The organism is Rhodoferax sp. LS1P39, assembly GCF_056521425.1.
On the sequence record NZ_JBWMAV010000007.1, the window covers coordinates 54855 to 110788 of the forward strand.

The following is a 55934-nucleotide window of genomic DNA, read 5'->3' on the forward strand; positions in this document are numbered from 1 at the left end:
TGCCCCAGGGCTTTGAACTTGGGTTCAAGCTGTGCCTTGGAGTCGGTCATGACCTTGTCGGTCAGCGCTTTTTGCATCTCGCCGTTGAGCTGCGAATATTTACGCAACACCGGCGACTCCATCACGGTGATGAGTTGGCGCAATTCGTCTTCGCTGAACTTGGCATCCAGCAGTGCACCCACCGTGCCCGGCGCGGCCTTGTTGGCGCGTTCGCGCAGCACGGGGCCAATGTCGTCCAGGTATTTTTTGACCTCGGCCTGGATGTCCTTGCCCAGGGCTTCGCGGTTTTCAGGGGCCACCCGGAACTGGATGGCCGCCCCGACTTGCTGCAGCAGCGGGGCCAGGGATTGCTCGGCCCACTGGCGGGCGGTCAGGTCCAGGTTGGGCTGTTGCAGTTGCGCAATCTTGTTGAGCAGCTCTTTTTTGGCGGGGCTGGTTTCGGCGTGCGCAAGGGCTGCGACGGACAGCAGCGCAATGGCAAGAAATTTGTGTTTCATGGTCAGATCTCTGGTTGATACAAAGGATTATCACCAGCTAAAGCTTCGGCAAGGTAAACCGCAGCGTGCAGCCGCCGTCCACCGTCCCCTGCGCGCTGATGCTGCCGCCGTGGCGTTGCACGATCTGGCGCGCCAGGGCCAGGCCGATGCCCGCCCCATCGAACGCCGATGCCGCATGCAGACGCTGGAACAAGTCAAACATGCCGGCGCTGGCCGCGGGGTTGAAGCCCACGCCGTTGTCACGCACCCAGAAGGTGGTGCCTTCCGGCGCAGGCTCCCAGCCCAGGGTAATCTGCGCCTGGGTCCGGGGCCGGGTGAACTTGAGGGCGTTGGACAGTGCGTGCTCCCACACCTGTCGCAACAGCGCGGCATCGCCCTGCACCGTGGGCCAGTCGGCAGGCAATTGCCAGGCTATGCTGCGCCCGGCAGTGTCGGCCACCAGCGCGCGCTGGGCCTCGACCACCAGTTCGCCCATGGGCACAGCGGTGGTCTGCAAGGGGATGCGCGCCAGGTTGGAAAGCTCCAGCAGCGCGTCCACCATGCGGGCCATGCTGCGGGCCGACTGCTCCAGGGTGTCCAGGCAGGGCACGGGGTCTTCGCCTTCAGCCAGCATCTCGCGCACCAGCGGGGCGTAGGCGGTGATGTGGCGCAGCGGAGCGCGCAGGTCGTGTGAGACGCTGCGCACAAAGCGCTCTAGCTCGGCCTGCAATTCGGCATTGCGGGCCTCGCTCTGCTGCAGGCGGGTCTGCAGATCGCTCAAGGCCGGGCCTTTTTCTGCGGGCGGCTCCAACCGGTGATGGCCACCTGGCGGCCACGGGCCACGCTGAGCACGCCCTCGGGGGCATCCTTGGTCAGCGTGGAGCCGCCACCGACCGTGCCGCCCGCGCCCAGGGTGATGGGCGCTACCAGCACGCAGTTGCTGCCCACGTGCACATCGTCGCCAATCACGGTGCGGTGCTTGTTGACCCCGTCGTAGTTGGCGGTGATGCTGCCCGCGCCAAAGTTGACGCGCGCGCCCACGGTAGCGTCTCCCAGGTAGGCCAGGTGGTTGGCCTTGGCACCGGTACCCAGGGTGGAATTTTTGACTTCAACAAAGTTGCCGATATGCACGTCAGCCCCCAGCACCGCGCCAGGGCGCAGGCGGGCGAACGGGCCGATACGGGCATCTGCGCCCACGCTAACGCCAGCTTGCTCGCCGTCGATGTGGGTGAAGGGGTGGATCACCACCCCGGCGGCGATGGTGGCGTTGGCAATGACACAGTTGGCACCAATCTTTACGCCTTCGCCCAGCGCCACCGCGCCTTCAAACACGCAGTTCACGTCGATGGACACGTCCTGCCCGCAGACCAGGCTGCCGCGCACGTCCAGCCGCGCCGGGTCGGCCAGGCGCACACCCTGCTCCATCAGGGCCACGGCCTGCTGGCGCTGGTAGGCGCGCTCCAGTTCGGCCAGTTGCACGGGACTGTTGACCCCGGCCACCTGCACCTCGTCGGTGATCTTGTGGGCCACCACCGGCACACCGTCGGCCACGGCCATCTTGACGATGTCGGTCAGGTAGTACTCGGCCTGGGCATTGCGGTTGTCCAGCCGGGCCAGCCAGGTGCGCAGGTGGGCGGCGGGCGCGGCCATGATGCCGCTGTAGATTTCACGGATGGCGCGCTGGGCCTCGGAGGCGTCCTTGTGCTCGACGATGGCCTGCACTGCGTCACCGCTGCGCACAATGCGCCCGTAGCCGGTGGAGTCGGCCAGTTCCAGCGTCAACAGGGCCAGCTTGTCGCCGCCACTGGCCGCCACCAGTTGGCGCAAGGTATCCACCCGAGTCAGCGGCACATCACCCGACAGCACCAGCACCACGCCCTTATCCAGCCCGTCATGGTCGGGTAGAAAAGGCAGCGCCTGCTGTACTGCGTGGCCGGTGCCCAGCTGCGGCTCCTGGCGTGCAAAATTCACAGAAAATTCGGCCCCGTCGCAGATGTAGCCTGGCAGAGCCGCTTCGACTTCTGTAGCACCATGTCCGGTGATCACCACCACATTGCGGGGCAACAGGCTACTGGCGGTGTCAACCACATGGGCCAACAATGCGCGCCCGGCCAGCGTGTGCAACACTTTGGGCAACTTGCTTTTCATGCGGGTGCCTTTGCCCGCCGCCATGATGACTACATCGACTTCTGCCATAGCTTGCAACTTATTAGTTAAATGGACCCGAATTATGGGACTGTTGCTGCTGGTCGGCGCGCTGCAGGCGTGCACCGGCATCCAGCTGGGTTACAACAACGGCGTGGACCTGGCCGCGTGGTGGCTGGACGGGTATGTAGACTTCACACCCGCCCAGTCGCAACAGGTGCGTGAAGACCTGCGCCAACTGCAGTTGCGCAACCGCCAGCAAGACCTGCCCGACTACGCCCAGACCCTGCGCCAGGCCCAGGCCCTGGTGGCCCGCGACCTGGATGCCGAGCAGGTCTGTGCCGTGCGTACCACGTTGCGCGGCTACATCGATGCCCTGCTGGTGGGTGCCGAACCGGCCGCCACCAACCTGGTACAGACCATGACCCCCGCGCAAATCACGGTTCTGGAACGCAAATACGCCAAGACCAATGCCAACTACCGCAGCGACTGGCTGGCCTTGACCCCCGCCGAGGTGCACCAGAAGCGCTTTGACAAAGCCCTGGACCGGGCCGAGATGGTGTATGGCCGCATGGATGCTGCGCAAAAAGCCCTGATCCGCCAGCAGGTGGAGCAATCCCGCTTCGACCCGCAACAGGTGCAGACCGAACGCCTGCGCCGCCAGACCGACACCTTGCAGACCCTGCGCCAGCTGCAGCGCGACGCGGTGACGGCCACGGCGACCCGCAACGCGGTACGCAGCCTGATGGACCGCCTCACGCACTCGCCCCAGCCCGCCTACCACGCCTATGCCGAGGCCATGGCCCTGCACGACTGCCAGGCGATTGCCTTGCTGCACAACAGCACCTCGCCTAGGCAACGCGAAGCGGCAGTGCGCTGGCTGGCCGGGTACGAGCAGTCGCTGCGCGAGCTGTCAGCCCAGCGGTAAGTAAAAGTAAAAAGCCCCGCCAGGCCAGAACCTGCGGGGCGGGAGGCTGTGCCTGGGTCGGTCAGGGCGTGAAGGTAGGCAAGCCCAATTGGCTCAGCGCCGCGTTGCCTGCGGTGCCGTTCAGGCGCAGCACCTGGGTGGTGCCGAGTTTTTCTTTGAAGCCCCAATAGACCTCACCACCGCGCTCCACAAACACCCGCTGGGAAGGCAGGGCCGCCATCTGCGCGGGCAGGCCGCTGAATTCCATCACCCGCGCGTCGCCCAGGGTGCGGATGGCATAGCTGCCGGTGCCGATGGGGTTGCAGTTGCGTGCCGAGTCGTTATCGGCCCGGGCTTGGCAGGCAAAGTACTTCGCCACATTGCCGCTGGCAAAAGCCACACGGAAGCGGGTGTTGCCGTTGTAGTAGGCGGTGGCCGTGGCAGCCCCCACTGGCGCATTGCCCAGCGTGCCCAGGCTGGTGGTGGTGCGACCCCAACCTTCGTTGCGCTGGCCGCTGAAGTAGCGCACCCCCCCCTGGCCCAGAAAGCTGCCGTTGGGGTTGTAGATGCAGGGGTTGCCGGTGTTGCGCTCCACCATGATTTCCAGCGTCACGGCATGGGTTTCCGAGTCGTCCGACTGGCAGGCCGCACCGGCCCCGCCCCCAGCCACCACGGCTGCGGGCGATACCGTCACCTGGTTGTCTACCTGCACGTCATAGGCAATGGCCGTCGCCGTGGTGCTGTCAGACTGGGTGTGCAACCGGGAGCCGGTGGGGAATACTGCGTCATCCAAAAATGCGGTCACCACACCGGTAAACCAGGCGGGTGCTTCGCCCCAGTTGATACCGCCGGTGCGGGTGCGCTGGATCAACGTGAAGATGTCATCCATGGTTTTGCCGCTGATGTCGCTGGTGACCCGCTGGGTGGTGCCCTGGCTGTAGCTATCGCAGTAGTTGTAGCTGCCGCGGCCCTGCGCATCGCGCACCGTGCTGGTGTTGATGGTGCCCAGCGGGCACCCAGCCCATTGCGTACCGTTCCAGTGCAGGTCGCCCTGGCGCAGCGGGTTGCTGTTGGTGACCCACTCGGTATCCACCCCGCCTTGCCGCAGGTGGCGGATGGCGCGGTAGCGGGTGAGCCCATTGGCATCGGGCGTGGCCTCGGCGGCGGTCGAGGTGAGGATACGGGTGTACCAGTTGTTGGCATCCCCCGCGTTCACCCAATCCAGCGTGAAGCTGGCTACCGGCGTGGTGGCAACGGGGGCTTCGGCAGGCAGCTTGGCCAGGGCCACCGCGCTCGCCACGTCGGTGCTGGTCAAGCCACTGTCGGCGACCAAGGTGGTCACGGCGGCGGCGATGGCCGACTTGCAACCCGCGGTGGTTTTGTCGGCCTGGCAGGCATCCACCACCTCCGTACTGCTGCCCGCCGCAACCGCCTGCGCCAGCAGATTGCCCAGATTGCCCATAATGGCTTTCTGGATTTCGGCCGGGGTCGCATCGGGCGTGGCCGCCAGCGCACTGGTTTGCGACTGGATCACCCCTACCAGCACACGTGCCGCTGTGGCGGCGGTCGTGTCGTTGGCGGCGATGTAATTGGCCAGAGGCGATGCCGCCAGACCGGCCTGGCTTTGCACCAGCGCCGCCGCTTCGGCCGTGCTGACACCGGTGGAGGCCACCGCCAGCTGCACCAGCGTAGTCAACGGACTGATGACCGCCGTTTGGTCGGCAGGGGCCGTGAGCGTGTAGGCCGTGGTGACCGGCCCGCTGTCGGCATCTACTGCGCCCACCGGCACAAAAGCCAGCACCGGGAACTTGCCCACATCGGCATTGGGCACGGTGAGGCTGGCGACACCCTGGGCATTGGTCGGCCCGCTGGGTTCACCGCTGTCGCAGGCCCCATTGCTGTTCACATCCAGGCACACGGTGGCCCCCTGGACCAGGCCGTCCATCACCGTCACCGCCACGGCGGTGGTGGTAGGGGCGGGGGCTACCGGCGGCACCGCAGCGGTGTCTCCACCTCCGCTACCACAAGCCGCCAGGGCGGCAATAGCGGCACTGCCGAGCGCCAATTTAAGGGGGATCTTCATGGGGGAACTCCTGTAAGGGTGTTGTGCAACGAGGCGCACCCATACTCGGTCCAGAGCCCCGACGGCACATCCCCTGTTTAGGGGAGTCCCACCGGAAAACGTCCTCAAAATGGATGACGGCTAGCACAGCCCCCACCCCATTTTTGGTGCATACGTCACAAAACCCAGTGGTCTGAATACCAGCCCAAAATCAATCCAAATGTCTATGCTTGGCACAGCCTTGCTGCAAATGCTTTCTTTTTTGTATCTTCTCGTTTCAGCCTGCATATCGCAGGACCAGCAGGCACCCGGGACACCGCCATGCTGAACATCGCCCCATCCTCTTTCGCCGCCGATGCCATCAACTACATCGACGAACCCGAGCCGTCCGACACCTTGATCCTCATGCAGTGCGTGCTGGAGCAAATGGACTACGGCCTGGCACTGGTGCACATGGCCACGCGCCAGATCCGTTTTGCCAACCGCCTGGCGCACGACGGGCTGAACGGCCCCGGCAGCCTGCGCAGCGGCCTGTGCGTGGCGGACGGGCGGCTGAGCACCCTGCTGCGCACCGACACCCCGCAGCTGGAGCACGCCCTGTTGCGCGCCCAGACCGGGGTGCGGGCGCTGATCAGCCTGGGCGGTGAAGACTGCACCACCAGCGTGGCCCTGGTGCCGCTGAACGCCCCTGGCGCGGCCCCCTACGCCCTGCTGGTGTTTGCCAAACAGCAACTGTGCGACAGCTCGACCATGGCGCTGTTTGCCCGCGAGCGCGGCCTGACCAGCGCCGAAAGCAATGTGCTGGCCTCGGTGTGCAGCGGCATGCGGCCCACCGAGATTGCCACCCACCACGGGGTGCAAATCTCTACCGTGCGCAGCCAGTTGCGCAGCATCCGCATCAAAACCCGCTGCGACACCATCCGCCAACTGGTGGAGACCGTATCCATCCTGCCGCCCATGGCCCGGCATATGGCCGCTGTACAGCATTAAATCCCCGGCAGATCTGCCGGTAATGTAAAGACGGTGGGGAGAATGGCATAGACTGCGGGCGCGCGACGTGCGCCCCTCTATGCCATGCAGTCTCCACTCAACACCCTCACCCACGCTTTTTGCAACGATCCGGTCCAGCCCCTGCTGCTGCGTGAGCTGGTGCCTTTGGGCGAAACCCGCCGCTACCGCAAGGGCACGGTGCTGATCCACGAGGCCGACCCCGGCGACACGCTGTTTGTGGTGGTGGAGGGCCGGGTCAAGGTGTATTGCACCGACGACTTCGACAAGGAGATCACCTTCGGCGTGATCGGCCCCGGCGACTATTTTGGCGAAATGGCGCTGGACGGCGGGCCCCGCTCGGCCAATGTGGTGACGCTGGAGTCCACCGTGTGCACGCTGCTGACGCGCACCACCCTGCTGGGTTTCATTGGAAAACACCCCGAATTTGCGCTGGACCTGCTGGCTAAAGTGATCCGCCGTGCCCGCATGGCCACCAACAGCGCCCGCAACCTGGCCTTTGTAGACGTGTATGGCCGCCTGAGCCAGTGCCTGCAAAACCTGGCCACGCCCCAGCCGGACGGCACCCAGCGCATCACCGAACGCATCACCCACCAGGAAATCGCCAGCCGCACCGGCTGCAGCCGCGAAATGGTCAGCCGGATCTTGAAAGACCTGGAAAACGGCGGCTACGTGCAGGTAGACAAGCGCCAGATCGTGCTGGTGCAGCCCCTGCCTGCGAGGTGGTAAGGGCGTTTTCGGTATATTTTTATATGCTTTTTAGGCCGCTAGCGCTTATTTAATAAGCGTGAGCAGCTACTAAAGACATAGCAAATCAGTCCAGCGCGCGTTTCAGGCGGATTTCTTCGATCTTGATGTCGCCCATGGGCACGGTCTTGGCGGTGTTGAGTTCGCGCTTGAAACCGGCCAGGTCAAAAAAGCGCAACGCGCGCTCGTTGCGCAGCGGAATCCACACGGTGACGGTGGTGCAACCCTCTTCCACCAGCGCTTCGCGGGCCGCATCCCACAGGGCCAGGCCTACGCCTTTGTCCCAGTGGCTCTCGGCCACGTAGATCGACCAGATTTCGCCCACGGTGTTCTTGGTGCCTTTGTCGCGCGAGCGGTCAAAGCCGACAAAACCCACGATGGTGTTGCCGTCCAAAGCTACCTGCACTTGCGGGTCGCCGTATTCGATGGCATCGCGCCACATGCCCAGGCGCTTAGCGGCGGGCATGAGGTTGAGGTGCTCGTCGGGCACCAGGCCCCGGTAGGCGGACGCGGTGGCGCTGACGTGCAGGTCGGCAATCGCCTGCGCCTCTTTCAAGACAGCGGGGCGGACATCGACGGTAATAGAACTGGTCATGGAGAAGTAAGGCCTGGGCACGAAAATATTTGGGGGACCGGGATTGTCGCCGCAAAACGCCCCGGCCTTGGCACCCCCTGGACCTCCGACTAAACTCTGCGCTATCTATGCGATACGAAACCGTCTCAGGACTTACGCAAGTTCCCCCTGTAAGCCCGAAGGGCGGTACAGGGGCGCAGAGTAAGTCCGATATCTGTTACACAGCCCAGATCGCACCCGAAGAGTCGCACTTTGGTGCGCCGCCCGACCTGCCCCTGCTGGTGTCGGCCGAGCACGCGGGGCGGCTGCTGGCCAGCTCTTGCCGCAATGGCACCTGCCGCACCTGCATCTGCCAGCTGGTCAGCGGCCAGGTGGCCTACCGCATTGCCTGGCCCGGCCTGAGCGCCGAAGAAAAGGCCGAGGGCTATATCCTGCCCTGTGTGGCTTACCCGGTGTCCGATGTGGTGATACGCCTGCCCGCGTCCTTCTGACCACCCCCTGGCCCATGGACCCGCTCGCGCCCCCCCCCGACACACCGTCGCTGACCCTGACGGTCTTGCTGGACGATGCGGTGCTGTCCATGGCCCTGAGCGACGGGCGCGGCATCGGGCACATCGATCGCCTGGTGCTGCCTGGCGGCTGCCTGCAGACCCTGCTGGCCCCGCCCCTGGACAGCCCCGTGGAGCTGGGAACCCGCCTGACCACCCGGCTGTTCCCCGAAAAGATCCACCAGTTCCTGAAACGCAGCCCGCCGCGCGACCTGTGCCTGCAGCTGGGTGACAACCTGCTCGACATCCCCTGGGAACTGGCCTTTGACGGCAGCCACTACCTGGGTGAAAAGTTCCAGACCACGCGGCGCATCCTGTGCGATGCCGTCGTGCCGCCCAGCGTGCGCCTGGGGGGCCACCGTGAAACCCTGCGCGTGCTGCTGCTGCAAGGCCTGCACAGCACCCCGGCGCACTGCAGCTACGGTGCCGAGCTGGCCAGCCGCATCCAGCCCACCGAAGGCCTGACGCTGACCCACATGGAGGTGGAACACGCGTACGCGCTGGACCGGGCCATCCTGCTGCGCCTGGCCGACGACCACGACGTGGTGCACTGCATCGGCCCGATGGCATCCGCCCTGGCCAGCCAGGAGGCCGCCCCCGATGCCCTGTCCGGCTGGACCGACATCGCCCGGCAATCCAGGACGGCTCAGCTGCTGGTATTTGACCAGGCCAGTTCGGCACTGGCCCCCACGCCCTGGCTGCACATGGCCTGCCGCCGGGGTGCGCCGGTGCTGGTGCACCCCGGCCGCGGCAGGGTGCCGGACCATCTGGACTTCATGCACCGGATATACCAAGGCCTGGCCCAGGGCCTGCCGCTGGGCGAAACCGTCCGCCAGGCCCGCCATGCCGATACCGGTGCACCGCCCTCGGCTGCCGCGCTGTATGGCGATGCCGCACTGGTATTGCGGCCCAGCGCCGACCGGCCCGGGCTGGACGACAACCTGCGCCAGGTCACCGCCATGTTCTGCGACCTGGTGGAATCCACCCAACTGATGGGCGCCTGGGGTGCCGAGCGTTACAGCGACATGCTCGACAGCTACCACGCCGCCTGCGCGGGCATCGTGGCGCGCTGGGGCGGCGTGTCCGACGACCCGCAGGGCGACGACGGCATCATGTGCTACTTCGGCGTGCCGTTGGCCTACGAGGATTCGGTGGCCCGGGCGCTGCGGGCCGGGCTGGAGATACTGCAGGCGGTGGCCCAGCTGGGCGTGCAGGTGCGGGTGGGCGTGGTCACCGGGCATGTGGTGGTCAAGGCGGGCCAGCCGATTGGCGTGTCGCTGCACCTGGCCGCACGCCTGCAGTCGATCGCCCGCCCCGGCACCCTGGTGGCCAGCGAATCGACCCGCCAGATCGTCAAGGACAAGTTCATCTTCGAGCGGCTCACCGACCTGCCCCAGCTCAAAGGCTTCCCGCTGGCCACCAGTGCCTACCAGGTCCTGGGCGAAGTGCGCGAGCATGCCCTCCTCCTGGGTGATGCCAGCCCCCAGCGCACGCCGTTTGTGGGCCGCGACAGCGAGCTGCAACTGATGGAATCGCACTGGTCGGCAGTGCAAACCAGCGGCTTGCGCACGGTACTGGTGTCGGGCGAGGCGGGCATGGGCAAGTCGCGCCTGACCAGCGAATTCCGCCGCGCCCTGGGCGCGCGCGGCCACCGCACCATCGAATGCCGCTGCACGCCCGAGCATGCCCACAGCGCCTTCCATCCGCTGATCTACCTGCTGCGCCGCCGCCTGCGCCTGTTTGAAGACGACAGCACCGACGCCAAGCTGGCCCGCATCCGGGCCCGCATGCCGAAAACCCTGCCCGAGAGCGACTTGGCCCTGGTGGCCACGCTGCTGTCCTTGCCCACCGAAGGCCATCTGCCGCCCCTGCCGCTGTCGGCAGAAAAACAGCGCCAGCGCACCCTGGATGTGCTGGTGGCCTGGCTGGTCCATGAAAGCCGCAGCGGCCCGGTATGTCTGGTGGTGGAAGACCTGCAGTGGATCGACCCGTCCACCCGCGAATGCGTGCACCGCCTGATCACCGAGGGCACCCAGGCCCCGCTGCTGGTCGTGCTGACCCTGCGCTCCGAGCTGCCGCCGCCGCACGACCCCGGCTTTGCCGTGTTCGAAGTGCCGCTCAAAGGCCTGTCGGCCGCATCCACCCGGGCCATGATCCTGAGCGCCTGCGGCCCCAACACCGTACCCGGCGAGATGGTGCAACTGCTGGCCGACAAAGCCGACGGCGTGCCGCTGTTCATCGAAGAATCGGCCCGCATGCTGATGGACCTGGGCGTGCAGCCCGACAGCGTGGACGCCACCCTGGCCGCCCGCTTCACCGTGCCCACCACCATCCAGGATTTGCTGATGGCCCGGCTGGACCGGCTGGCCAGCGCCAAACAGGTGGCCCAGGTGGGGGCCACCATGGGGCGCGAATTCTCCCTGCCGCTGCTGCAAGCCGTGCTGTCCCACGAAACTTCGCCCATCGGGCTGAACCACCTGAACGCCCAGCTGGCGGCGCTGGTGCGCTCGGGGCTGGTGGTGGAAAAAGGCGACAGCGCCAGCCCGCGCTATTTCTTCAAGCACGCGCTGGTGCGCGACGCGGCCTACGAGTCGCTGTGGGAGCGCGACCGCAAGCGCCTGCACCGCACCATTGCCAACGTGGTGCGCGAGCAGTTCCCCGAGGTCGCGCAAAGCCAGCCCGAGCTGCTGGCCACCCACTTTGCCCAGTCGGGCAACGATGCCCAGGCGTTGGAATATTGGGAACGCGCCGCCCGCCGCGCCGCCAGCCGCTGGGCCCACGTCGAGGCCATCAACCACCTGCGCAGCGGCCTGGCCCTGCTGGCGCGGCTGCCGCCGGTGTCGGAGCGCGACCGCACCGAGCTGCGCCTGCAGCTGATGCTGGCCGGGCAACTCATTACCACCCAGGGCTACGGTGCCGACCCGGTGGGCCACGCCTACGAGCGCGCGGCCGAACTCTGCCAGCGCGCGGGCGACGAGGCCGCGCAGATGAAAACCCTGCTCGGGCTGGAGGGCTACCACTTCATGCGCGCCGACTTTGGCCGCGCCCACGTCATTGCCCGCCAGGCCGCCGCTGTGCTGGCCGACTCGGCCGACCCGGTGCGCAAGATCCAGCTGCAATGGGCGGTGGGCAACATCCTGTTCCACCAGGGTGAATTTGTGGAGACCGTGGCCCACCTGGATGCCTGTTTGGCCCTGTACAACCAGTTGCAGCACCCGCCCCGCGTGGTGCAAGACCCGGGCGTGATGTGCCTGTGCTATTCGGCCTGGGCGCTGTGGGAGATAGGCCTGGCCGATCAGGCCCTGGAGCGCGCGCGCAAGGTGGTGGCCATGGCCGAGCAACTCGACCACAAATTCAGCATGGCCGAAGCCTATGCGTTCTGCGCCTCGGTGCACCTGTTCCGGGGCGAGCATGCCGAAGCGCTGGGCTGCGCCACGCGCGCGCGCGACATCTGCTCCGAAGGTGGCTTTGCCATGTGGTTGTCGTACGCCCAACTGCTGCATGGTCGCCTGGTGGCCGAACTGGGCGACCCGGAAGCCGGGGTGGCCGAGATGCGCCAGGCCTATGCCCAGTGGATTGCCACCGGTGCCATCGTCACCCGCCCGCTGTACCTGGCCATGCAGGCCGAAGGCCTGGCCCTGGCCGGGCGGCCCGACGAAGGCCTGGCGCTGCTGGCCGAAGCCTTTGAACTGGTCTGCCACACCCGCGAGCACTACCACGAGGCCGAGGTGCGCCGCCTGACCGGTGAGCTGATTCTGCAGTCGGCCCGCCTGCGCGGCATGGACCGGCAAGAGGAAGCCCAGGAGTGGCTGCAGGGTGCGCTGGAGTTTGCCCACCACCACCGGCACACCGCCGCCGCCCTGCGCAGTGCCACCAGCCTGGCCCGCCTGTGGATGGCCCAGGGCCGCCACGCCGAGGCCCAGCGTATCCTCAAAATAGAGTATGACGGCGTAACAGAAGGTTTCTACACTCGCGACGTGCAGGTTGCCAGCGCTTTGCTGCAGCCCCAAACGCACGCCAGCAGTCTGCCGACACCGGCTTGAAAACAATGACATGCTGGCCCACCCGATGGAGCCACCATGACTGCCCCGTACCTCCCTGCCCTGACCGCGGGTCCCCAGGATGACCTCCTCAACCACCGGCTCTTCAGCATCCTGAGCGACAACGCCCAGCGCAGCCAGCTCTACCAGGAGCTGCTGGCCGCCCCCCAGGTGCTGAGCTTCACCAGCCGCGCCGACACCAAGTTCCGCGCCACCGACGACGGCAACTCCCAATACCACCAAACCGTGCACCTGTTGACGCAGCGCACGCACATTGAACAGGCGCTGACCGATACCACCCGCTTCAGCAACGCGCCCTACCTGGCGCTGGGCAGCGGCACCTTCATGCTGGGGCTGGACAAAGACCAACCGGCCCCCGCCACCGACGAGCACCTGAAACAGCGCAGCCTGGCCTGGGAGGCATTTAAATTTGACCCGCGCACCGTCGGTGTACTCTCCGGCGTGGCCTATCTGGCCGCCTCCACCCTGCCGCTCAAATCGCGCCACTTCGACCTGGCCCTGCTGGCCGAACAGGCCGCTTTGCGCTTTGTGGGCTTTTTGTTTGGCTTTGCCCAGTCCGACATCGCGCTGCTGGAGCGCACCACGCGCCTGGCCTACGCGGGCATGGGCTACCAGATGTACGCCCGGCATTTCGTGACCTCGCCCGGCACCCTGCTGGAGGCCTCTGCCGGCATGGGCGCGCTGCTGATACGGGTGGCGCAGCTCATCGACCAGTACCAGAACCCGATTGGCCGCGCCGAGGTAGACGAGGCAAAAACCATCGCCGATGAACTGGAAGAGCTGCAAGCTTTTAACCCAGTACTGGCCACCTTCAAGCCGGTGCTGAAAGGCCTGGCCGAGAACCCCGGCGGTTTTTCCGGCACCGAGCTGGCCGCCATTGTGGTGGGCTCTATCGCAGGCATCGTGGGTAATGTGCAGGCCAGCGTGTCGATTGCCATCAGCCAGTTTTTTGAGCTCGGGCTGCTGGCCAGCGCCCAGGCCACCGACAGCGCCACGCTGCAAAACATGGTCATGGAAGCCCTGCGCCTGCAACCGCCCGCGCCCTTTCTGCCGCGCAAGGCGCTGCGCGACAACCCGTTGGGCGACCTGCCAGACAAACAGATCAAGGAGGGCGACATCGTCATCCTGGCCATCGGCGCGGCCACCCGCCAGAGTGCAGGCGGGCCGCTGCACCGCTTCCGCCCAGGCACCACGGGCGACGACCCGCTGATCTTCGGCGGCCCGCCTGACATCACCCCGGCCACCCGCTACCTGCACCAGTGCCTGGGCAAGCACCTCGCCCTGCCCCTGGTCACCCACGTGGTGCAGCAGGTGCTGCGCCTACCCGGCCTGGACCGGGTGCTGGATCCGCGCACAGGAGACCCGCAGCCGCTGGTCAAGCGCTGGGGCTTCAACTGCGACAGCTTTCCCTTGCAGTACACGGTGGACAAGGCGCTCATCCAGCAGTCGCTGAACGTGGTGATGCCCATCAAGACCCCGCTGTCGCTGCACGCCGAGATGGTGAAAAAAATCATCGCCTATGGCGCGCCGCGCATACAGCTGCGCCTGGACCAGTCGCGCCACGTGCACTTTGCCTGGTTCAACCTGCAAAACAACGACAGCGAACTGGCCCTGCACACCGTGTTCGACGGCGACTTCGACGCCTACATCGAGCACTTTGCGGTGCAGATCGGCCCGCTGTTCGACCAGTTGCTGGAGCACATCCAGCACGCCTCGCCCCGCCCCGTGGCCGAATTCCCCAAGGAATTCGTGGACACCATCCGCCGCTTCAACCAGCCCCCGGTGGGCGGCTACTTCTACAGCGCGCACCCGCTGCAAACGGTGGACAAAACCATTCCCCCACCCCGGTCCATCCCATGACGCTGCGCTCCCACATCCAGAACCTGGTGGCCAACGGCTTCGACACCGACCGCAGCCGCTACTTTTTGCTCCATATCGAGCAGCCCGCCGCCGCCCGGCAGTTCTTGCGCACCCTGCTGGCCCAGGGCTGGGTGGTCGATGCCCATGAGGCCCGGCAACAGGCCAAGGCCTTGCACGCCCAGCAGCGCTGCCCCGCCGGCCTTGGCTTCACCTACGAAGGCCTGAAAGTCCTGGAGCTGCCCACACGCTACCTGCGCCTGGTAGCAGAGCAGGCCCCCGCCTTTGCCGAAGGCCCGCCGCTGCGCGCCGCCCACCGCCTGGCAGACACCGGCCCCAGCGCCGCCGCGCAGTGGGAGGAGCCCTTCCGCCACCGCAGTGCCCACGTGTTTTTGACCCTGCACGCCGACGACCCCACCACCTTGGACACTTGCGGCCAAACGCTGAAACACCTGGCGGGCGCTGCCTTTGCCCTGCAGGGCTGGGACACGCCCTTCGACGGAGCCCATCTGGGCACCAACAAGAAGCAGCGCCGCGAACACTTTGGCCACCTGGACGGCCTGACCAACCCCTTGATCGACGGCCTGCACACCCTCACCGACAAACACGCCGCCCTGGAAGTGCCCCCCAAGCTGCACGCCGCGGGCGAGTTCCTGCTGGGCCACCGCAATGCCGAGGGCTACAACCCCTGGCTCAACGCGTCCGAGCCCGCATCGGTGCGGCAGTTTTTTGCCAACGGCAGCTTCTCGGCCCTGCGCAAAATGAAGCAAGACGTGGAGCGTTTCAATACCTTTGTGAACAACCAGCCGCTGCCCGCCGCCACGGTGCGCGCCAAGCTGCTGGGCCGCTGGGACAACGGCCAGGTGGTCAGCCCCGCGCCCGTGGCGGGCCCCAAACCCACCACCCGCGCCGGGCTGAACAACTTCGACTTCCAAAACGACCCGCACGGCCTGGGCTGCCCCTACGGCGCGCACATCCGCCGCATGAACCCGCGCGAAGACAAGGTGGTGCCGGTGCGCAAACGCCCGCTGATCCGCCGCGGCATTCCGTACACCGAGGATGGGGAATGCGGCCTGCTGGGCCTGTTCTTCTGCGCCAGCCTGGAAGACCAGTTTGAACACGTGCTGGCCGAATGGGGCAACAAAAACCCCTTCGGCGTGCCCAACCCCAGCACCGCCAAAGACCCGATGATCGGCAACCACGAGGGCAGCGGCGGTGTGTTCTGCATCCCCAACCCCGCCGGGCCGGACACGCAGCTCAGCGGCTTCGCCCCGTTTGTCACCACCAAGGGCACGCTGTACAGCTTCTTCCCGAGCCTGCCTGCCTTGCAGAGGCTGGCGGACGGAATCAGTGCCTGATAGGCCTTCCGTGCTTATTCCATAAGCGTAAGCAGCTATTTTTAGCATAGCAAACAGGTGTTCGGCTGCAAACTGCGGGTGAAGCGGGTGTAATACGACATTGCTGTTTTTGAGCCCCACCCATGACCACCACCCTCCCCACCTATTTCATCTCCCACGGCGGCGGGCCGTGGCCGTTCATGGACAGCATGCGCGAGGCGATGCGCGGCCTGGCCACCTCGCTGGCCGACATGCCGCGCCAGTACCCGGCGCCCAAGGCCATCTTGGTGATTTCGGCGCACTGGGAAGAAAACGCCTTCAGCATCATGTCCAACCCCCACCCCGGCATGCTGTACGACTACGGCGGCTTTCCGCCCCACACCTACAAGGTGGTCTACCCGGCCCCCGGCGCGCCGGAGCTGGCCCTGCGCGTCCAGGGTCTGCTGGCCGAAGCCGGGCTGCCGGCGCGGCTGGATGCGCAGCGCGGTTTTGACCACGGCACCTTCTCGCCGCTGGTGGTGATGTACCCGGATGCGGATGTGCCCCTGCTGCAGGTGTCGTTGAAAACCGGGCTGGACCCGGCGGTGCACATCGCTCTGGGCCGGGCCCTGGCCCCGCTGCGCGACGAGGGCGTGCTGATTGTGGGCAGCGGTCTGAGTTACCACAACCTGCGCCAGTTCGGCCCGCCGGGCAAGGCTCCGTCCATGGCCTTTGACCAGTGGCTGCAAGACACCGTAGTGGCCGCCAGCCCGGCAGAGCGCGAAGCCCGCCTGCTGGACTGGGCGGCCGCCCCCGCCGCCCGCATCGCCCACCCGCGCGAAGAACATTTGCTGCCGCTGATGGTGGCCCTGGGTGCGGCAGAGAACGACACCGCCACCTGCGTGTACCACGAAGACAACGTCTTCGGCGGCATCACCGTGTCCAGCTTCCGGTTCGACGCCTCCCAATAAAAAGAGCCGCCTGCGCTTATAGAATAAGCACGGACAGCTCTTAATTAGATAGCAACAGGTTTACACAGCCCGGCCACGCCCCACCACCAGGTAGTCGCCCAGGCCGACCAGGCCCAGCACCAGGCGGCTGGCTGCAGCCACCGCCGAGCGCAGGGCTTGCGCCAGGTCGCAGCTGGGCTGCACCACGCCGCCGCGCCACTGGGCACCGGCGCTGGAAGCCTCGCGGCGGCCATCCCAGACCACCTCGGCGACGGGCTCCCAGCTGAAGTACACCGGCGTGCGGGCCGTTGCATCCCACGACTCGACCACCAGGCGCTGACCGGCCTGCAAGGCCAGGCTATCGCCCGCCTTCAGCAGGCGGTCGCCCGGCAGCTCGGCTTCGCCGTGCTGCATGCCGTTGACGGTGGCCCACACCGCGCCCTGGGCCACGCGGAACAGGCCCGGCTGGCGCGGCTGGAAGGTGGTGGCCTGGCCCGCGTCCAGCTTCCAGCATGCCGTCAATGCCGCTGCGGACAGGGGGAGGGACGATGAGAAAGTGCTGAACTGGGCCATGGAATACTCCTTGAAAAATAACTGCTTGGGTGTGAATCATCGTGGCGATAGCGGTATGGGTCCAATGAAAACGCGGTAGGCTATTGATTCCCAAACCGCATGAATCGAAATGCAGACCACCCAAACCCATCTACGCACCCGCCCCATCGCCGTCGGCCAGTTGCGCGCCTTTGCCGCCGTGGCGCGGCTGCTGAACTTTCGGGCGGCTTCCGAAGAGCTGTCGCTGACGCAATCGGCGGTAAGCCGCCAGATCCAGGCGCTGGAAGACGAGGTGGGCGTGCCCCTATTCCTGCGCCACACCCGGGCCGTGGAACTCACCGGCGCGGGCGCGCAATTGATGCGCACCGTGGGCCAAACGCTGGAGCAGCTCGACAGCACGGTGCGCATGATCCGGCGCAGCGCCGGGCGCAAAAGCGTGGCCATCAGCACCTGGGCTTCGTTTGCGTCGATGTGGCTGATCACCCGGCTGGAGGCCTTCCAGACCGAGTTCCCCGACATCGACATCCGCATCGATGCCACCGACAACCTGGTGGACATGGACACCGCCGACGTGGACCTGGCCCTGCGCTACGCCCTGCCCGACACCGTGCCTGCGGGCGCGGTGCGCCTGTTTGGCGAACAGCTCACCCCCGTGGCCAGCCCCTGGCTGCTGAAAACCGGCAAAAAGCTGCAGCGCGGCGAAGACCTGGCCCATTTCGCGCTGCTGGAAGCGGGCGATTCGCACCGCACCCAGCACCTGGAATGGCTGACCTGGCAGCGCTGGTTCGAGATGCACAAGCTGCACAAACTGGAGCCCAAGCGCTGGATGCATTTCAACTACGCCCACCAGATCGCCCAGGCCGCCCTCACCGGCCAAGGCGTGGCCCTGGCCCGCATGCCGCTGATTGCCGACAGCCTGGCCAGCGGCGATTTGGTAGAGATATTGCCCCACATGCGGCTGGACTCGCCCATGGCCTACTGGCTGGTGGTCGGCCCGCGCAGCGCCGCCCGGCCCGAGATCAAGGCTTTTTGCGCCTGGCTGCTGCTACAGGCCCAGGCCACCCGCACCGCGATAGGCGACGCGCCCGACCCGGATACGGTGGACCATTTCGATTGAAAAGAGATTTGCTATCTTAAAAAGAGCTGCTTGCGCTGATGGAATAAGCGCTAGCGGCCCATTTAATGCCTAACCTACCGGCCAGACGACCCCGTTGTCGTTCAGGATGGCATCCAGCGGCACGTCGTGCGCTTCCGGCTCGAAGTCGTCCAGGTAGCCCTGGGTAAAGCCCAGGCCCACGGTGAAGGGCTTGGGCTCCAGGGTGGCCAGCATGCGGTCGTAGAAGCCGCCGCCGTAGCCCAGCCGGTAGCCGCCCGCTGCGTAACCCACGCAGGGCACGAACAAAAGGGTGGGCTGCACCATCTCGGTGGCCTTGGGTTTCAGGATGCCGTAGGCATCTTCTTCCATGGGGCAGCCGGGGTACCAGGCGTGGAAGGTCATGGTCTTGTGCAGCTTGTTGACCACCGGCAGGCCGATGCGCTTGAGCTGGGGGCCGTCGAGCAGCTCGCCGTCTTCCTTCCAGCGGTGCAAGGCAGGCAGCGGGTCGAACTCGCCCTTGATGGGCCAGTAGGCACCGATTACGGTGTCGGGCCGCCCCACCAGCCAGATGCGCATCACGCGCTGCAGCAAATCGGACCGCTCCATGCGGTCGGGTAGCTCCAGACGTTGCGCGACGAGTGCCTCGCGCAGGGCTTTTTTGTCCTGGGCTTTGTCGTTGTTTGAGTTGTCCATAATCCCCACATGCAAGTTCACGCCATTCTGACATCCTTAACGCTGGCCCTGAGCCTCGTCTTCTCAGGCGCTGCCTGCAGCCAATCCAGATCCGACCCTGTGGGGGACACCACCATCCTGGACATGGCGCAAGCCTTCAAAAAGGGCGACCGCAAGCGCCTTACCGCCCTGCTGCCCCAGGTGCGCGGCCACCTGCTGGAGCCCTGGGCGGCCTACTGGGAGCAGCGCCTGCGCCTGGAGGAGATGACCGCACTCGACATGCAGGTCTTTGGCAGCCGTTTCCCCAACACCTACCAAGAGGACCGGCTGCGCAACGACTGGCTGCTGCTGCTGGGCCAGCGCCGCGACTGGACCACCTTTGCCGACGAATACAGCCGCTTTCGCATGGCCGATGACCGCGAAGTACGTTGCTACGCCCTCGGCATCGAACAAATCGAGCAAGCTGCCAACAGCAGCCCCGCCCTGGCCGACGAGGTGCGCAAGAACTGGTATTCCCTGCGCGAGGCCGACGACGGCTGCACCCAGGCCGCCAGCCAGCTGTATACCGCCAAGAAACTCACACCGGTGGATATCTGGCGCAAGGCCCGCCTGGCCTCCGAGGCGAACCGCCCGCGCATGGTCGCCAAGGCGGTGGAAATCGTCGCCCCCGAGTCGCTGCCGCTGCTGGCCGAGATCAACGACAGCCCGACCAAGTTCCTGCTGGGCAAAGTTACCGCCCTGTCGCGCGCGCGCCGGGAAGTGGTGCTGCTGGCGCTGGTGAAAATAGCCGCCTCCGACCCCGACAACGCCGCCACGCTGCTCGACAGCAAATGGAGCAGCCAGCTCAACATGGAAGAGAGCAACTGGGCCTGGGGCGTGATCGGCAAGCAGTCGGCCATGCGGCTGTCGCCCTTGGCGGTGGACTACTACGCCCACGTCACCGAAAACAGCGACCTGAACGACGAAATGCTGGCCTGGCGGGTGCGCAGCGCCCTGCGCGTGGGCCGTTGGAAAGAAGTGGCCAGCGCTGTGACCGCCATGGGCAAGGACGCGCAGGCCGACCCCACCTGGGTTTACTGGAAGGCCCGCGCCCTGCAGGCCCAGGTCAAGTCCGACCTGGACCGCGTAGAGCCCAAGCGCCTGTTTGAAAGCATTGCCGGGGTGCGCGGCTTCTACGAGCAACTGGCGCTGGAAGAACTGGGCCAGAAAATCACCGTGCCGCCGCGCCCCCTGCCCGTCACCCCCGAAGAAAAGGACGCTGCCCGCGCCAACATCGGCCTGCAACGCGGCTTGGCCGCCATCCAGCTGGGCCTGCGCAGCGAGGGCAACCGCGAATGGAACTACAGCACCAACCTGCACGAGCGCGGCGGCATGGGCGACCGCGAGCTGCTGGCCGCTGCCGACCTGGCCTGCCAGCGCGAGGTGTGGGACCGCTGCATCAACACCAGCGAACGCACCAAGACCGTAATGGACTTCGACCAGCGCTTCCCCACCCCGTTTCGCAACAGCGTGGTACAGCGCAGCCAGGCCATCAACCTGGACCCGGCCTACGTGTACGGCCTGATCCGCCAGGAGTCGCGCTTCATCATGGACGCGCGCTCGGGCGTGGGCGCCTCCGGCCTGATGCAGGTCATGCCCGCCACCGCCCGCTGGACCGCCAAGAAAATCGGCCTGACCGGCTTTACCGCCGACCAGATCACCGACCGCGACACCAACATCGCCATCGGCACCGGCTACCTGAAGCTGGTGCTGGACGACTTTGCGGGCTCCATGCCCATGGCGGCGGCGGCCTACAACGCCGGGCCGGGCCGCCCGCGGGTGTGGCGCAACGGGCCGGTGCTGGAGGCGGCGATTTGGGCCGAGAATGTGCCGTTTACCGAAACCCGCGACTACGTGAAAAAAGTGCTCTCCAACACCACCAACTACGCCGCCCTGCTGACCGGCCAGCCGCAGTCGCTGAAATCCCGGCTCGGCCTGGTCGGCCCGCTGGCGCCCAATACCGTGGAACCGATCAAGGACCTACCATGAACTCCGCCACGCCCGATACCTCTGCCGCCAGCGTCACGCTGCACGCCTCGCCATCGGCCTCGCCCTACGGCACGCTGCCGCCCACCAGCACCCCGGCGCAGCGCCGCCCCATCAGCCTGCCGCGCCTGGCCGAAATGCACCAGCGCGGCGAAAAAATCAGCATGCTGACCGCCTACGACGCGACCTTTGCCGCCGTGGCCGATGCCGCCGGGGTGGAATGCATCCTGGTCGGCGACTCGCTGGGCATGGTCTGCCAGGGCCTGCACAGCACGGTGGGTGTCAGCCTGGAGGCCATGCGCTACCACACCGAAAGCGTGGTGCGCGGCATGCTGCGCAGCCAGTCCACCGCCTGGGTGATTGCCGATATGCCGTTTGGCAGCTACCAGGAGGGACGCGAACAGGCCATCCGCAGCGCGGGCGTGCTGATGCAGGCCGGCGCGCACATGGTCAAGCTCGAAGGCGGTGGCTGGACCACCGAGATCGTGCAGTTTCTGGTGGAGCGCGGCATTCCGGTGTGCGCCCACCTGGGGCTGACCCCGCAAACCGTGCACGCCCTGGGCGGCTACCGGGTGCAGGGCAAGTCGGATGCCGCCGCCAGTACCCTGCGCCAGAACGCCCACGCCCTGCAGGATGCCGGTGCCGCCATGGTGGTACTGGAGATGGTGCCCGCCCCGCTGGCCGCTGAACTCACCACCGCCCTGCCCCACTGCGCCACCATCGGCATCGGTGCGGGCAAGGACACGGCCGGCCAGGTGCTGGTGATGCACGACATGCTCGGGATCAACTTGGGTAAGATGCCGCGCTTTGTGCGCAATTTCATGCTGGACGCGTCCAGCGTGCGGGGCGCGATGGAAGCGTATGTGCGCGCCGTGAAAGACGGCAGCTTTCCCGACAACAGCCAGCACGCCTGGTAATTTAATAAATCGCTGCGCCAGACAACGCAGCACCCTACCGATGCGCATCGCCCACACCCTCGAAGAACTCCGCGCCCACCTCAGCGGCCACCAGCACCCGGCTTTCGTGCCGACCATGGGCAATCTGCACGCGGGGCATCTGGCCCTGGTGCGCCAGGCCAGGCCTTTGGGGGATGTGACGGTGGCCAGCATCTTTGTGAACCGGCTGCAGTTTTTGCCGCACGAAGACTTCGACAGCTACCCGCGCACCTGGGAGCGCGACTGCACCTTGCTCAAAGATGCCGGTTGCGACGTGCTGTTTGCGCCATCCGAAAAGGTGCTCTACCCCGAGTCACAGACCTTCAAGGTCATGCCCAACCCCGCACTGGCCGACCTGCTGGAGGGGCAGTTCCGCCCCGGCTTCTTTGTGGGCGTGGCCACGGTGGTGATGAAGCTGTTTGGCTGCGTGTTCTCCGAGGCCAAGGGCCAGCGCACCGCCCTGTTTGGCCAGAAGGACTACCAACAGCTGATGGTGATCCGCCGCCTGGTGCAGCAGTTTGCCCTGCCCATCGACATCGTGGCGGGCCCCACCCAGCGCGATGCCGACGGCCTGGCCCTGTCGTCGCGCAACGGCTACCTCAGCCCCACCGAGCGGGCCGAGGCGGTGCAGCTGTCCAAAACCCTGCAAGCGATGGCCGCAGCCCTGCGAGCCGGTGGCAGCGACATCCCGGCCCTGGAAGCCCAGGCCATGGACAGCCTGCGCGCGCGCGGCTGGGCCCCCGACTACCTGGTGGCCCGCCGCCGCAGCGACCTGCTGGCACCTGCAGGCGCAGACGAACCCCTGGTGGTGCTGGGCGCGGCCCGCCTGGGCAGTACCCGCCTGATCGACAACCTGGAAGTCTGAAGCCGCTTGCTATATTAAAAGTAGCTACTCACGCTTATGGAATAAGCGCTGGAGGCTGTTTTTATATATAAACAGATCAGGCCTCGACACGGTTGCGGCCACCGTGCTTGGCACGGTACATGGCCTGGTCGGCCTGGTCGATGACCGCGTCCAAGGGGTAGCCTGGGCGGCACAGCGCCAAGCCGAACGAGGCGGTCACGCGCAGCTCTGCCGGTGGCGGCAGGATGGCGGTACCGGCCAGGGCCCAGCGCAGGCGTTCGGCCATGGCCTGCACGGTCGTGCCGTCCACATCGGCCAGCAGGCAAATGAACTCTTCGCCCCCCCAACGCGCCAGGCAGTCCTGCGCGCGCAAATGGGTGCGCAGGCAGTCGGCCACCGCCACCAGCACCTGGTCGCCCACGCCGTGGCCCAGGCTGTCGTTGATTTGCTTGAAGTGGTCTATGTCGAGCAGCACGATGCCGAAGCAGGCCCCGAAGCGCTGGTGTCGCACGGGCTCCTGCAGGTGCCGCATCAGGGCGCGGCGGTTCATGCACTGGGTGAGCGGGTCGAGGTCGGCCATTTCGGCAATCACGGACAGGGCATGGGTCAGGTCGTCGTTTTTTTGGCGGAGCTCGGCGGCCATGGACTCGGCGGCCATGCGGGCGCGCATGCCCAGCAGCGACAAATGGCGGGAGGTGCGGCCATAGACTTGCACCATGGTCATTTCGCCGAACACCGAAGCGACCAGGGCCAGCGGCAAAACCATTTCATAGACCGCCGCAGCCCAGAGCGGGGGCCACATCAGCCCCACATTGAAGGCCAGCATGGTGGGCCACGACAAACACAGGTTATGGATCGAAATAACCCCCACCACCACCAGAAACAGGACGTTAAACATGAACAGCGGGATTTGGTCGTGCAAGCCCGGCATCAGGCAAACCAGGCCCCAGCTACTGCCAGAACAGAATAAGGTCAGCGCCAACCGACGCTCCGACCGCCACCGCTGCACGGGGTCGCCTGTATGCCGGCCCAGTTGCGCTGCCGACACGCCGTTGGCGATTTCACAGGCGATCAACAGCAGCAGCCAACCCCACAGCACGGCATCTGCAACATGGCCGTGCAATACGATGGCCTGCAAACCGTAACCCAGACATGAGGTGGAAGCCGACATGCGCGAGCGCGCCACCAGCTGCCGCGCCGACCACTGCTGTACCGGCTCGGACTCGAGCGCCATGGGCAGGAACCAGCGGTTCGCAAGGCCAGCCCTGTCGTTACGCCGACGCACATCCTTCATGACAGAAGTAGCTCATTAACCGCCATAAAAACCACCTGCTTTTGTACCCAGATGTACTAAGCATAAGTCAAATGACCCCCTTGGGATACCGTCAAAGCAGCAACAGTTTGCTACAAATAAAAGAGCTTCTAGTGCCTATTGAATAAGCGCTAGAAGCTCTTTTTATATCCCATTGGCCCGAAGGCCAGACACTCAACCGGCGTGCGTGGCAGCCCGCGAAATCGACACACCCGCCACCAACGGCTGACCCAGTATCTCCTGGGGGGCGGTGCGTTTGGTGGCCACACCGTTGTCGTCGAACAGGTGCATGCAGTGGGGTGGGAAATACAGGTGCACCGGGTTGCCCACACTGCTGGTGGACTGGCCGCTTTCGCGCACGGTGACCAGCTCGCCGCCGGTCAGGCGCACATAGATGTAGCTGGCTTCACCGAGTTGCTCCAGGAAGGCCACCAGACCGGTCACCACGTTGGGGCCGCCGGGTGGCACGATCTGCACATGCTCGGGGCGCACGCCGATGGTCACGTCGGCATTGGCGGCGATGCGGGTGGCATCCACCTCGGCATGCACTTCCACGTCGGCCACCGTGGCCACGGCGCTCTTGCCGTTGGCGCGGGTCAGGCGGGCGGCGATGAAGTTCATCTTGGGGCTGCCGATGAAGCCGGCCACGAACTTGTTCACCGGGTGGTGGTAGAGCTGCAGCGGCGCGCCGCACTGGGCCACGCTGCCGTCGCGCTGCACGGGTTCACCGGCATTGAGCAAGACGATCTTGTCGGCCAGGGTCATGGCTTCGACCTGGTCGTGGGTTACATAAATCATGCTGGCGGTGCCGATGTCTTTGTGCAACTTGGCGATTTCCAGCCGGGTTTGCACCCGCAGCGAGGCATCCAGATTGGACAGCGGTTCATCGAACAAGAACACATCGGGCTCGCGCACGATGGCGCGGCCAATCGCCACGCGCTGGCGCTGACCACCGGAGAGTTCTTTGGGCAGGCGCTTGAGCAGCGGGTCAAGCTGCAAGATCTTGGAGGCTTTTTGTACCCGCTGCTCCACCGTGGTGGGGTCGGTTTTGGCCTGCTTCAGGCCGAAGGCCATGTTGTCAAACACGGTCATGTGCGGGTACAGCGCATAGCTCTGGAACACCATGGCCACGCCACGGCGCGACGGGGGGGTTTCGTTCATGCGCTGGCCGTTGATGCTCAGCTCACCGCTGGTGATGTCTTCCAGGCCGGCCACCATGCGCAGCAGCGTGGACTTGCCGCAGCCCGACGGGCCGACGAACACTACGAACTCGCCCTTTTCAATATCCAGATCGACCTTGCGGATCGTGTCGGGCAGGTGGCTGGCGTAGCGCTTATGGACATCACGGAATCGAATTTCAGACATGGAGGTCTCCTACTGTTTTTAATTAAAGCGTTACAAACACTACGCCATACGGCGGAAGCACCAGGGTCTGGCCATCCAGCACACCCGTGGGCAAGGAATGAGAGGTATCCATGGCCGACAACGCCATGCCAGAAGGCAGGGCATAGCGCGCGGTCTGCGCACTGGTGTTGAAGGCACACAGCAGGGCCGCGTCCTGGTCGCGGCGGACAAATGCCAGGACTGCGTCGTCGGCAGCCAGCAGATCGATGTCGCCGGTACGCAGCACGGCGTGCTGGCGCCGCCAGGCCAGCATGGCCTTGTAGAAATGGAACAACGAACCCGGGTTGGCGACTTGCTGCTGTGCGGCCAGCGGCAGGTGCGCTGCCGCCGTCGGCAGCCAGGTCTTGGTCGCCGTGCTGAAGCCCGCATGCGGCGCATTGGCATCCCAGGCCATGGGCGTGCGGCAACCGTCGCGGCCCACAAACTCCGGCCACATGGTGATGCCGTACGGGTCTTGCAGGTCTTCAAAAGCCAGCGTGGCCTCGGTCAGGCCCAGCTCATCGCCCTGGTAGATGCAGGGGTTGCCGCGCAGGCACAGCTGCAAGGCAAACACCAGCCGCAGCCAGCCCGAGTTATCACCAGGCTGCTGCCAGCGCGTGGCGACCCGGGTGGCATCGTGGTTGGACACTGGCCAGCAGGCCCAGCCGTCATGGCAAACCGCTTCGAAGCGGGCCACCACGCTGTGCAGGTAGCGGGCATCGAAGCGCGGGCCTAGCAAATCAAACGCGTAGGCGGTGTGCAGCTTGTCGCCGCCACCGGTGTACTCGGCAATCAGGGCCGGGGTGTCGTCGTCGCCGATTTCGCCCACCGTGGTCAGGTTGGGGTACTGGTCGAGCAGGCTGCGGAGTCGGCGCAGAAAACCCAGGTTCTCCGGCTGGCTCTTGTCGAACTGGTGGCGCTGCCAGCCGTAGGGGTTGACTTTGCTGACCGACGGGTCGTCGGTGGGGGCACCGCGCGCCGGATTGTTTCGCAACTGCGCGTCGTGGGTGCAGAAGTTGACGGCATCCAGGCGGAAGCCGTCCACACCCCGGTCCAGCCAGAACTGCATGTTGTCCAGCGATGCCTGCTGCACCGCCGGGTTATGGAAGTTCAGATCGGGCTGGCTGGTCAAAAAGTTGTGCATGTAGTACTGGCAACGGCGGGTATCCCACTGCCAGGCACTGCCGCCAAAGATGGACAACCAGTTGTTGGGCGGTGTGCCGTCTTCCTGGGGGTCGGCCCAAACAAACCAGTCGGCACGCGGGTTGTCGCGGCTGCTGCGCGACTCCACAAACCAGGGGTGCTGGTCGGAGCAGTGGCTGAGCACCTGGTCAATCAGTACCTTGATACCCAGGCTGTGGGCTTTGGCCACCACCGCGTCGAAGTCGGCCAGGGTGCCAAACATGGGATCGACGGCGCGGTAGTCCGAGATGTCGTAGCCAAAGTCCTTCATCGGGCTCTGGAAGAAGGGCGACATCCAGATCGCATCTACCCCCAGGTCGGCCAGATAGGGCAGGCGCTGCACCACTCCGGCCAGATCCCCGATACCGTCGCCATCGCTGTCCTGGAAGCTGCGGGGGTAGATTTGGTAAATCACCCCCCCGCGCCACCATTCAGAAGCTGCTGCCATGGTGCTTATCCCTTGACCGCACCAGCGGTCAGGCCGCCTACGATCTTGCGTTGGAATACCAGTACCAGGGCGATCAGCGGCAGCGTGACCAGCACCGAGGCGGCCATGATCTTGCCCCATGGGATTTCATATTTGTCGGCACCGCTGATCAGCGAGATGGACACGGGCACCGTGCGGTCGGCGTTGTTCAGCACGAAGGTCAGGGCGAACATGAACTCGTTCCAGGCGGCGATGAAAGCCAATAGACCGGTAGTCACCAGCGCAGGCCACATCACCGGTAAAAACACCTTGGTGATGATGCCCCAGGGGGAGCAACCGTCCATGATGGCGGCTTCTTCCAGCTCTTTGGGCAGGTCGCGCACAAAGGTGGTCAGCACCCACACGGTGAATGGCAGGGTGAACACCATGTACGGCAAGGTCAGGCCCCACCAGTGGTTGTAGAAGCCGATGAACTGCATCAGCTCGAACATGCCCGACAGCACCGCCACCTGCGGGAACATGGACACGGCCAGCACCGTCAGCAGCAGCAGGCCCCGGCCCCGGAACTGGATACGGCCCAGCGCGTAAGAGGCCGTGACACCCAGAAACAACGAGGCCAACACCACCAGAGTGGACACCGCCACCGAGTTCAGGATGTGGCGGCCAAACGGATGCTCGGACACCGTGAACATGGCGACGTAGTTCTTGAACGAAGGCTCGGCCGGCCACAGCGTGGTGCTGAACAGCTCGGTGCCTGACTTCAGCGAGGTGACGATAGCGAAATAAAACGGAAACAGGCAAAACAAGGCGATGACCGCGACCAGCGCATACAGCCCGATCGTGCCCAGAATTTTTTGTTGTTTGTAGTTCATGGCGGGTCCTTACTTGGTCATGTCGACTTTGGAGAGCTTGAGGTAGAGCACCGTGCAAGCCCCGATGATCAGGAACAGGACTGTGGATGCAGCCGAGCCATAACCCACGTAGTTGTTGTCCACAATTTCGCGCCGCACAAAGCCCGACATGCTGATGGTGTCCACGCTGTTGGAAGTCATGACATAAATGATGTCGAACACGCGCAGGGCATCCAGCAAGCGGAAGATCACCGCCACCATCAAGGCTGGCCAGATCAGCGGCACCGTGACCTTGAAGAACACCCGCACCGGGTGGATGCCGTCTACGTGGGCCGCTTCGTAGCAGTCGGTAGGCAGCATTTGCAACGCAGCCAGAATCAGCAGAGCCATGAAAGGTGTGGTTTTCCACACGTCCACCAGCATGACCGACCAGAGTGCGTAGTTGGGGTCTGCCGTCCAGGCGATGTTCTGGTCAATGATGCCCGCGCTCTTCAGCAGGGCATTCATCACACCGAACTGGTCGTGCATGATCCAGGCCCACATCTTGGCCGACACGATGGTGGGAATCGCCCAGGGCACCAACACCGCCGCGCGGATGAACGAACGGCCCTTGAAGTTGGCATTCAGCACCAAGGCAAACACCACGCCCAAGATGGTTTCCGTGACCACCGAAAACAGTGAGAACTTGAAGGTGTTGCGGATGGCCATACCCCAGTCGGTGTTCCAGAAGCCCTCCACCGCACTGAGGTTGAACACCCCGTACTCACCAAAATAGTTCTGGAAACCCACCATCTTGTACGTGGAGTCGCCAATCGCTTCCAGCGAAGCATCGGTAAAGCTGAAAAAGATGGTTCGGCCCAGCGGCCAGCCCGCTACCAGCGCCAGAACAATCAGCGTAGGGGCCAGAAAAATCCACGCGCTGCGGGTGCGCTCGCGGGTGAGTTCGGATGTTTTGGTGCTCATGGAGACTCCAGGGGACGAATGGCTGAACGGTCCGCCGCAGGCACAGCATGCAGCGGACCGAGGTTCAACGGAGGAGGCTTAGTTCCACTTCGGACCGCGACGGATCTGGTTCAGCTTGCCTTCGAGTTTCTTCACGCTGTCGGCACCGCTGGTCTTTTTGGACAGCACTTCGTGGGTGGCGTTCCAGAACGCAGCCGACACCTCGTTGTACTTGGCACCGGTGACGGTGGCTGGGCGTGGCACTGCACCGACAAAGGTGTCATACAGGTCGCCGAAGAACGGGTTGGCGGTCAGCACTTCCTTGTCTTTGTACAAAGAGATGATCGTGGGGTTGTAGGAGCCATTGATAGCCCGGTACTTCTGCACGCCTTCGCTGGTCAGGTACATCACAAATTCAGCCGCCACTGCGGGGTTTTTGGAGTACTTGTTGACCGCCAGTTGCCAGCCGCCCAAGGTGGCTGCGGCTTTGCCGTTATCGCCCTTGGGCAGAGCGGCTACACCGACCTTGCCCTTGACGGGGCTGTCTGCGCCCTGGCTCAGGGACCAGGCGTACGGCCAGTTGCGCATGAACACCGCATTGCCCTTCTGGAACACGCCACGGGCATCTTCCTCGGCGTAGTTCAGCACACCGGTGGGTGCGATGGTGCCAATCCAGCCCGCCGCGGTATCCAGCGCCTTGGCAGCCTGGGGGTTGTTGATGGTGATCTTGCCGGTGCTGTCGACGATGTTGCCGCCGCCGAAGCTGGCCACCCACTCCAGGCTGTCGCAGGTCAGGCCTTCATACGCCTTGGCCTGGAACACGAAACCTTGCATGTCGGCGGAACCGGCCTTGCGTTCGCCGTCCATCACTTTTTGTGCGGTGGCGGTCAATTCAGCCCAGGTGGTGGGCGCTTTTTCGTTGTACTTGGCCAGCAAATCCTTGCGGTAGTACAGCACGCCCGCATCGGTGAACCAGGGCATGGCCAGCAGCTTGCCGCCCACAGTGTTGTTGGCCACGATGGCGGGGAAATGGGCTTTCTCGGCACCCTTGGTGTAGGAGGTCAGATCCAGCAAATGGTCTTTCAAAATACCGGGCCACACCACGTCGACGTTGATGACATCCACCTCGGTGGACTTGGCCGCAAACATCTGGCGGAACAGGCCCAGCAAGTCGCTGGAAGACTGGGGGATGCTCAGGTGCTTGACCGTGTTGCCGGTTTTGGCGGCCCACTCGTCGCTGGTCTTCTTGCAGAACTCGTAATCTTGCCCGACGGAGCCGCATGAAATGGTGAGAGTCACGCCCGCCGCGTGTGCGCCAACGGCACCCAAAGCGCCGAAGCTGATCAGCACGGCGGCTGCGGTTTTGGTCATTGCTGTCATGGAATGTCTCCTGTAGTGTTCGAGATCGACCCGGGTCAAAAAGCAGGCTTTTTTCGCCTCCCGTTGGTCGAAGTTTTGTTGCGGTTTAGAGCCATCGCAGTATAAATTCAAAGCGCTTTGAATTGAACACTGGGTTTACCCGATGACGCACCACAATCGATCTGGATTAGCCCTTGCGCACTGGCTGCGCCCCAACAAAAAAACCCACCCAGGCGAGATGCCGGGGTGGGTTTAACAAGGTGTGCAGGACTGCGCTTTTGGCGGCAGTCCAGCAGAGGGCGCAGCAGATGCTGCGCCGCGCTTAGAAAGCGTAGTTCACACGCACGCTCACGCCAGTTGCATCCTTGGCGGTATTCGAGCCAGAACCTTTGGACAGGGACACTGCGGGAGTGATCTTGGCGTTAGGCACATCAAAGAATGGAATGGCGTAGGCTGCCCAGAACGTGGTCACTTTGGCATCTTCAGCGCCAGCAACTTCTGCCTTGCCGAACACACTGGCCAACGTCAGGTTGCCGATACCGGCCATCAAGGCGAAGGTGCTTTGCTTCAGGCCTGCGTCGCTCTTGCCAGCGGCATAGTTGCCGTACAAGGTGAAGCCGCCGAAGTTGTAGTCACCGGTCAGGCCAAAGCCGGTCCGGCGGGTGCCTTTGGATCCAGCGGTGGCGAGCGACGTGACGGTGGTCGTGCATGCAGAACCAACGGTAACACCGCAAGTCGTTGTGGTGCCAGCCGCTGTTGCTGCGGTATCGGCATAACGGATGGACTCAACACCTGCGGCCAAATGCAAGGGGCCGTTGGCGTAGTTCAGCACTGGGCGCAGACCGGTGGCCTGGTTGCTGGACTTGGTGGATACACCGCTCAACTCAAACGACAAACCGCCACCGAGTTGCAGGGTGACAGCAGCATGGAACGGCGCATTGCCGTTATTGCCCGCACCTTGGCGACCGCGCAGCACATTGGCTTGGTAAGGAGAGAAACCAGCGTACTCAACGATGACGTCGCCAGGCGTCTGGAACAGATTGGCAGCTTCAAAGCGGCCCAGCTTGATGTCAGCCATGTCGGTGCCGATCTGTGCCCACAAGTCATCGGTGTCAGCCGTGCCGGAAGGATGGGACAGGTACGAAGCGCGGCCTGCGATGAAGTACTTGGTACCCATCTTTTTAGACGCGTTGAGCTCAACACGGCCAGACTGGGATGCACCACGGTCGTTGTTTTGGTATTTGCTGTCGAGCTCGATGTTGGCATCGAAGTCGGCAAATGCAGATGCCGACACCAGGGTGAAAGCGGCAAGTGCGGTAGCGCGCAAGGCCAATTTGGTGGTAGAGGTCAAAGAAATCTCCTGTGTGTGTAAGTTTTGCGAAGGATTTGCATCCATGTTCAGGCAGGGCCTTGCGGAGCCCATCGAAGCCACCAAAGATTGCAAACCTGCTGCATTCTTGGTTGCCCGTGTTTTTGTGGGGATAAGGATGAACCCCAATAGTCCTACAAATGAACTAACCCAAACTAACTTCACACTTCTTCGCAGCATCACCACACGTGCAAGAGTTACCAGCAAGGTACAAAAATCGCCAAAAGCCTCGTTTCTCCTGCGACAAGGTCTTTTTTTCCGCATCGATTCCCGCATTCCGGGGAATGTCTTTCCCCGTCTTTGTAACAAACATGTAACCGCAAAATGAGCCTGTCAAAAGCGGAACTTTTTATTTTTTTCACAATCCGCCGTATGTTGCAGAATTACTACATTCACTATGCCACCCACGCTCCAGATGCAGTTGACAAGCCGTTACATTTGAATCCTGCGGGCTACTGTTGCCCACCCGCCCTACCCACTACCCTCACCTGATGTCTCTGAAACGGATTGCCGAAGAACTCGGTCTGTCGCTCACCACCGTGAGCCGTGCCATGAACGGCTATCCCGAAGTGGCGGCGGCAACGCGCCGCGACGTTTTAGAGGCCGCTGCGCGCATGGACTACCGGGCCGATGCGCGGGCCCGGGGCCTGGCGCTGGGCCGGGCCGATGCCGTGGGCATCGTGTTTCCTATTACAACGGGCGACCTGGGGGACCAGCAGTTTTTGCAGGTGGCTTCATCGATGAGCGAGCGTTTTGCCCAGTCGGGGCTGGACTTGCTGATCGTGTCGGCCTCGGCCGATGACGAGCTGGCCGCCTATGAGCGGGCCATCACCAGCCGCCACATCGGGGTGTTTGTGGTGCCCCGCACGCGCGTACACGACCGGCGGCTGGAGCTGCTGCAGGCCCGCAACGTGGCTTTTGTGGCCTATGGGCGCAGTGCGTCGCTGGCTGCCGAGTACGCCTGGTTTGACTTCGACAACCTGGCCGGTGCCCGCATGGCCACCGACCGCCTGCTGCGCCTGGGCCACCGCCGCCTGGGCTATCTGGGTGCGCCGCCGGAGTACAACTTTGCCGACCAGCGCTACGCCGGGTTCTGCGTCAGCCTGAAGGCGGCGGGCGTTCCACTCAAGCCCCAGTCCGTGCAACGCAATGCGCTGGAGCGCCGCTCGGGCTACGCCGCCATGCAAAAGCTGCTGGCCCTGCCCCAGCGGCCCACGGCTGTGCTGGTGGACAACAACCTGGCCGGTATTGGCGCAGTCCATGCCGTGCTGCACTCCGGCCTGGTGCTGGGGCGCGACCTGTCGGTGATCGTGTATGACGGGCTGGGCTCGGATTCCATCGTGCGCACCTCGGTCACCGCAGTACTGCAGCCCACGCCCGCCACCACCGGCGTGGCCTTGGCCGAGATGACTTTGGCCCGCCTGCGCGGCGAGCCGCTGGAGTCGCTGCAAAAGCTGTGCATGCCCGAGCTGGAAATCGGCGACAGCGACGGCCCGCCGCTGGCGAGCTAGGCACACCCCCAGGCTGCACACTTCGTGTTTTCGCCAACCCCCTTGCAGGGGGCAACAGCAGCAGCCTGGCGGAGCCAGTTCTGCGCTGTTCGCGAAGGGGCTTCGCTGCGCTTGCCTTGGTTTGTGCCCTTACTGCCTACCCTCAGTCCTTGCAAATTTTTGACTGCTTGATCGCCGCCACCCGCGCGGCGTGGACCAGGCCCCCAATGTCTTTGCCTTGCACGCCTTTGGCCTGGGCCGCCTTGGCAATCGGCTCGGTAGCCACCGACTGCGCGGCCTGCAATACCGCCAGCCAATGCGGGCGCTGCGGATAGGGCTGCTCGCCCAGGCCCAGCCGCCCGCGCGCATCGCATTCGCAGGCCAGCAAGGCATCTGCAAAACGCTGGGGCTTGCGAAATGCATCGGCCCGCTCCAGTAAACGCAGCGCAGCGGCGGCGCTGATGTCCAGCCCGCGGTGGATGTTGCCGTGCTCGCGGGCCACCACGTCGGCCAGGTCGCGGCAGTCGGTGGGCACGCGCAGGCGCTGGCACAGGGCTTTGAGCAAATCGGCGCTACGCATCTCGTGGCCAATGTGGCGAGGCAAAACGTCGGCGGGCGTGGTGGCTTTGCCCAGGTCGTGGGTCAAACACGCAAACCGCACGGGCAACGGCGCTTGCAGCCGCGCCGCCATGTCCAGCACCATCATCACGTGGATGCCGGTGTCGATCTCGGGGTGGTAGTCGGCGCGCTGGGGCACGCCCCACAGGGCCGCCACCTCGGGCAGCAGCCGCTCCAGGGCACCGCAATCGCGCAGCACCGCAAACATGCGTGAGGGCTGCGGCTCCATCAGGCCCCGGGCCAGCTCTTGCCACACCCGCTCGGGCACCAGGGCATCGACCTCGCCTGCGGCCACCATCTCGCGCATCAGGTCCATGGTCTCCGTGGCCACGGTGAAATCGGTAAAGCGCGCGGCAAAGCGGGCCACGCGCAGGATGCGCACCGGGTCTTCGCGGAACGCGTCGGTCACGTGACGCAACAGCCTGGCCTGCAGGTCGCGCTGGCCGCCAAAAGGGTCGGTCAGATCCTCAAAATTTACGTCAAATTGGCCATCAGCGCTTATCGAATAAGCACGAGCAGCTATTGAATTAATAGTAAGATCACGCCGGGCCAGGTCTTGCTCCAGGGTCACGTCGATGGCCGCGTGGACCGCAAAACCGCGGTAGCCGGGGGCGGTCTTGCGCTCGGTGCGGGCCAGGGCGTATTCCTCGTGGGTGCGCGGGTGCAGAAAGACCGGAAAGTCCTTGCCCACCGGCAGAAAGCCCTGGGCCACCAGCGCATCGGGCGTTGCGCCCACCACCACCCAGTCACGGTCGCCACCGGTTCGGCCCAGCAGGGCATCACGGACAGCGCCGCCGACTAAATAGATTTGCATCCGCCCAGTTTAGGGGTTACGGGACACGCGGTAAGGCTCCTCGAAATCGAGGAAATCCTGTTCGGCCAGGGCCTCGGCAATCCAGGCCTGCACGCCGGGCAAGGCCGTCACGCGGTCAACATAAGCCTGGGCGGTGGCGGGCAGCGGCAGTGCATAGGTGTTCAGGCGCATGCAAACAGGTGCGAAAAACGCATCGGCAATGCTGAAGTCACCAAACAGCATGGGGCCGCCATGGGCTTCCAGCAGCTCGGACCATAACGCTACCAGGCGGGCCACATCGGCACGCACGGCGCTCTGGTCGCGCCAGACCAGTTGCCCCACCAGCGGCAGATGGGCTTCGATGTTCATCGGGCAGTGGCTGCGCAGGGCCCCGAAGCCGGCATGCATTTCGGCGCACACGCTACGGGCCCGCGCACGGGCGTGGGGGTCGCGTGGCCACAGGTTCTTGTCGGGATATTGCTCGGCCAGGGTTTCGGCAATGGCCAGGGTGTCCCATACCGCCAGGTCTCCGTCCACCCATACCGGCACTTTGCCGACCGGACTCACCGCATTCACCGTGGCCTTGAAGCGTGAATCCGCCGCAAAGGAATCAAACCGGACATAAATCTCTTCAAACGCAATACCCGACTGCCTTAACAGCACCCAGGGCCGCATGGACCAAGATGAATAGTTTTTATTGCCGATGTAAAGTTTTTGCATCAAATCTCCAGAAAATAAAGTGAAGTATCTGCGCGATGGCTGCCTGAAAACCGGTACCAACCCATCGCTCCATCTCAGCTTATCGCAAGCACGAGTGGCTATTGATGCCAAAACAGGCGGTGATTGATGCGCCACCGCTTTGTACCCACCCTACCCGTATTTACCCGTCCTGGCTGCACAATGCAAAAAGCCCAGTCAAATGACCGGGCTTTTTGAATATCTTGCAGTGCCTGCTTAATACAGACACCTGCGACCATTAGCAGGCGCTAAAGAATGGCATTTAGGCAATCAGAAACTGGTCGCGGTCCAGATTTTGAATCCACTTTGGTGGTTTGCCACGGCCGGTCCAGGTGTCGCCGGTGAGAGGATTACGGAATTTAGGGGCCACTTTAGCCACGGCTTTGGTGCGGGCTTTGGACGCGCCAAAAATATCATCTGCCGTCAAACCAAAATCAGCCACCAATGCTTTTACTTTTTCGATGGCATCGGCATTTTCAAGCGTGTGGGCTTGCTTGATTTGCTGCTCAAGGAGTGCGCGTTGTTCGAGAAGTTCTTTGTAGGTTGGCATTTTTTTTCCAGAGAAGTCTAGGTATATGGCTGAGAAATTTTATTATACCTCTCAGAATAAACTTTACTGGGCCGTGCCATTAAAAAAAAGCGATCCAGCGTTTTTATCAGCGGCACAGGCACCTGCAAACCAAAAAATATCTAAACGAATCGGGTAGCGGGCCGCTTTACGGCCCGCCTGGGTCAGGCCAATGCCACGGCAGCGTAATCGCCGACTTTGTCGGCCAGGCCCGCAGGCACCAGCAGGGCACCGGTGGTTAATGCGGGCAAATGGGCATCAATATGCGCCTGCAAACGCGGCAGCAGAAACTCGCGGTTATGCCAGAACACGCTGCCCCCCATACTGATACGCTGTAAATCGAGGATGGCCACCAGGTTGTACAAGGTGCGGCCCATCACACGGCACAGCTCGTCGACGATCTTCAATGCGGCGGCGTCGCCCGCGCGGGCGGCCTGGAACAACACCGGGGCCTCCTGGCCAAAACGGCGGGCGATGGCGTTACCGGCCACGATGCCTTCCACGTCGCCGACGTTGCCGCAGCCGCAGAGTGCGTCGTCGTTGTCGCTCACAAACATATGGCCCGCGTGGCCTGCGTTGCCGTTTTTGCCGCGCAGCACATGGCCATCGACGCACAGGCCCACGCCGATGCCGGTGCTCCAGGTGACGTAGGCGCAGTGGTCAAAGCCTTTCAAGGCACCCCAGTGGCGCTCGGCCTCCAATGCGGCAACGCAGTCGTTTTCGATGCGCACGCGGGCGAAGCGGGCACCCAGCGGGGCTTCCAGCAGGGCGGTAATCCAGTCGTTGGGCAGGCCGCGCGCCGGGCCGGCCATGCCGCCGCAGATGTTGGGGCCGGCCAGCTCGATCAGGCCGTCGTTGATGATGAACGGACCGGCCGACGAGACCCCGGCGTTTTGCACCGATGCGGGGTCGATGCCCAGCTCGGCGCAGGTTTCATCGACCATGCGGATGATCTGCACGGCCAGCGCGTCGTTGGTACCGGTTTTGGCGGTGGGTTCGGTACGGCGGCCCTGCAGCACCGGCAGGTCGTCATTACCGCTGGCCAGGCTGACGGCAACCTTGGTGCCGCCGACATCGATACATGCTTTCATGGAGCTCTTTTCATTAGATAAATTTAGCGACCAGGCCTGCAACCAGGCTGAGGACGACGGTGGTGGTGATCGGGATGAACCAGGGCCGGCCAAAGAGCCGAAAGCGCAAGTCGCCCGGCAGTCTGCCAAAACCCAGCTTCTGCAGCAACGGGGAAAACCAGTCAATCAGTAACAAGGCGAAAAAGATGACCAGTAGCCAGCGGAACATGCTTGGTCCGGGCTAGAGGGTATGGCTGCGGTCGCCCTGGGTGAAGCCCATCGGCTCCCACTCCGGTCCCGCGCCAAAGGCCACTACCTTGAACAATTCGCCCATTTCGTGTTCTGTGATCAATTTGAGTGCCTGCGCTTGCTCCGCATGCGTAGCGTGCTGCATTTTAGATAGCAAACCGCAGTTCATCAGAAACCGCGCCTGGCTGGTGTAGCCCAGCACGTTCAGGCCCGCGTCCTGCCCCGCCAGGGCGATGCCGCTGAAGTTGACGTGGGCGGTGATGTCTTTGAGCCCCACCAAGGCCAACGGATCGGGGTCGGCGCGGTGCTGGTAGTGGCACATCACGGTGCCGGTGTTGCGCTGCGGGTGGTAGTACTCGGCCTCGGGGAAGCCGTAGTCCAGAAAGAAGGCCGCGCCCTGGGTGAGCCTGTCGGCCAGGGTACGGATGAAGGACTCTGCCTGGGGGTGGATTTCGGTCAGGTAGTCGTGCGGGCCGTTGATCTCGGCAGGTGGGCGCAAGTTAGTGGGGCGGTCTTGCCAAACGAACTCCTGGCCGGACCAGGCCACGCCGCGCTCATGCCACACACCATTTACACGGGCCAGCAGTTGCACCGGCATCGCGTCCAGCACTTCGTTGCCCACCACCACGGCCTGCAACGTGGCGGGCAGCGCGGTCACCCAGTGCACCTTGTCGGCAAACCGGGCCAGGCGCAGTTGCTGGCGGGCCCGCAGTGTGCCGGACAGATCGACGATGCAGTAGCGCTGCACCTGGTCGCCCAGGGCTTCGAGCAGTTGCAGGGCCAAGGCACCCGAGCCCGCGCCGAATTCCCATACCTCGGTGGTACCGGTGACTTGCAGCGCCTGCGCCACCTGCGCCGCCAGGGCCTGGCCAAACAGGCCGGACAGTTCGGGTGCGGTGACAAAGTCGCTGCCGTCGGCATCCTGGCTGCCGAACTTGGGACGCTCGTTGGCGTAGTAGCCCAAACCGGGGTGGTACAAGGCCTGGGCCATGAACTGGTCAAAGGGCATCCAGCCATCGGCAGCGGTAATAGCCTGCCGAATCTCTGCCTGGAGCGCGATCGTTAAACTGGGGGTTGTTTTTTCCACCCGCAGATTGTCTCTGAATGTTGCCACCCCACCCGCCCTCCCCCCCAGCCCGTACTGCATTGGTAACCGGCGCGGGCAAACGGCTGGGCCGCGAAATCGCCCTCACCCTGGCCCGTGGCGGCTGGCAGGTGGCGGTGCACTACCGCCACTCCGACCAGGATGCTATACAAACAGTAGCTGATTGCGCCCATATCACAAGCGCTAGCGGCCTAAAACACCATAAATTCCAGGCCGATCTGGCCGATGAAGCCGCCGTGCGCGCCCTGCTGCCCCAGGTGGTGGCGCACTTTGGCGCGGTGGATGCGGTGGTGAATTGCGCGTCCACCTTTGAGCACGACAGTGCCGCCACCTTCGGCTTTGCCGCGCTGGAGCAGCACCTGCGCAGCAACACCGGCGCGCCCATCCTGCTGGCCCAGGCCTTGCATAGCCACCTGCAAACCCGCAATGCAGGCGGGGTGGTGGTCAATCTGCTGGACCAGAAGCTGTGGAACCTGAACCCCGATTTCTTCAGCTACACCCTGTCCAAAGCCGCGCTGGAGGTGGCCAACACCATGCTGGCCCAGGCCCTGGCACCGCACGTGCGGGTGGTGGGCGTAGCCCCCGGCCTGACACTCAAAAGCCATATGCTCAGCGACGAGCAGTTTGCCGTGCTGCACCAGATCTCGCCGCTGGGCCGCTCGTCCACCGCTGCCGATGTGGCGGCCACGGTCAAGTTTGCGCTGGAGAACGGCTCGATTACCGGCACCACCCTGCTGGTGGACGGCGGCCAGCATCTGATGCAGTTCGAGCGCGATTTTTCCCTGATGGACCTTACCTAAAAGAACACCATGTCCCACACCACAGGCAACCAAACCCTGCAACTCACCGGCCTGCGTTTCAACGCCAACCTGGGCATTCTGGAATCCGAAAAAACCGATCCCCAGCCCATCCAGGTGGATGCCGAGCTCAACCTCGGCCCGCAGCCGCTGGAGCCCAGCGACGACGACATCCACCACGTGCTCGACTACCGCAAGGTGCGGCAAATCATCATCGACGACTGCACCGCCCAGCACGTCAACCTGCTGGAGAGCCTGATCGGCAAGTTGGCCCAGCGCCTGATGCAGCTACCCGGCGTAATGGGCGTGCGCGTCAAGATCGCCAAGCTGGAGATCTTTGACGACTGCGAAGTGGCCATCCGGATCGAAACCGGGCAGTGGTGAGGGCACAGCCCGGCAGCTTTTATCAGTAGGTCAGACCGAAGCCGAACGGGAACAAGGTGTCCTTGGCCGGATAGCCTGGCACGTCCGGCTGGTTGTCCACGATGGCTTTGGAGCTATTGGCCAGCGCGAAGGGCAGCTTGCCTTGCGGCTTGACGGCAGCACCCGTGGCCAGCACTTTGCCGCCCAGCACGTCGAGCAAGGCGGTATTGCTGACACCGAAGCCCGCGACGATGGCCCCCGCACCCTTCAGGCCGCTGGCATCGTCCAGCACATAGGGCTGGCGGAAATAGATGGCCAGCACGGTCTTTTTGGCCCCGACTTCGTTCATCACCGCCTGGATCTGGTCCAGCGATGGCGACACCAGCCACGACTGCGCAGCCGCCATCTCGGTGAACGACAGCATGCCGTTCTCCCACGGGAAGGAGCCGCCAAAGTTCAAACCGTTGTCCAGGCAGGCCTTGGCACCGTCTTCGACCGAGTAGTCGGACTTGGTTACGCAGCGGTCAAATACGCCCCAGGCCTTGCCGGTGGCAGGATTGATGCGTCCGCCCGTGGCCGGGTCATCGCTCTTGTAGGTGCTGGCGTAGCGTGTGCTGGTGCCGGGCACGAGCTTGTTGTTCGACACCTCCACCCGGATCACCGCATAGTCATGGCCTGCCGCGCTGGGCCGTACGCCGTTGACCAGGGCTTCGCCATCGGTCACGGTGTAGCCGTACTTGGTGGTATCTGACTTGGCCAGGCCCATGGTGTAGACCTTGGCACCGGCTTTGAGCGGCAGGGTCTTGGCACCCGCACCCTGGTCCTGGTTTTGCAACAGCACCACCGACTTGCGCTGGATGTCCATGCCGGTAGCGCGGTTCGCGTCGTTGCCAATCGTGCCGTCGGCCTTGCTGGTGTCCACATAGGGATTCTCGAACAAGCCCAGCTGGAACTGCTCTTTCAGCAGGCGCTTGGCCGCCTCGGTGACGCGGGCTTCCGAGACCAGACCGGCGGTGACCAGGTCCACGATAGTTTTGTTCACGCTGAAGCCCGACAAGGTTTCGGTGCCGCCGTTGATGGCTGCCGCCACACGTTCGGGCACGGTCTTTTTCTCCAGGCCCCAGGCGCGGTCGTTGATGATGCCGGTGTCCGAATTGACATAGCCCTTGAAGCCCAGCTTGCCGCGCAGCAGGTCTGTCACGATCTGTTTGGAGAACGCCATGCCCGTCTGGTCGTAGTTAACGCCTTGGTAGGTCACGTTGATCGGCACGCCGTAGTACGGCATGACCGCAGACACCCCGGCATCCATCGCGGCCACAAAGGGCTTGAGGTGGTAGCCAAAATTGCCGCCGGGGTACACCTGGTTTTTGCCGTGCGCGTAATGCGGGTCCAACCCCATCTCTTGCGGGCCACCACCCGGAAAATGCTTCAGCGTAAGCGCAACTGCAGAGTCGGGGGTCACCGAGGTGCCGTCTTTGAGCTTGCTGCCCTGCAGGTTTTGCACCAGCGTCTTCATGATGTTGGCGTTCAAGTCTGCATCTTCGGTGAAGGTCTCGTGCACGCGGTACCAGCGCGGCTCGGTGGAGAGGTCGGCCATGTAACCGTACATGCCGCGCAGACCAATCGACTTCCATTCGCTGCCCATCACGGTGGCAAAATTTTTGATCAAAGACATGTCGCCCGTGCCCAGCGCGGCCGCTGCCAGGCCCGCCTCCTTGGGGAATTCCGTAAAAGCACCAGACGCTTCATTGATGCCGACGCGCGGGTCTTTGTCAAAGTGGTTACGCGCGTTGGACTTGAACACCACCGGGATGCCCAGACGCGTGGCCTCGCTCATCTCCTGCACCGCATTCGTGAACTTGGCGGCCTGTTCGGGCGTCACCTGCGCGCCCGTGGCCGGGATGGTCACCACGCTGCGGAGGATGAAACGGCTCATCTTCTGGGTCTGGATGAAGTTGGCGGCATTGGTGGGCAGCGCACCGGCGGTTCCCGCGTTCATGGTGTCGATCAACATCAACCCGGCTTTTTCTTCCAGCGTCATCTGGCCGACCAGATCGTCGATACGCTCCTGCACAGGGCGGCGCCAGTCCTCATAAGCATCCAGTTTTCCGTTGCCGTTGGCATCCTTGAACTGTTTGGCATCCACCGTCAGCAGCGCTTTGGACCGCACACCCATGACCGGCTGGGCGATCTCGTCGTCACCGCCGCCGCAGCCCGCCAATACCGCCAGGCCAGCCAGACCCATCAGGCCCACCTTGGCCGCTAGCGGCACGGCACGCAGGCGCAGGTTCACATGTTTTACGGAAGTCTTCATCTCTGTCTCCTTGAATATTGAGGGGCACATACCAGGGCGCAAACGGGGAACAACCCATGGAGTCAGCAGCGGCAAGTGCACTGGCAAACTCCAAAAGTTAACGTTAACAAATTATGGCTAAAAAAATAGACACATCTGTCTTTACATAGAGACGACCGTCGTTGCGCCTCAGCATTGCACGCCAAGTTGCAACAACAGACAATCCATCACCATTTCCGTCGCCGTGGTAACGATAACTTAACAAGTCCAAAGAATGTTCCCGGGTTTTCCCGGATGCAGTACCTGCTAGGTACTTAGCCGTTCAACGATGGAAAAACCGATGTCCACCACCGCCGGGCTGCGTGGCTGGCGCTCGGCACGCGCCACCACCATTTCTGCCGCCAGGCGGCCAATGCGCGTACCGTCGATGCGCACGGTGGTAAGTGGGGGGGCGGCATCGGCTGCAAAGCTTTGGTCGCCCAGGCCGACGATGGCCAGTTGCTGCGGAATCGCAAGGCCGCGCTCGCGGGCTTCGATGGACGCACCCAGCGCCAGCATGTCCGAGCTGCAGAACACCGCCGTGGTCTGGGGGCTGCGCGCCAGCACCTCGGCCAGCCCTGCCCGCCCCGCGCCCATGGTGCTGGGTGCCGGGGAAAAAGCGATGTGCACCGGGGGCAAACCCAGCGCCTGCGCCCGGTCGGCAAACGCCGTGGCCCGCGCACGGGCGCGCTCGTCGCTGGCACTGACCAGGGCTATGTGGCGATGGCCGCGCCCCTGGAAAAAATCCACCACCGCCGCGCCAATGGCCGCGTGCGAAAACCCCACCATCATGTCCACCGGCGTGGCTGTCAGATCCCAGGTCTCCACCACCGGAATGCCGCTGGCACGCAGCACCCGCCGCCCCTCGGCCGAGCGCACCAGGCCGGTCATCACAATCCCGTCGGGCCGCCGCTGGATGATGGTCTTGAGCAGTTCGTCCTCGCGTTTGGCGTCATAGCCACTCTGGCCGATCATGAGCTGGTAGCCCCGTTCGTGCAGCGCCATATCCAGCGCCTCCACCATCTCCTGGAAGACGGGGCCCACCAGCGTGGGCAGCAGTGCCGCCACCAGCTTGGCGCGAGCGCTACGCAAACCACTGGCCATGGCATTGGGTACAAAGTTCATGCGCTCTACCGCTTCCCGCACACGCTGCAGGGTGGCAGGCGACACCTTTTCAGGCGCGTTCAGCGCACGCGATACGGTCATGGCAGAAACCTCTGCCAGTCGGGCTACATCCAGGATGGTGAAAGGTTTGGTGTCGTTGGTCACTAGGGCGTCAAAGGTGGTGGTCGGCAGGCGCTTGATACTGGCAACCCGGGTGGCGGGGCACACCCATGCGGCCCGCGCATCCCTGGCCCTGGGCGATTGTAGTGACCCGCCAACGGGGAAAGTGGCGCCTTGAAAAAACGCCACCCTGGCCCAATTTAAAACGGGTGACATAGAGATCATCGTTAGAAACAGGGCAATGCTGAGCCAGAAATCCGCGTAGCATGCGCCACACGTAATAATGTGTATCTATTGCCCTCCCTATAGGGTTGCAGTCTTGACCCTTGGAGAGTTGCATGATTTTGTTTGGCGCCCGAGCTAGCTCCCGCCGCGTTGCATTGCTGACCGCCAGCTTGGGCCTGTGGGCGTGTGCCCTGGCTGCCCAGGCCGTCGAAACCATCAAGATCCTGACCGAAGAGTACCCCCCTTACAACTTCACCGACAAAGGCCGCATCACCGGCCTGGGGACCGAGGTGGTGCAGGCGGTGCTCAAAGAGATCCACATCGAAGGCCAGTTCCAGTCCCTGCCCTGGGCCCGTGCCTACGACATCGCACAAAGCAGCGAAAGCGTGCTGATCTATTCGATCAACCGGTCCAAGGACCGCGAGAAACTCTTCAAATGGGTGGGCCCGATCACCCCCACCGATTTCTACCTGTTCTCGCTGAAATCCCGCAATTTGCACCTGACCAGCCTGGACGAAGCCAAACAACTGCAAACTGGCACGGTCAACCAGGATATTGGCGAGCAGTACCTGGTATCCCAGGGTTTTGCCCTGGGCCACAACCTGCAGTCCAGCGCCCGCTATGAGCTGAACTACGAAAAGCTCAAACTCGGACGGGTGGACCTGTGGGTGGTGAACGAGCTGGGGGCCTATTTCATGGTGCGCCAAGTCGGCGACGACCCGGCGGTGGTGTTGAGCAAGTCACTGCGCATCCACGAACTCAGCGGTGGCGGCAATTACATGGCGTTCGGCCTGAAAACACCCGATGCCCTGGTGGAGCGCTTTCGCAAGGGCCTGGAAGCCATCAAAAAGAACGGCACCTACGATGCGTTGCAGAAAAAATGGCTCTGAAAGCTGCCAAGCCCACCAGCCTGGGCGGCCGTATCGTGTTGGCCACCCTGGTGTTCTGCCTGTTGTTTACGCTGGTGGTGGTGGCCTTTCGCACCTGGTCGGCCTGGCAAAACAATGTGGCACGCATGTCGGGCGAAATGGCGCTGATCGCGCAGGTCTACCAGCAAACCCTGTCTAAATCCATCTGGGAGATGGACCGCGATGCCCTGCAGACGCACCTCAACAGCATGGCCAACGCGGCCTCGGTGGGGCAGGTGATCGTCACTTTGCAGTCGGCCAACCACGCCCCCGAAATCTTTCGGCGGGTGCGCGAAGGATGGCAGCCGTCGACCCAGGCTCCGGTCCTCAGCCGCCCACTGGACCACGAGCTGTTTGCCGGCAGCAAGGAAGGCGTGGGCCATCTGGCGCTGTTTGGTGACGAGCGGGTGCTGTGGCAACGCTTGCGTGGCGAAGTGGCCGAAATCGTGGCCACCCAGGTCGCCCAGTCGTTGCTGCTGGCCAGCCTGATCATGCTGCTGCTGAACCGCCTGGTCACGGTGCATGTGCGCCGTATCGCCCAGCACCTGGGCCAGTTGACCCCCGCCAACCTGCGCCAACGGCTCACCCTGGAGCGTGCGCCCACGCGGCAGGACGAGCTGTCGCAACTGGTGGGCGGAGTCAACCAGTTGCAGGCCACGCTGTCCGACTACCTGGAGCAGCAAAAGCGCGACGAAAAGGAACTGCTGGCCCACCGCGACAACCTGGCCGAGCTGGTACGCGACCGCACGGCCGCGCTGGAGGCCGCCAACAGCCAGCTCGAAGACACCAACACCCGGCTGGACGGCCTGGCCCGCACAGACCCGCTGACCGGGCTGGCCAACCGCCGCCAGTTTGACGAAATGAAGCAGATCGAGTTCCGCCGCGCCCTGCGCACCGGCCACCCGCTGACCCTGCTGGTCTGTGACATCGACTGCTTCAAGCGCTACAACGACACCTACGGCCATGCCAGCGGCGACCAGTGCCTGAAGGCCGTGGCCACGGCCCTGGACACCGGCAGCGCCCGCGCCGGGGACCTGGTGGCCCGCATTGGCGGCGAAGAATTTGTCGTGCTCCTGCCCGCCACCGATGCCACCCAGGGCACGCTGCTGGCCACCCTGCTGCTGCGCGCCGTGGCCGATCTGGGCATTGCCCACCGCAACTCCGATGCCGCACCGGTGGTCACCATCAGCATCGGCCTGGCGCAACTCGACCCCGGCCAGGTGGACAAGTTCGACACCCTGTTCGACCAGGCCGACAAAGCCCTCTACCAGGCCAAAACCACGGGCCGCAACCGGGTGGTGGTGCACGGACAGGTAACCGCATGACTTTTGGACTACGCACCCTCCTCGCCGGGGCCCTGCTGGCACCCCTATGCCCCTGGGCACAGACGGTGCAAGTGGTCACCGAGACCTCGCCCTTTGTCTTTTTGCAGGACGGCAAAATTGCCGGCCCGGCCACCGAGGTGCTGGAAAAAACCCTGCAGCTGGCCGGCATACCCGACTACCGGCTGCACCTGTACCCCTGGGCCCGCGCCTACGACATGGCGCTGAACGAGCCCAATGTGCTGATCTACCTGGTGGCCCGCACGCCCGAGCGCGAGGCCAAATTCCAGTGGGTGGGCGAATTCATGCAAACCCGCTACCACCTGTACAAGCTGCGCTACCGTGCCGACATCCAGGCCCGCACCCTGGACGCTGCGCGCAACTACACCATCGGCGTGATGCGCGACGACCTGCGCCACCAGTACCTGCAACAGCAGGGTTTCCAACGGCTGGTGGTGTCCGCACAAACCACTGAAAACTTTGCCCAGTTGGTCAACCGCAAGGTCGATCTGGTGCCGTTGAGCGAATCCGGCGCCGAAGCCCAGTGCCACAACGCCCGTTTCGACTGCGCCGGACTGGAAAAAGTGCTGTCGCTGACCAGCCTGACCACCGGCCTGTACATGGCCTACAGCCTGGGCACCGCGCCCGCCCTGGTACAGCGCACCCAGGCCGCGTTCAAGCAACTCAAGGCCAACGGCACCGTACAACGCGCCATGGAAACCAGGGCGCCCGCCAGCAAAGCACCCTGATGGAATACGGCTGTTCAGCGGCCTGGGAAATGCATCAGGGCGCTGTCGCGAGGTTAAGGCGAACGGTTTGGTCGAAATCCAGTTCCACCGCAGTCCACGGGTCGATCAGCGCTATCGGCACCTGCACGTCTCTGGCGGAATGCACGAATAGTGGGCGTCCTAACAGCACATTTTTTGGTGGCGCAGTATCCGTGCCTGTGTGTACCCACAAAACAGTCCAGTTGGTGCTGGACCAGGCAATCCACTGCGACAGCAGCGAAAACGCAGACAGGTGGGGCAGAATTTGATCTCGCACCCAGTCCGTTGTATCCAACGTCATGGGATAGGCCCAGGCCAGCGCCCACACTTGGCCGCTAGCCCATGACACCGAGGCATCGCCACCGCCGTAATACGGCGTATTCCAATCACAGCCTGCGTTAGCCGAATAAAGCTGCGGATACGGGTTTTTGGCGATGTTTTTACCTTTGCCAAACAACAAGGAATGGGCATCGAAATACAAACGGCCCAAAGGCGACTTGATGATTTTTTTATAGTGATCTACCGACTCGTAAAACACCAGCGCGGACTCTTCTGGCAGGTCCAACGGAGCGTCCGTAGCGGCGGGATACGGCCACAGCGTGGGGATGTAGGCGGTCAACCCAAAAGACTGCATCGCCTGGTAGGTCACAGGCACAAAGGTTTCCACCAGCTTTTTTTTGAAGCTTTGCATGTCCATCTTTGCCAAACCGTCCGGACCTGGCACCTTGGCCCGTTCGGCCAGCCACACACGTACGGGCAATTGCTGTTCATCGGCCATGGTGTTGTCCTATTCCATGAAACGGGCAGGCACGGGCTGCAAGTCGGCGTGCATTTCCAAAAACCAGCGGATCACCCGACGCACCCGTGCAGGCACCTTGCTTTCGCGGCGCATGGCGATGTAGATCTGGCAGGTGCTGGCCGCCGCACCGGCTACCGGCTGTACATGGCGCAGAGCCCCCGACTCCAGATGCGCATGGGCCACATGCAGAGGTACCACAGCCACGCCCAGCCCGCCCAGCACCATGGACAACGCCACGCGCAGATCCGAGCAACTGCCCCGGACCTGGAAGTCGCCCCGGCCCGCATCCGATACCGGCTGGCCAAAAGTGGCCTCGCACCAGCGAACCAAGTAGTGCTCAGCCTGCGGATACCAGACAAGGCCCAGGCGGTATATATCAGCCGTGCTACCCAGCACGGGTAACACGGCATCGGGCGCGGCGATCAGCCCGTATTGCTCGACGCAAAAGGGATACAGGTCAATCTGGGGCGCAAACCGGCGGTCCAGCACGAAGCCAAAGTCCACCTCGCCAGCCAGTAACTGGCGGTACACCTTGTCGGTGGCCTCCAGGGTGATGTCAATCTCGATACCGGGAAACTCCTTGCGCCGCTGCAATAGCCGGGGAAAGTGGGGCGAATGGATACAGCTCTCGGGCATGGCATAACGCACCAGCCCCTGCATGGACTCGTACTCCTGGTTCAACAACTCCATAAAGGCGGAGGACGACGCCAGATACTCCTCGGCAAAGCGGGCCAGCATGCGCGCGCCCGCCGTGGGGCTGATGCCATCCACGGTGCGAACAAAAAGCTGGGTACCCAGCCGCTCCTCCAGCTTGGCAATCTGCTGGCTGATGGCCCCCTGGGTAAGAGACGCCATGCGGGCGGCTTCGCTCATGCTGCCAGTACGCATGACAGCCAAAAACCCCCTGAACAGCTTGGGGTCCAGGCGCTCGAAGTCACTGGCTTTCCACATGGCTTTCTCCAATCGTGTGGGGATGGCCTTGGTCCTAGGCCCTACCCCTTACGGGCGATAGGCGCAACCCTCAGGAATGCCAAATTTGTCACAGTATTCACAGAAACCAGGGTTGCGCGCAAGCGTGCCCAGGGGTTTTTTACCTTCTTTGGAGGATGGATTCAGGGCAGGTAGCCGTTTTTGCTTGCGCAAGTCATCCACGCAGTCTTGGAAAAATTGAATACGCGGGTCAGGGTTGGCGGTTTTGCCATCACGTTCCACTGGAAACGAGAAATGCGACAGCACCAGGATGTCGCAGATCCAAATATCCGGGTTGCCATATTTGCCCGCAGGCACCTCCATCTTGTAGCGCCCGCCCCAGCCGGTTTCACGCAAATCTGCGGCTACGGGGGTCTTGTCGGCTACAAAGCCGCCAAAGTTCATCAAAAACATCTGGTACGCCTCCAGCCCGGAGAACACCAGCAGCACAGGCTGCGACTGGCGAATTTGCCGGGCGGTGTATTCGTGGCCCTTCACGCACTGGGTATGGAACTCGGATTGCTGGATGCCATATTTTTCCTCACTCCAACCCGGAGTGGCGCAAGCCACCATGTCGTGCATTGAGACATCTTCCCCGGGCACCAAGCCCGCAGCGCTAAACATCGCGGCAGCATTCTTGAAATAGCTGCTGCCCGCCGTGGCCTGCACTTTGATGGTCTGACCCACGGTGCTAGCCTTGGTCATGGTCCCGGCGACGGGCTGGTTGGCTGCAAACGGTAGGGTTTTCTTATCCACTGAAGGAACGCCGACCATAAAGTTCTCCTCTTTACTCCAGCTATGCTGGGTGGCCGGTGTGGTGCCATCGGCCAGGCGCAGTTGCAATTGCGCTTTGCGATCGCTTTGGCGGCGGCTGGTGGCGTTAGGGCTCGAAGCAAGGGGGATGGGCAGCACCTCTCCCGGCTGGTCGGCATACATCACCGTGCTTGTATTCCACAAGCGGGGCACGTCGCTCCAGTCCGTGCGGAACTCGCTGGCATCCAGGTGCACATAACGGTGGTGCAGGGCATAGGCCTCTATGTCTTCAAAATGGGGGTACACCGCCCGTGGCCCCTCGAACGAGCGCAGTCCACCCTTATCGTTCTGCATTGGCAGCGTGAAAAATCCTGTCAGGTTCGGGTTGATGCCGACCTGCATCACCGGGGCCTTGCGGCAGCCGTGCAACATGGCCGGTGTGGGCTGATCGAACGACGCTACCTTCAGATCCGTTGGCGTACCGGCAGCGCGCAGCGCACCCGCCGAACAGCGCACGAAAGGGCCAAAGTTTTGCGGCTCCACCCAGTGGGACTTGCAATCTCGGCACTGCATCACCTCGTCAACCAACTGGACTTCTTCAGGATCGGACATGTTCAGCTCCAGGCCGGTTGGTACCAGCAAAAATTGAAAAACCGCACGGTCTGCGCAGGAGCCCGTTTGAGCCCGGCTTTCAGCCAGTGCTTGGCTGCCAGGCGCACATAAAGCTGCGGCGGCATGTTGGGATTCCACTGTGTACCGCTGCACTGCCAGACATCGTTGCGCGTGGCACGGAAATAACTGGCGAAGATGTGGCCTTTGCGTACCAGACGCAGCGTGCCCTTGGCTGGTACACCCGCCTTGGGCACCGGGCCTACGTCACCGCCGTAACGGTTGTAGAGGTTGTCGGAGCGCGCCGCAGGGCCCAGGGCCAGTTGCCCGTCTGGCGACATCCAGGGTTCGTCCAGGGTGCGGGTGAGGGTGTAGGAGCGGTTCCAGCCGATGCGGTATCCGTCGGCTTCGTCGCACTCGGCGCTCACGTAGGGGGGTGTGCCGTGCACATCAAACACCAGGCTGGTGTCCAGGTGGGTCAGCTTGGTACGGTCCAGCACGGCCGGGCCCCGCGGCGGGTCGATGGTGATGACCGCCAGCTCCAAGGTGCTGCCCAGGGCTGGGGCGCTGGCAACAAAGTCCACCTGCACATCAAAGTCGCCCTGCACCGGCTGGCGCAGCACTGCCCCGCCCCCGGAATACTGCTGCCCTGCTTCCATCTCGATGCACAGTCCGTCTGGCGCCAGTGACACAAAGGATTCGCGGCGCAGGTTGGAGTAGCCCAGGGCCCAGCGCGCATGCACTTCGGCGGCCTGGGCCGGATCAAAAGACTCGCACAGCACCCGTGCCGGGTTAGGCCAGGGGCTGTCAGCCCCATGCTGGGCGGTACAGCGGGCCACGACCACCGGCGCGCCAGTCACCGGCACGTCCAGCAGCCACAGATAAAGCGTTTCGTCGAGCGCCTCGGCGGGGCGGGTGGGCCAGGCTTGCTTTGGGATATCGCGCGTAGGGGCAACAGTGTGCACATAGAGCTGCACCGGGCTGTGTAAGGAAAACTTGCTGTACTGGCTGGCGTTCACCACCAGCGTGGGGGCAAACGCCAACGCGGCGCCCAAAAGCAGCGCATCCAGTTCCTTCAGTGCCGCGTCTGCCACTGGAGCACTGTCCGCCGGAATCACCAGCATCAGAGGACAAGCAGCACCGAACAGATAAATAAACCCATCCAGCCGGTGCCGTACTCCGGAGCTTGGCTCGATCCACCACACCCCGTCATTCAGAGCGATATGGCAAGCCAGACCATCTGCCCCCATGGCTAAGGCCGACCACCAAGCGTCCCAGCTGCCCTTCTGGCCCGGCCCGTGCGCCACATCGCCCCCTAAAGCAAACAGCGGAATCGATTTCATGGAGTGTGCCTTTCCAACCCGCTGGCAAGCGACGAGTTGCATTGCATTGTGGGATCGAACCAGCGGCGAGTCCGGCGATTTTTGGTAATACCGGGCATCACGACCAGCCGCGCCACTAATGGGGGCCAACAAGCACCATCGCTTGCCACCGCGACAGGTGTGGCCGACAGTTGGCTCGAATGTAAAGATGCAGGAGCTCGCCATGCCCGATTGCGCTACCCTTGAACCCACACTGGCCCACCCCGCTTTTGTGGAACGACGCAAAACCAACCCAACCAACAATGATCTGCGCTGCTTGTTATCAGCTTTTGACGCGCTGGCGAATGGGCTGGCCGTGGTCACGGCAGGCGGCAAGGTGTTGTATGCCAACCGGGTCGCCCGCCAGACCTTTGCCGACCTGGGATGGACCCACAGCAGCGGCAACCTGCGCCAGATTCCGCCACACCACCCCCCCGTGTGGGATGAGGCATTGCGCGCAACCTGCTCCCGCCATGTCCACCAGATTGTGGACATTGGCATACGGAGCCGCGACCAAGGCGAGCTGTATGCCGCACTGACCCCGCTGGCCGTCGGCCCGGACGACTGCGCCCTGGTCACCCTGGGCCGCAGCGCCCTGTGTGGCGCGCTTGAGTTACAAATGTTCGCCATGCTGCACCGCCTGAGCAACTCTGAAAGCCAGGTGCTGCGCCATGTCTGCCACGGACACCGACCTTCGGCCATCGCCGAATTGCAGGGCACGGCGTTATCCACTGTACTGACCCACTTGAGCGCCATCCGCTCTAAAACAGACTGCACAAGCGTGCAAGACCTGCTGCGTAAAGTCGCCCGCTTGCCTCCTATTCGTCCACTGATGGTGGCGGGCTAAACCCACATACAGCGTCCGCTAACCGGCGCAACACGGGATAATCGGCATCTTTCAGACCCGATTGCCCCCATGAGTGCCACCTGGACCCCCGACGAACTGACCGCCCCCACCTCTCCAGCGGCCCCCGATTTCAAGATCGAACGCGAAACCCATAAGCTGGAAAAACGCCTGTGCCGCGAAATGGGCAAGGCCATCGTGGACTACAACATGGTGGAAGAAGGCGACAAGGTGATGGTGTGCGTGAGCGGCGGCAAGGACAGCTACGCCATGCTGGACATTTTGCTCAAGCTCAAGGCGCGTGCGCCCATCCACTTTGACATCATCGCTGTCAACCTCGACCAGAAGCAGCCCGGTTTCCCCGCCGACGTGCTGCCCACCTACCTCACCGCCCTGGGCGTGCCCTTCCACATCGAAAACCAGGACACCTACAGCATCGTCAAGCGCGTGATCCCCGAGGGCAAGACCACCTGCGGCCTGTGCAGCCGCCTGCGCCGGGGCATTCTGTACCGCGTGGCCGACGAGCTGGGCGCGACCAAGATCGCCCTGGGCCACCACCGCGACGACATGCTGCAGACCTTCTTTTTGAACATGTTCTTTGGCGGCAAGCTCAAGGGCATGCCACCCAAGCTGGTCAGCGACGACGGCAAACACATCGTCATCCGCCCGCTGGCCTATGTGACCGAGAAAGACCTGACCCGCTGGGCCGCGCACAAGCAGTTCCCCATCATCCCCTGCACCCTGTGCGGCAGCCAGGAGAACCTGCAACGCAAGCAAATCGCCCAGATGCTGCAAGAGTGGGAAAAGAAGCACCCAGGCCGCATCGAGAGCATGTTCAGCGCGCTGCAAAACGTGGTGCCCTCGCACCTGATGGACCGCAGCCGCTACGACTTCGAGGGGCTGCAAACCACCGGCGTGCCCAGCGATGACGGCGACCAGGCCTTTGATGCGCCCAGCTTCCCGCCCGCAGGTTTGCCCGGTCTGCAGGTAGTGCACCTATGACCGCCTGGCGCGCCGTCCTCCTCGGCATGGCCATGCTGCTGGGCGGCTGCGCCACCGTCACCCGGGTGGACAGCGACGTGCAAAGCTTCGCCAGCTGGACCAGCGCCGTACCCCGCCCCCTGGCCTTCCGTTTCGAGCGCCTGCCCTCCCAGCAGACCGATGCCGAACAGCAAACTGCGGTCGAACAACTGGCCCTGCCCTCCCTGGCCCAGGCCGGGCTGGTACAGGATGTGCCCAACGCCCGCTTCAGCCTGCAGATCAGCACCCAAATGGTGACTGAAAGCACCTGGAGCCATCCTTATGGTCCCTGGGGACCACGCGGCCCCTGGCTGGCCGGTGGCAGGGGCCGCCCCTTCATGGCACCGATGTTTCCGATGCCGCCCATGGAAGTGCGCAGCTACCAGCGCCTGCTCAGCCTGGTGCTGCGTGATCTTGGCACCGGCCAGGTGGTCTACGAGACCCAGGCCCGCATGGACAGCCGCTGGCCCATCGGCCACGACCTCCTGCCCGCCATGGTCACGGCGGCGCTGCACGGTTTCCCCAACCCACCCCAGGGCCTGCAGCGCATCACCGTCGATATCGCCCCCGCCACCCCGTGAAAGCAACCTGATGGAAGCCACCCGCATCATCGCCATCCGCCACGGCGAAACCGCCTGGAACGTCGACACCCGCATCCAGGGCCAGCTCGACATCCCCCTCAACGACACGGGCCGCTGGCAGGCCCACCAATTGGCGCTGGCGCTGGCCGGGGAGCCCATCACCGCCGTCTACGCCAGCGACCTGTGGCGCGCCTATGACACCGCGCTGTCGGTGGCCGGGGCAGTGGGCTTGAACATCACCACCGACGAGGGTCTGCGCGAACGCGGCTTTGGCAGCTTCCAGGGCCGCACCTTTGCCGACATCGAAGCCGAGCTGCCCGAGCAAGCCCTGCGCTGGCGCAAGCGCGACCCCGACTTTGCCCCCGAAGGCGGCGAAAGCCTGAACGACTTCCGCGACCGCGTGCTGGCCTGCGTCAACACCCTGGCCGCCCAACACCCCGGCGAGTTGATCACCGTAGTCGCCCACGGCGGCGTGATGGACGTGCTGTACCGCGCCGCCACCGGCCAGGGCCTGCAAGCCCCCCGTACCTGGGACCTGGGCAACGCCGCCATCAACCGCCTGCTGTGGACGCCCGAGGGCTTCACCCTGGTCGGCTGGGCCGATACCTTCCATCTGGAACAGCAGGGTGCGCTGGACGAGAATTCGGCTTAAATAGTCACACCCCCAGGCTACAGCGCAAGCGCTTTTCGCCAACCCCCTTGCAGGGGGCGCATCCTGTGGCCTGGCAAAGCCAGTTCCACGGATGCCCTGGACAGCGTGCGTTATGGCTGATGCGTGGAAGCGAAGAAATTACAACGCGGTGTAATATTTTTTATAGCTGCTTGCGCCCATTCCATAAGTGCTGGGGCCCGATTTAATCCACAGAAAACAACCCACCCTCGGTCTGCGGTGGTGTCACACCCAGATGCCGGTAGGCGGCCAGGGTGGCGATGCGGCCGCGGTTGGTGCGCTGCAAAAAGCCCTGCTGGATCAGGTAGGGCTCGATCACATCCTCAATCGTGTCGCGCTCTTCGCCGATGCTGGCGGCGATGTTGTCCAGGCCGACCGGGCCGCCGTCGAAGCGGTGGATCACGGCTTCCAGCAGTTTGCGGTCCATCAGGTCGAAGCCCTGCGGGTCCACGTCCAGCATGGCCAGGGCGCGGTTGGCGATGTCCAGGGTGATGGTGCCGTTGCCCTTGACGTCGGCGTAGTCGCGCACCCGGCGCAGCAGGCGGTTGGCGATGCGCGGCGTGCCGCGGGAGCGGCGGGCGATCTCGAAGCCGCCGTCGGCGTCCATGGGCGCATTCAGCAACCCGGCACTGCGCTTGACGATGCGGGCCAACTCCTCGGGCGTGTAGAACTCCAGCCGCGCCACGATGCCAAAACGGTCGCGTAGCGGGTTGGTCAGCATGCCCGCGCGGGTGGTGGCCCCCACCAGGGTGAAGGGCTGCAGATCAAGCTTGATGCTGCGCGCTGCGGGGCCTTCGCCGATCATGATGTCGATCTGGTAGTCCTCCAGCGCGGGGTACAAAATTTCTTCCACCACCGGGCTCAAGCGGTGGATTTCGTCGATGAAGAGAACGTCGTTCTTTTCCAGGTTGGTCAGCAGAGCAGCCAGATCCTTGGGCTTTTCGAGTACCGGGCCGCTGGTCTGGCGCAGGTTCACGCCCAGCTCGTGGGCAATGATGTGGCTCAGCGTCGTCTTGCCCAGGCCGGGCGGGCCGAACAGCAGCACGTGGTCGAGTGCCTCGCCGCGCTTGGTGGCTGCACCGATGAAGATCTCCAGCTGCTCGCGGGCCTTGGTCTGGCCCACGTAGTCGTCGAACAGCTTGGGGCGCAGGGCGCGTTCGATCGCCTCCTCTTGCGGCGAGGTGGGGGCGGCGGAGACCATGCGCTTCGGGGGCGGCGCGGCAAAATCATCAGTCTGGATGGACACGGGCAGGCAGTCAGGAAAAGGGGTTGGCCACTATAGCGCCTGGGCCTGCCTGCGTTAAAAATGCGCCCCGCTTATGGCTATAGTCCATGTAACACTTTTAGCCCCCGCCAGGACCCCGCCATGACGCACCGTACGCACACTGTTTCCTCCCGCTGGGCGCTGGCCCTGCTGCTCTGCGCGGGCGGTGCGCTGGCGAACGACGCGCCTGCCGAGAAGCCCAAGGCCGCCAGCAAGATCGCCCTGCCCGCCAAACCGGCACCGGAAGACCCTGGCAGCAAGGAATCCATGGCCCAGCAGGTGCGCGAAGCGGTCGACAAGGTCAATGCTGGTGACGGCAAAAAGCCCAGCAAGTCCAAGGGCAAGGCCGCCCCCACTTCCACGCCGGGCATCACCATCACCATCGAGGCCGAGCCCAAAAAGGCCCGCGCCGCCAAACCACCCGGCACGCCCGCCGCGCCGCCCGACATCGCGGCGGCCCGCGCCAAAGCCCATGGCCTGGCCAACCCTGCCGACAGCAAATCCGCCACCCGCGCCGCCGCCCTGCAGTCGGTGGCCCCCGGCGCAGCCGCCACCGCACTAGCGCCGCCTCTGAAAAGCGCCGATGTGCCATGGAGCTACGCAGGCAATACCGGCCCGCAGGCCTGGGCCAGGCTCAGCCCCGACTTCAACCTGTGCGCCCAGGGCACGCGCCAGTCGCCGATTGCGATTGACGAGACCAACACCTTGCAGGGCCCGGCCGAGCCGCTGCAGATCCGCTACCAACCCAGCAGCGCCATGGTGCTGAACAACGGGCGCACCATCCAGGTCGATGTGGTGGGCGACAACACCCTGACGGTGCGCGGCGCCAGCTACAAGCTGTACCAGATCGTGTTCCACCACCCCAGCGAAGAGCGCGTCAACGGACGCACATTTG

The 55934-nt window shown here is 63.9% G+C and carries 50 protein-coding genes (2 of these 50 cut by a window edge); 23 read left to right on the top strand and 27 right to left on the bottom strand.

The annotated features are described in order from the left end of the window. The 3 genes in view from AC097O_RS13050 to glmU are tightly spaced (at most 37 nt apart) and all read right to left on the bottom strand, a layout consistent with a single transcriptional unit that may run on beyond the window. Positions 1-497: the 5' portion of a DUF2059 domain-containing protein gene (locus AC097O_RS13050; RefSeq protein ID WP_479593240.1), read on the bottom strand. The gene continues 67 nt to the left of window position 1, outside the view; the window shows 497 of its 564 coding nt (coding positions 1-497); it begins with the start codon at positions 495-497; the stop codon falls past the left edge of the window. A gap of 37 nt (positions 498-534) precedes the next feature. Further along, positions 535-1257 carry a sensor histidine kinase gene (locus tag AC097O_RS13055; protein WP_479593241.1) on the bottom strand — a complete coding sequence of 241 codons (723 nt, stop codon included), beginning with the start codon at positions 1255-1257 and terminating at the stop codon, positions 535-537. After that, a complete protein-coding gene (gene glmU / locus AC097O_RS13060; RefSeq protein WP_479593242.1) occupies positions 1254-2672 on the bottom strand; it encodes a bifunctional UDP-N-acetylglucosamine diphosphorylase/glucosamine-1-phosphate N-acetyltransferase GlmU in 1419 nt (472 codons plus the stop codon). The genes AC097O_RS13055 and glmU overlap by 4 nt, the downstream gene beginning before the upstream one ends. Positions 2673-2706: 34 nt before the next feature. Between glmU and AC097O_RS13065 the strand changes: the two genes are divergently transcribed. Further along, positions 2707-3549: a DUF6279 family lipoprotein gene (locus tag AC097O_RS13065; protein ID WP_479593243.1), complete on the top strand. Its 843-nt coding sequence runs from the start codon at positions 2707-2709 to the stop codon at positions 3547-3549. A 61-nt stretch (positions 3550-3610) separates the two neighbouring features. On the opposite strand, the gene AC097O_RS13070 is transcribed toward AC097O_RS13065, so the two are convergent. Beyond that, entirely contained in the window at positions 3611-5611 is a 2001-nt protein-coding gene (locus AC097O_RS13070) for a hypothetical protein (RefSeq protein ID WP_479593244.1), read from the bottom strand. A 300-nt stretch (positions 5612-5911) separates the two neighbouring features. Here AC097O_RS13070 and AC097O_RS13075 point away from each other — a divergent pair, with 300 nt between their 5' ends. Together AC097O_RS13075 and AC097O_RS13080 are read left to right on the top strand one after the other, a co-directional pair. Continuing rightward, positions 5912-6580: a helix-turn-helix transcriptional regulator gene (locus AC097O_RS13075; protein ID WP_479589094.1), complete on the top strand. Its 669-nt coding sequence runs from the start codon at positions 5912-5914 to the stop codon at positions 6578-6580. An 84-nt stretch (positions 6581-6664) separates the two neighbouring features. Continuing rightward, complete coding sequence (locus AC097O_RS13080; protein WP_315182740.1) at positions 6665-7327, top strand: Crp/Fnr family transcriptional regulator; 663 nt, start codon at positions 6665-6667, stop codon at positions 7325-7327. Positions 7328-7412: 85 nt separating this feature from the next. Here AC097O_RS13080 and AC097O_RS13085 read toward each other — a convergent pair whose 3' ends face one another. Continuing rightward, positions 7413-7940, bottom strand: coding sequence for an N-acetyltransferase family protein (locus tag AC097O_RS13085; protein ID WP_479593245.1), 528 nt, complete (start codon positions 7938-7940; stop codon positions 7413-7415). A 107-nt stretch (positions 7941-8047) separates the two neighbouring features. Here AC097O_RS13085 and AC097O_RS13090 point away from each other — a divergent pair, with 107 nt between their 5' ends. The 5 genes from AC097O_RS13090 to AC097O_RS13110 all read left to right on the top strand — a co-directional run bounded on the left by AC097O_RS13090 (position 8048) and on the right by AC097O_RS13110 (position 16672). Continuing rightward, positions 8048-8410, top strand: a complete 363-nt coding sequence (locus AC097O_RS13090) for a 2Fe-2S iron-sulfur cluster-binding protein (RefSeq protein ID WP_479593246.1) — start codon at positions 8048-8050, stop codon at positions 8408-8410. 14 nt (positions 8411-8424) lie between these two features. Next, positions 8425-12510: an ATP-binding protein gene (locus AC097O_RS13095; RefSeq protein ID WP_479593247.1), complete on the top strand. Its 4086-nt coding sequence runs from the start codon at positions 8425-8427 to the stop codon at positions 12508-12510. 36 nt (positions 12511-12546) lie between these two features. Continuing rightward, positions 12547-14388 (top strand): cytochrome P450, encoded by a 1842-nt coding sequence (locus AC097O_RS13100; protein WP_479593248.1) that lies wholly within the window; start codon positions 12547-12549, stop codon positions 14386-14388. Continuing rightward, positions 14385-15743 (top strand): Dyp-type peroxidase, encoded by a 1359-nt coding sequence (locus tag AC097O_RS13105; protein WP_479593249.1) that lies wholly within the window; start codon positions 14385-14387, stop codon positions 15741-15743. Before AC097O_RS13100 ends, AC097O_RS13105 begins: the two co-directional genes overlap by 4 nt. A 122-nt stretch (positions 15744-15865) precedes the next feature. Beyond that, on the top strand, positions 15866-16672 hold the full coding sequence (locus AC097O_RS13110; protein ID WP_479593250.1) for a DODA-type extradiol aromatic ring-opening family dioxygenase: 807 nt from the start codon (positions 15866-15868) through the stop codon (positions 16670-16672). A gap of 60 nt (positions 16673-16732) precedes the next feature. Here the strand turns inward: AC097O_RS13110 and AC097O_RS13115 are convergent, their stop codons facing one another. Further along, positions 16733-17224: a DUF2917 domain-containing protein gene (locus AC097O_RS13115; protein WP_479593251.1), complete on the bottom strand. Its 492-nt coding sequence runs from the start codon at positions 17222-17224 to the stop codon at positions 16733-16735. A gap of 109 nt (positions 17225-17333) precedes the next feature. Here AC097O_RS13115 and AC097O_RS13120 point away from each other — a divergent pair, with 109 nt between their 5' ends. Then, the gene (locus tag AC097O_RS13120; RefSeq protein WP_479593252.1) at positions 17334-18320 is read left to right on the top strand and encodes a LysR substrate-binding domain-containing protein; all 987 of its coding nucleotides are present in this window, start codon (positions 17334-17336) and stop codon (positions 18318-18320) included. A gap of 69 nt (positions 18321-18389) precedes the next feature. On the opposite strand, the gene AC097O_RS13125 is transcribed toward AC097O_RS13120, so the two are convergent. Beyond that, a complete protein-coding gene (locus AC097O_RS13125) occupies positions 18390-18992 on the bottom strand; it encodes a 5-formyltetrahydrofolate cyclo-ligase (RefSeq protein WP_479593253.1) in 603 nt (200 codons plus the stop codon). Positions 18993-19001: 9 nt separating this feature from the next. Here AC097O_RS13125 and AC097O_RS13130 point away from each other — a divergent pair, with 9 nt between their 5' ends. Genes AC097O_RS13130 through panC form a run of 3 tightly spaced genes read left to right on the top strand, consistent with a single transcriptional unit; the run spans position 19002 to position 22796 of the window. Continuing rightward, on the top strand, positions 19002-20999 hold the full coding sequence (locus AC097O_RS13130) for a lytic transglycosylase domain-containing protein (protein WP_479593254.1): 1998 nt from the start codon (positions 19002-19004) through the stop codon (positions 20997-20999). Further along, positions 20996-21913 (top strand): 3-methyl-2-oxobutanoate hydroxymethyltransferase, encoded by a 918-nt coding sequence (panB, locus tag AC097O_RS13135; RefSeq protein WP_479593255.1) that lies wholly within the window; start codon positions 20996-20998, stop codon positions 21911-21913. The genes AC097O_RS13130 and panB overlap by 4 nt, the downstream gene beginning before the upstream one ends. Before the next feature lie 40 nt (positions 21914-21953). Continuing rightward, positions 21954-22796 (top strand): pantoate--beta-alanine ligase, encoded by an 843-nt coding sequence (gene panC / locus AC097O_RS13140; protein ID WP_479593256.1) that lies wholly within the window; start codon positions 21954-21956, stop codon positions 22794-22796. Positions 22797-22872: 76 nt separating this feature from the next. Here panC and AC097O_RS13145 read toward each other — a convergent pair whose 3' ends face one another. The 7 genes from AC097O_RS13145 to AC097O_RS13175 form a co-directional block, all read right to left on the bottom strand. Next, positions 22873-24009 (bottom strand): GGDEF domain-containing protein, encoded by a 1137-nt coding sequence (locus tag AC097O_RS13145; protein ID WP_479593257.1) that lies wholly within the window; start codon positions 24007-24009, stop codon positions 22873-22875. A gap of 252 nt (positions 24010-24261) precedes the next feature. Further along, on the bottom strand, positions 24262-25452 hold the full coding sequence (locus AC097O_RS13150) for a sn-glycerol-3-phosphate ABC transporter ATP-binding protein UgpC (protein ID WP_315182780.1): 1191 nt from the start codon (positions 25450-25452) through the stop codon (positions 24262-24264). Between the two features lie 22 nt (positions 25453-25474). After that, positions 25475-27100: an alpha-glucosidase family protein gene (locus AC097O_RS13155; protein ID WP_479593258.1), complete on the bottom strand. Its 1626-nt coding sequence runs from the start codon at positions 27098-27100 to the stop codon at positions 25475-25477. A gap of 5 nt (positions 27101-27105) precedes the next feature. Next, positions 27106-27951: a carbohydrate ABC transporter permease gene (locus tag AC097O_RS13160; protein WP_315182785.1), complete on the bottom strand. Its 846-nt coding sequence runs from the start codon at positions 27949-27951 to the stop codon at positions 27106-27108. 9 nt (positions 27952-27960) lie between these two features. Further along, the gene (locus AC097O_RS13165) at positions 27961-28893 is read right to left on the bottom strand and encodes an ABC transporter permease subunit (protein ID WP_315182787.1); all 933 of its coding nucleotides are present in this window, start codon (positions 28891-28893) and stop codon (positions 27961-27963) included. Between the two features lie 78 nt (positions 28894-28971). After that, entirely contained in the window at positions 28972-30252 is a 1281-nt protein-coding gene (locus AC097O_RS13170) for an ABC transporter substrate-binding protein (RefSeq protein WP_479593259.1), read from the bottom strand. Positions 30253-30553: 301 nt separating this feature from the next. Then, a complete protein-coding gene (locus AC097O_RS13175) occupies positions 30554-31582 on the bottom strand; it encodes a hypothetical protein (RefSeq protein WP_479593260.1) in 1029 nt (342 codons plus the stop codon). A gap of 509 nt (positions 31583-32091) precedes the next feature. Here AC097O_RS13175 and AC097O_RS13180 point away from each other — a divergent pair. Then, entirely contained in the window at positions 32092-33111 is a 1020-nt protein-coding gene (locus tag AC097O_RS13180; protein ID WP_479593261.1) for a substrate-binding domain-containing protein, read from the top strand. A gap of 142 nt (positions 33112-33253) precedes the next feature. On the opposite strand, the gene AC097O_RS13185 is transcribed toward AC097O_RS13180, so the two are convergent. The 6 genes from AC097O_RS13185 to AC097O_RS13210 all read right to left on the bottom strand — a co-directional run bounded on the left by AC097O_RS13185 (position 33254) and on the right by AC097O_RS13210 (position 38135). Next, a complete protein-coding gene (locus AC097O_RS13185; RefSeq protein WP_479593262.1) occupies positions 33254-34522 on the bottom strand; it encodes a multifunctional CCA addition/repair protein in 1269 nt (422 codons plus the stop codon). Between the two features lie 9 nt (positions 34523-34531). Next, positions 34532-35221, bottom strand: a complete 690-nt coding sequence (locus AC097O_RS13190) for a glutathione S-transferase family protein (RefSeq protein ID WP_479593263.1) — start codon at positions 35219-35221, stop codon at positions 34532-34534. A 280-nt stretch (positions 35222-35501) separates the two neighbouring features. Further along, the gene (locus tag AC097O_RS13195) at positions 35502-35789 is read right to left on the bottom strand and encodes an H-NS histone family protein (RefSeq protein WP_479593264.1); all 288 of its coding nucleotides are present in this window, start codon (positions 35787-35789) and stop codon (positions 35502-35504) included. Positions 35790-35971: 182 nt separating this feature from the next. Continuing rightward, positions 35972-36898: an ROK family protein gene (locus AC097O_RS13200; RefSeq protein WP_479593265.1), complete on the bottom strand. Its 927-nt coding sequence runs from the start codon at positions 36896-36898 to the stop codon at positions 35972-35974. Between the two features lie 13 nt (positions 36899-36911). Continuing rightward, positions 36912-37106 (bottom strand): DUF2905 domain-containing protein, encoded by a 195-nt coding sequence (locus AC097O_RS13205; RefSeq protein ID WP_315182810.1) that lies wholly within the window; start codon positions 37104-37106, stop codon positions 36912-36914. 12 nt (positions 37107-37118) lie between these two features. Next, on the bottom strand, positions 37119-38135 hold the full coding sequence (locus AC097O_RS13210) for a class I SAM-dependent methyltransferase (protein WP_479593266.1): 1017 nt from the start codon (positions 38133-38135) through the stop codon (positions 37119-37121). A 95-nt stretch (positions 38136-38230) separates the two neighbouring features. Here AC097O_RS13210 and AC097O_RS13215 point away from each other — a divergent pair, with 95 nt between their 5' ends. Both AC097O_RS13215 and AC097O_RS13220 read left to right on the top strand, forming a co-directional pair. Beyond that, a complete protein-coding gene (locus tag AC097O_RS13215) occupies positions 38231-39031 on the top strand; it encodes an SDR family oxidoreductase (RefSeq protein ID WP_479593267.1) in 801 nt (266 codons plus the stop codon). 9 nt (positions 39032-39040) lie between these two features. Beyond that, the gene (locus tag AC097O_RS13220; RefSeq protein ID WP_479593268.1) at positions 39041-39412 is read left to right on the top strand and encodes a dihydroneopterin aldolase; all 372 of its coding nucleotides are present in this window, start codon (positions 39041-39043) and stop codon (positions 39410-39412) included. A gap of 22 nt (positions 39413-39434) precedes the next feature. Here AC097O_RS13220 and AC097O_RS13225 read toward each other — a convergent pair whose 3' ends face one another. Together AC097O_RS13225 and AC097O_RS13230 are read right to left on the bottom strand one after the other, a co-directional pair. Beyond that, on the bottom strand, positions 39435-41705 hold the full coding sequence (locus AC097O_RS13225) for a glycoside hydrolase family 3 protein (RefSeq protein ID WP_479593269.1): 2271 nt from the start codon (positions 41703-41705) through the stop codon (positions 39435-39437). Positions 41706-41990: 285 nt separating this feature from the next. After that, positions 41991-42992 (bottom strand): LacI family DNA-binding transcriptional regulator, encoded by a 1002-nt coding sequence (locus AC097O_RS13230; protein ID WP_479593270.1) that lies wholly within the window; start codon positions 42990-42992, stop codon positions 41991-41993. Between the two features lie 293 nt (positions 42993-43285). Here AC097O_RS13230 and AC097O_RS13235 point away from each other — a divergent pair, with 293 nt between their 5' ends. The 3 genes from AC097O_RS13235 to AC097O_RS13245 are packed head-to-tail and all read left to right on the top strand — an operon-like array spanning position 43286 to position 46151. Next, positions 43286-44062 (top strand): substrate-binding periplasmic protein, encoded by a 777-nt coding sequence (locus AC097O_RS13235; RefSeq protein WP_479593271.1) that lies wholly within the window; start codon positions 43286-43288, stop codon positions 44060-44062. Beyond that, positions 44053-45405, top strand: coding sequence for a GGDEF domain-containing protein (locus AC097O_RS13240; RefSeq protein ID WP_479593272.1), 1353 nt, complete (start codon positions 44053-44055; stop codon positions 45403-45405). The genes AC097O_RS13235 and AC097O_RS13240 overlap by 10 nt, the downstream gene beginning before the upstream one ends. Next, the gene (locus AC097O_RS13245) at positions 45402-46151 is read left to right on the top strand and encodes a substrate-binding periplasmic protein (protein ID WP_479593273.1); all 750 of its coding nucleotides are present in this window, start codon (positions 45402-45404) and stop codon (positions 46149-46151) included. Before AC097O_RS13240 ends, AC097O_RS13245 begins: the two co-directional genes overlap by 4 nt. A gap of 34 nt (positions 46152-46185) precedes the next feature. On the opposite strand, the gene AC097O_RS13250 is transcribed toward AC097O_RS13245, so the two are convergent. The 4 genes from AC097O_RS13250 to AC097O_RS13265 are packed head-to-tail and all read right to left on the bottom strand — an operon-like array spanning position 46186 to position 50642. Continuing rightward, positions 46186-46947, bottom strand: a complete 762-nt coding sequence (locus AC097O_RS13250; RefSeq protein ID WP_479593274.1) for a hypothetical protein — start codon at positions 46945-46947, stop codon at positions 46186-46188. Positions 46948-46956: 9 nt separating this feature from the next. Continuing rightward, positions 46957-47919 carry a LysR family transcriptional regulator gene (locus AC097O_RS13255; RefSeq protein ID WP_479593275.1) on the bottom strand — a complete coding sequence of 321 codons (963 nt, stop codon included), beginning with the start codon at positions 47917-47919 and terminating at the stop codon, positions 46957-46959. A 48-nt stretch (positions 47920-47967) separates the two neighbouring features. Continuing rightward, entirely contained in the window at positions 47968-49302 is a 1335-nt protein-coding gene (locus AC097O_RS13260; RefSeq protein WP_479593276.1) for a hypothetical protein, read from the bottom strand. A gap of 2 nt (positions 49303-49304) precedes the next feature. Continuing rightward, entirely contained in the window at positions 49305-50642 is a 1338-nt protein-coding gene (locus AC097O_RS13265) for a hypothetical protein (protein WP_479593277.1), read from the bottom strand. A gap of 202 nt (positions 50643-50844) precedes the next feature. Here AC097O_RS13265 and AC097O_RS13270 point away from each other — a divergent pair, with 202 nt between their 5' ends. The 4 genes from AC097O_RS13270 to AC097O_RS13285 all read left to right on the top strand — a co-directional run bounded on the left by AC097O_RS13270 (position 50845) and on the right by AC097O_RS13285 (position 53757). Further along, complete coding sequence (locus AC097O_RS13270; protein WP_479593278.1) at positions 50845-51507, top strand: helix-turn-helix transcriptional regulator; 663 nt, start codon at positions 50845-50847, stop codon at positions 51505-51507. A 69-nt stretch (positions 51508-51576) separates the two neighbouring features. Beyond that, a complete protein-coding gene (gene ttcA, locus AC097O_RS13275) occupies positions 51577-52506 on the top strand; it encodes a tRNA 2-thiocytidine(32) synthetase TtcA (RefSeq protein ID WP_479593279.1) in 930 nt (309 codons plus the stop codon). Then, positions 52503-53105 carry a DUF4136 domain-containing protein gene (locus AC097O_RS13280; protein WP_479593280.1) on the top strand — a complete coding sequence of 201 codons (603 nt, stop codon included), beginning with the start codon at positions 52503-52505 and terminating at the stop codon, positions 53103-53105. Before ttcA ends, AC097O_RS13280 begins: the two co-directional genes overlap by 4 nt. A 10-nt stretch (positions 53106-53115) precedes the next feature. After that, entirely contained in the window at positions 53116-53757 is a 642-nt protein-coding gene (locus AC097O_RS13285) for a histidine phosphatase family protein (protein ID WP_479593281.1), read from the top strand. Between the two features lie 202 nt (positions 53758-53959). Here AC097O_RS13285 and ruvB read toward each other — a convergent pair whose 3' ends face one another. Beyond that, entirely contained in the window at positions 53960-55021 is a 1062-nt protein-coding gene (gene ruvB / locus AC097O_RS13290; RefSeq protein WP_315246398.1) for a Holliday junction branch migration DNA helicase RuvB, read from the bottom strand. A gap of 120 nt (positions 55022-55141) precedes the next feature. Between ruvB and AC097O_RS13295 the strand changes: the two genes are divergently transcribed. Next, positions 55142-55934, top strand: partial view of a carbonic anhydrase gene (locus AC097O_RS13295; RefSeq protein ID WP_479593282.1) — the 5' portion only. Its footprint extends 371 nt past the window's final position; the window shows 793 of its 1164 coding nt (coding positions 1-793); its start codon is at positions 55142-55144; the stop codon falls past the right edge of the window.

What these genes read in the sequence shown, in the direction of transcription:
- glmU (WP_479593242.1), bottom strand. Translation starts at nt 2,672, where the DNA reads ATGGCAGAAGTCGATGTAGTCATCATGGCGGCGGGCAAAGGCACCCGC.
- AC097O_RS13065 (WP_479593243.1), top strand. Translation starts at nt 2,707, where the DNA reads ATGGGACTGTTGCTGCTGGTCGGCGCGCTGCAGGCGTGCACCGGCATC.
- AC097O_RS13070 (WP_479593244.1), bottom strand. Translation starts at nt 5,611, where the DNA reads ATGAAGATCCCCCTTAAATTGGCGCTCGGCAGTGCCGCTATTGCCGCC.
- AC097O_RS13075 (WP_479589094.1), top strand. Translation starts at nt 5,912, where the DNA reads ATGCTGAACATCGCCCCATCCTCTTTCGCCGCCGATGCCATCAACTAC.
- AC097O_RS13080 (WP_315182740.1), top strand. Translation starts at nt 6,665, where the DNA reads ATGCAGTCTCCACTCAACACCCTCACCCACGCTTTTTGCAACGATCCG.
- AC097O_RS13085 (WP_479593245.1), bottom strand. Translation starts at nt 7,940, where the DNA reads ATGACCAGTTCTATTACCGTCGATGTCCGCCCCGCTGTCTTGAAAGAG.
- AC097O_RS13090 (WP_479593246.1), top strand. Translation starts at nt 8,048, where the DNA reads ATGCGATACGAAACCGTCTCAGGACTTACGCAAGTTCCCCCTGTAAGC.
- AC097O_RS13095 (WP_479593247.1), top strand. Translation starts at nt 8,425, where the DNA reads ATGGACCCGCTCGCGCCCCCCCCCGACACACCGTCGCTGACCCTGACG.
- AC097O_RS13100 (WP_479593248.1), top strand. Translation starts at nt 12,547, where the DNA reads ATGACTGCCCCGTACCTCCCTGCCCTGACCGCGGGTCCCCAGGATGAC.
- AC097O_RS13105 (WP_479593249.1), top strand. Translation starts at nt 14,385, where the DNA reads ATGACGCTGCGCTCCCACATCCAGAACCTGGTGGCCAACGGCTTCGAC.
- AC097O_RS13110 (WP_479593250.1), top strand. Translation starts at nt 15,866, where the DNA reads ATGACCACCACCCTCCCCACCTATTTCATCTCCCACGGCGGCGGGCCG.
- AC097O_RS13115 (WP_479593251.1), bottom strand. Translation starts at nt 17,224, where the DNA reads ATGGCCCAGTTCAGCACTTTCTCATCGTCCCTCCCCCTGTCCGCAGCG.
- AC097O_RS13120 (WP_479593252.1), top strand. Translation starts at nt 17,334, where the DNA reads ATGCAGACCACCCAAACCCATCTACGCACCCGCCCCATCGCCGTCGGC.
- AC097O_RS13125 (WP_479593253.1), bottom strand. Translation starts at nt 18,992, where the DNA reads ATGGACAACTCAAACAACGACAAAGCCCAGGACAAAAAAGCCCTGCGC.
- AC097O_RS13130 (WP_479593254.1), top strand. Translation starts at nt 19,002, where the DNA reads ATGCAAGTTCACGCCATTCTGACATCCTTAACGCTGGCCCTGAGCCTC.
- panB (WP_479593255.1), top strand. Translation starts at nt 20,996, where the DNA reads ATGAACTCCGCCACGCCCGATACCTCTGCCGCCAGCGTCACGCTGCAC.
- panC (WP_479593256.1), top strand. Translation starts at nt 21,954, where the DNA reads ATGCGCATCGCCCACACCCTCGAAGAACTCCGCGCCCACCTCAGCGGC.
- AC097O_RS13145 (WP_479593257.1), bottom strand. Translation starts at nt 24,009, where the DNA reads ATGGCGCTCGAGTCCGAGCCGGTACAGCAGTGGTCGGCGCGGCAGCTG.
- AC097O_RS13150 (WP_315182780.1), bottom strand. Translation starts at nt 25,452, where the DNA reads ATGTCTGAAATTCGATTCCGTGATGTCCATAAGCGCTACGCCAGCCAC.
- AC097O_RS13155 (WP_479593258.1), bottom strand. Translation starts at nt 27,100, where the DNA reads ATGGCAGCAGCTTCTGAATGGTGGCGCGGGGGGGTGATTTACCAAATC.
- AC097O_RS13160 (WP_315182785.1), bottom strand. Translation starts at nt 27,951, where the DNA reads ATGAACTACAAACAACAAAAAATTCTGGGCACGATCGGGCTGTATGCG.
- AC097O_RS13165 (WP_315182787.1), bottom strand. Translation starts at nt 28,893, where the DNA reads ATGAGCACCAAAACATCCGAACTCACCCGCGAGCGCACCCGCAGCGCG.
- AC097O_RS13170 (WP_479593259.1), bottom strand. Translation starts at nt 30,252, where the DNA reads ATGACAGCAATGACCAAAACCGCAGCCGCCGTGCTGATCAGCTTCGGC.
- AC097O_RS13180 (WP_479593261.1), top strand. Translation starts at nt 32,092, where the DNA reads ATGTCTCTGAAACGGATTGCCGAAGAACTCGGTCTGTCGCTCACCACC.
- AC097O_RS13185 (WP_479593262.1), bottom strand. Translation starts at nt 34,522, where the DNA reads ATGCAAATCTATTTAGTCGGCGGCGCTGTCCGTGATGCCCTGCTGGGC.
- AC097O_RS13190 (WP_479593263.1), bottom strand. Translation starts at nt 35,221, where the DNA reads ATGCAAAAACTTTACATCGGCAATAAAAACTATTCATCTTGGTCCATG.
- AC097O_RS13195 (WP_479593264.1), bottom strand. Translation starts at nt 35,789, where the DNA reads ATGCCAACCTACAAAGAACTTCTCGAACAACGCGCACTCCTTGAGCAG.
- AC097O_RS13200 (WP_479593265.1), bottom strand. Translation starts at nt 36,898, where the DNA reads ATGAAAGCATGTATCGATGTCGGCGGCACCAAGGTTGCCGTCAGCCTG.
- AC097O_RS13205 (WP_315182810.1), bottom strand. Translation starts at nt 37,106, where the DNA reads ATGTTCCGCTGGCTACTGGTCATCTTTTTCGCCTTGTTACTGATTGAC.
- AC097O_RS13210 (WP_479593266.1), bottom strand. Translation starts at nt 38,135, where the DNA reads ATGCCCTTTGACCAGTTCATGGCCCAGGCCTTGTACCACCCCGGTTTG.
- AC097O_RS13215 (WP_479593267.1), top strand. Translation starts at nt 38,231, where the DNA reads ATGTTGCCACCCCACCCGCCCTCCCCCCCAGCCCGTACTGCATTGGTA.
- AC097O_RS13220 (WP_479593268.1), top strand. Translation starts at nt 39,041, where the DNA reads ATGTCCCACACCACAGGCAACCAAACCCTGCAACTCACCGGCCTGCGT.
- AC097O_RS13225 (WP_479593269.1), bottom strand. Translation starts at nt 41,705, where the DNA reads ATGAAGACTTCCGTAAAACATGTGAACCTGCGCCTGCGTGCCGTGCCG.
- AC097O_RS13235 (WP_479593271.1), top strand. Translation starts at nt 43,286, where the DNA reads ATGATTTTGTTTGGCGCCCGAGCTAGCTCCCGCCGCGTTGCATTGCTG.
- AC097O_RS13240 (WP_479593272.1), top strand. Translation starts at nt 44,053, where the DNA reads ATGGCTCTGAAAGCTGCCAAGCCCACCAGCCTGGGCGGCCGTATCGTG.
- AC097O_RS13245 (WP_479593273.1), top strand. Translation starts at nt 45,402, where the DNA reads ATGACTTTTGGACTACGCACCCTCCTCGCCGGGGCCCTGCTGGCACCC.
- AC097O_RS13250 (WP_479593274.1), bottom strand. Translation starts at nt 46,947, where the DNA reads ATGGCCGATGAACAGCAATTGCCCGTACGTGTGTGGCTGGCCGAACGG.
- AC097O_RS13255 (WP_479593275.1), bottom strand. Translation starts at nt 47,919, where the DNA reads ATGTGGAAAGCCAGTGACTTCGAGCGCCTGGACCCCAAGCTGTTCAGG.
- AC097O_RS13260 (WP_479593276.1), bottom strand. Translation starts at nt 49,302, where the DNA reads ATGTCCGATCCTGAAGAAGTCCAGTTGGTTGACGAGGTGATGCAGTGC.
- AC097O_RS13265 (WP_479593277.1), bottom strand. Translation starts at nt 50,642, where the DNA reads ATGAAATCGATTCCGCTGTTTGCTTTAGGGGGCGATGTGGCGCACGGG.
- AC097O_RS13270 (WP_479593278.1), top strand. Translation starts at nt 50,845, where the DNA reads ATGCCCGATTGCGCTACCCTTGAACCCACACTGGCCCACCCCGCTTTT.
- ttcA (WP_479593279.1), top strand. Translation starts at nt 51,577, where the DNA reads ATGAGTGCCACCTGGACCCCCGACGAACTGACCGCCCCCACCTCTCCA.
- AC097O_RS13280 (WP_479593280.1), top strand. Translation starts at nt 52,503, where the DNA reads ATGACCGCCTGGCGCGCCGTCCTCCTCGGCATGGCCATGCTGCTGGGC.
- AC097O_RS13285 (WP_479593281.1), top strand. Translation starts at nt 53,116, where the DNA reads ATGGAAGCCACCCGCATCATCGCCATCCGCCACGGCGAAACCGCCTGG.